The 56,773-nt window shown below is 63.9% G+C and carries 53 protein-coding genes and 1 tRNA gene (2 of these 54 only partly in view); 35 read left to right on the forward strand and 19 right to left on the reverse strand.

Annotated elements, in window-relative coordinates; genetic code table 11:
- On the reverse strand, window positions 1-2,338 hold the 5' portion of the coding sequence (locus tag RQH14_RS14715; protein WP_311213923.1) for a Na+/H+ antiporter subunit A. 671 nt of this gene lie to the left of the window's left edge; only the first 2,338 of its 3,009 coding nucleotides appear in the window; the start codon lies at window positions 2,336-2,338; its stop codon lies off the left edge, out of view.
- Between the two features lie 200 nt (window positions 2,339-2,538).
- Between RQH14_RS14715 and RQH14_RS14720 the strand changes: the two genes are divergently transcribed.
- The 3 genes from RQH14_RS14720 (at window position 2,539) to RQH14_RS14730 (ending at window position 5,696) form a co-directional block, all read left to right on the forward strand.
- Complete coding sequence (locus RQH14_RS14720) at window positions 2,539-3,942, forward strand: MFS transporter (protein ID WP_311213924.1); 1,404 nt, start codon at window positions 2,539-2,541, stop codon at window positions 3,940-3,942.
- 66 nt (window positions 3,943-4,008) lie between these two features.
- Window positions 4,009-4,491 (forward strand): cation:proton antiporter regulatory subunit, encoded by a 483-nt coding sequence (locus RQH14_RS14725; protein WP_089596429.1) that lies wholly within the window; start codon window positions 4,009-4,011, stop codon window positions 4,489-4,491.
- Window positions 4,492-4,496: 5 nt separating this feature from the next.
- Window positions 4,497-5,696 (forward strand): cation:proton antiporter, encoded by a 1,200-nt coding sequence (locus tag RQH14_RS14730; RefSeq protein WP_311213925.1) that lies wholly within the window; start codon window positions 4,497-4,499, stop codon window positions 5,694-5,696.
- Window positions 5,697-5,883: 187 nt separating this feature from the next.
- Here the strand turns inward: RQH14_RS14730 and RQH14_RS14735 are convergent, their stop codons facing one another.
- Window positions 5,884-6,489 (reverse strand): hypothetical protein, encoded by a 606-nt coding sequence (locus RQH14_RS14735; protein ID WP_311213926.1) that lies wholly within the window; start codon window positions 6,487-6,489, stop codon window positions 5,884-5,886.
- Window positions 6,490-6,546: 57 nt separating this feature from the next.
- Between RQH14_RS14735 and RQH14_RS14740 the strand changes: the two genes are divergently transcribed.
- On the forward strand, window positions 6,547-6,783 hold the full coding sequence (locus RQH14_RS14740; protein WP_311213927.1) for a hypothetical protein: 237 nt from the start codon (window positions 6,547-6,549) through the stop codon (window positions 6,781-6,783).
- A gap of 239 nt (window positions 6,784-7,022) precedes the next feature.
- Here the strand turns inward: RQH14_RS14740 and dcd are convergent, their stop codons facing one another.
- Complete coding sequence (gene dcd / locus RQH14_RS14745; protein WP_011776299.1) at window positions 7,023-7,598, reverse strand: dCTP deaminase; 576 nt, start codon at window positions 7,596-7,598, stop codon at window positions 7,023-7,025.
- 140 nt (window positions 7,599-7,738) lie between these two features.
- Between dcd and RQH14_RS14750 the strand changes: the two genes are divergently transcribed.
- Complete coding sequence (locus RQH14_RS14750) at window positions 7,739-9,739, forward strand: CAP domain-containing protein (RefSeq protein WP_311213928.1); 2,001 nt, start codon at window positions 7,739-7,741, stop codon at window positions 9,737-9,739.
- A 46-nt stretch (window positions 9,740-9,785) separates the two neighbouring features.
- On the opposite strand, the gene RQH14_RS14755 is transcribed toward RQH14_RS14750, so the two are convergent.
- Window positions 9,786-10,229, reverse strand: a complete 444-nt coding sequence (locus RQH14_RS14755; RefSeq protein WP_311213929.1) for a hypothetical protein — start codon at window positions 10,227-10,229, stop codon at window positions 9,786-9,788.
- Between the two features lie 216 nt (window positions 10,230-10,445).
- On the opposite strand from RQH14_RS14755, the gene RQH14_RS14760 reads away from it, so the two are divergent.
- The 5 genes from RQH14_RS14760 (at window position 10,446) to RQH14_RS14780 (ending at window position 14,087) form a co-directional block, all read left to right on the forward strand.
- Window positions 10,446-11,951 (forward strand): M15 family metallopeptidase, encoded by a 1,506-nt coding sequence (locus tag RQH14_RS14760; RefSeq protein WP_311213930.1) that lies wholly within the window; start codon window positions 10,446-10,448, stop codon window positions 11,949-11,951.
- 79 nt (window positions 11,952-12,030) lie between these two features.
- Window positions 12,031-12,101 (forward strand) — tRNA-Gly (locus RQH14_RS14765).
- A gap of 157 nt (window positions 12,102-12,258) precedes the next feature.
- Window positions 12,259-12,720: a nuclear transport factor 2 family protein gene (locus RQH14_RS14770; protein ID WP_311213931.1), complete on the forward strand. Its 462-nt coding sequence runs from the start codon at window positions 12,259-12,261 to the stop codon at window positions 12,718-12,720.
- Between the two features lie 78 nt (window positions 12,721-12,798).
- On the forward strand, window positions 12,799-12,933 hold the full coding sequence (locus tag RQH14_RS14775) for a hypothetical protein (protein WP_311213932.1): 135 nt from the start codon (window positions 12,799-12,801) through the stop codon (window positions 12,931-12,933).
- Window positions 12,930-14,087, forward strand: a complete 1,158-nt coding sequence (locus tag RQH14_RS14780; RefSeq protein WP_311213933.1) for a N(5)-(carboxyethyl)ornithine synthase — start codon at window positions 12,930-12,932, stop codon at window positions 14,085-14,087. The genes RQH14_RS14775 and RQH14_RS14780 overlap by 4 nt, the downstream gene beginning before the upstream one ends.
- A gap of 71 nt (window positions 14,088-14,158) precedes the next feature.
- Here RQH14_RS14780 and RQH14_RS14785 read toward each other — a convergent pair whose 3' ends face one another.
- On the reverse strand, window positions 14,159-15,544 hold the full coding sequence (locus RQH14_RS14785; RefSeq protein ID WP_311213934.1) for an MFS transporter: 1,386 nt from the start codon (window positions 15,542-15,544) through the stop codon (window positions 14,159-14,161).
- A gap of 178 nt (window positions 15,545-15,722) precedes the next feature.
- Between RQH14_RS14785 and RQH14_RS14790 the strand changes: the two genes are divergently transcribed.
- The 3 genes from RQH14_RS14790 to RQH14_RS14800 all read left to right on the forward strand — a co-directional run bounded on the left by RQH14_RS14790 (window position 15,723) and on the right by RQH14_RS14800 (window position 18,166).
- Window positions 15,723-16,577, forward strand: coding sequence for a LysR substrate-binding domain-containing protein (locus RQH14_RS14790; RefSeq protein ID WP_026543322.1), 855 nt, complete (start codon window positions 15,723-15,725; stop codon window positions 16,575-16,577).
- Between the two features lie 39 nt (window positions 16,578-16,616).
- Window positions 16,617-17,183 (forward strand): GNAT family N-acetyltransferase, encoded by a 567-nt coding sequence (locus RQH14_RS14795; protein ID WP_311213935.1) that lies wholly within the window; start codon window positions 16,617-16,619, stop codon window positions 17,181-17,183.
- A 209-nt stretch (window positions 17,184-17,392) separates the two neighbouring features.
- Window positions 17,393-18,166, forward strand: coding sequence for a sugar phosphate isomerase/epimerase (locus tag RQH14_RS14800; RefSeq protein WP_311213936.1), 774 nt, complete (start codon window positions 17,393-17,395; stop codon window positions 18,164-18,166).
- A 20-nt stretch (window positions 18,167-18,186) separates the two neighbouring features.
- Here the strand turns inward: RQH14_RS14800 and RQH14_RS14805 are convergent, their stop codons facing one another.
- Both RQH14_RS14805 and RQH14_RS14810 read right to left on the reverse strand, forming a co-directional pair.
- Window positions 18,187-18,960 carry an alpha/beta hydrolase gene (locus RQH14_RS14805; protein ID WP_311213937.1) on the reverse strand — a complete coding sequence of 258 codons (774 nt, stop codon included), beginning with the start codon at window positions 18,958-18,960 and terminating at the stop codon, window positions 18,187-18,189.
- The gene (locus RQH14_RS14810) at window positions 18,957-19,994 is read right to left on the reverse strand and encodes a LacI family DNA-binding transcriptional regulator (protein ID WP_311213938.1); all 1,038 of its coding nucleotides are present in this window, start codon (window positions 19,992-19,994) and stop codon (window positions 18,957-18,959) included. The genes RQH14_RS14805 and RQH14_RS14810 overlap by 4 nt, the downstream gene beginning before the upstream one ends.
- Before the next feature lie 194 nt (window positions 19,995-20,188).
- Between RQH14_RS14810 and RQH14_RS14815 the strand changes: the two genes are divergently transcribed.
- The 4 genes from RQH14_RS14815 (at window position 20,189) to RQH14_RS14830 (ending at window position 23,961) form a co-directional block, all read left to right on the forward strand.
- Window positions 20,189-21,358: a Gfo/Idh/MocA family oxidoreductase gene (locus RQH14_RS14815; RefSeq protein ID WP_311213939.1), complete on the forward strand. Its 1,170-nt coding sequence runs from the start codon at window positions 20,189-20,191 to the stop codon at window positions 21,356-21,358.
- On the forward strand, window positions 21,358-22,572 hold the full coding sequence (locus RQH14_RS14820) for a dihydrodipicolinate synthase family protein (RefSeq protein ID WP_311213940.1): 1,215 nt from the start codon (window positions 21,358-21,360) through the stop codon (window positions 22,570-22,572). The genes RQH14_RS14815 and RQH14_RS14820 overlap by 1 nt, the downstream gene beginning before the upstream one ends.
- Window positions 22,569-23,411: a sugar phosphate isomerase/epimerase family protein gene (locus RQH14_RS14825; RefSeq protein WP_311213941.1), complete on the forward strand. Its 843-nt coding sequence runs from the start codon at window positions 22,569-22,571 to the stop codon at window positions 23,409-23,411. Before RQH14_RS14820 ends, RQH14_RS14825 begins: the two co-directional genes overlap by 4 nt.
- A gap of 379 nt (window positions 23,412-23,790) precedes the next feature.
- Window positions 23,791-23,961: a hypothetical protein gene (locus RQH14_RS14830; RefSeq protein WP_311213942.1), complete on the forward strand. Its 171-nt coding sequence runs from the start codon at window positions 23,791-23,793 to the stop codon at window positions 23,959-23,961.
- 83 nt (window positions 23,962-24,044) lie between these two features.
- Here the strand turns inward: RQH14_RS14830 and RQH14_RS14835 are convergent, their stop codons facing one another.
- From RQH14_RS14835 to RQH14_RS14850, 4 genes are all read right to left on the reverse strand, one after another.
- Window positions 24,045-24,272, reverse strand: a complete 228-nt coding sequence (locus RQH14_RS14835) for a hypothetical protein (RefSeq protein WP_311213943.1) — start codon at window positions 24,270-24,272, stop codon at window positions 24,045-24,047.
- A complete protein-coding gene (locus tag RQH14_RS14840) occupies window positions 24,244-25,347 on the reverse strand; it encodes a YihY/virulence factor BrkB family protein (RefSeq protein ID WP_311213944.1) in 1,104 nt (367 codons plus the stop codon). The genes RQH14_RS14835 and RQH14_RS14840 overlap by 29 nt, the downstream gene beginning before the upstream one ends.
- Before the next feature lie 91 nt (window positions 25,348-25,438).
- Complete coding sequence (locus RQH14_RS14845) at window positions 25,439-26,200, reverse strand: ABC transporter permease (RefSeq protein ID WP_311213945.1); 762 nt, start codon at window positions 26,198-26,200, stop codon at window positions 25,439-25,441.
- Window positions 26,200-27,159 (reverse strand): ATP-binding cassette domain-containing protein, encoded by a 960-nt coding sequence (locus tag RQH14_RS14850; RefSeq protein ID WP_311213946.1) that lies wholly within the window; start codon window positions 27,157-27,159, stop codon window positions 26,200-26,202. Before RQH14_RS14850 ends, RQH14_RS14845 begins: the two co-directional genes overlap by 1 nt.
- Before the next feature lie 101 nt (window positions 27,160-27,260).
- Here RQH14_RS14850 and RQH14_RS14855 point away from each other — a divergent pair, with 101 nt between their 5' ends.
- Window positions 27,261-28,031, forward strand: a complete 771-nt coding sequence (locus tag RQH14_RS14855) for a TetR/AcrR family transcriptional regulator (RefSeq protein WP_311213947.1) — start codon at window positions 27,261-27,263, stop codon at window positions 28,029-28,031.
- A gap of 21 nt (window positions 28,032-28,052) precedes the next feature.
- On the opposite strand, the gene RQH14_RS14860 is transcribed toward RQH14_RS14855, so the two are convergent.
- Window positions 28,053-29,258 (reverse strand): ROK family transcriptional regulator, encoded by a 1,206-nt coding sequence (locus RQH14_RS14860; RefSeq protein ID WP_311213948.1) that lies wholly within the window; start codon window positions 29,256-29,258, stop codon window positions 28,053-28,055.
- Window positions 29,259-29,400: 142 nt separating this feature from the next.
- Between RQH14_RS14860 and xylA the strand changes: the two genes are divergently transcribed.
- The 7 genes from xylA (at window position 29,401) to RQH14_RS14895 (ending at window position 38,324) form a co-directional block, all read left to right on the forward strand.
- Window positions 29,401-30,588 (forward strand): xylose isomerase, encoded by a 1,188-nt coding sequence (xylA, locus tag RQH14_RS14865; RefSeq protein ID WP_311213949.1) that lies wholly within the window; start codon window positions 29,401-29,403, stop codon window positions 30,586-30,588.
- Between the two features lie 85 nt (window positions 30,589-30,673).
- Window positions 30,674-32,104, forward strand: coding sequence for an FGGY-family carbohydrate kinase (locus tag RQH14_RS14870; RefSeq protein WP_311213950.1), 1,431 nt, complete (start codon window positions 30,674-30,676; stop codon window positions 32,102-32,104).
- 69 nt (window positions 32,105-32,173) lie between these two features.
- Complete coding sequence (locus RQH14_RS14875) at window positions 32,174-33,157, forward strand: LacI family DNA-binding transcriptional regulator (RefSeq protein WP_311213985.1); 984 nt, start codon at window positions 32,174-32,176, stop codon at window positions 33,155-33,157.
- 228 nt (window positions 33,158-33,385) lie between these two features.
- Window positions 33,386-35,122 (forward strand): ribulokinase, encoded by a 1,737-nt coding sequence (araB, locus tag RQH14_RS14880; protein ID WP_311213951.1) that lies wholly within the window; start codon window positions 33,386-33,388, stop codon window positions 35,120-35,122.
- Window positions 35,119-35,826, forward strand: a complete 708-nt coding sequence (locus tag RQH14_RS14885) for an L-ribulose-5-phosphate 4-epimerase (RefSeq protein ID WP_311213952.1) — start codon at window positions 35,119-35,121, stop codon at window positions 35,824-35,826. The genes araB and RQH14_RS14885 overlap by 4 nt, the downstream gene beginning before the upstream one ends.
- 54 nt (window positions 35,827-35,880) lie before the next feature.
- Window positions 35,881-37,416, forward strand: a complete 1,536-nt coding sequence (araA, locus tag RQH14_RS14890) for an L-arabinose isomerase (RefSeq protein ID WP_311213953.1) — start codon at window positions 35,881-35,883, stop codon at window positions 37,414-37,416.
- Window positions 37,413-38,324: an aldose 1-epimerase family protein gene (locus RQH14_RS14895; protein ID WP_311213954.1), complete on the forward strand. Its 912-nt coding sequence runs from the start codon at window positions 37,413-37,415 to the stop codon at window positions 38,322-38,324. The genes araA and RQH14_RS14895 overlap by 4 nt, the downstream gene beginning before the upstream one ends.
- On the opposite strand, the gene RQH14_RS14900 is transcribed toward RQH14_RS14895, so the two are convergent.
- Entirely contained in the window at window positions 38,325-39,341 is a 1,017-nt protein-coding gene (locus RQH14_RS14900) for a LacI family DNA-binding transcriptional regulator (protein WP_311213955.1), read from the reverse strand.
- Between the two features lie 126 nt (window positions 39,342-39,467).
- Between RQH14_RS14900 and RQH14_RS14905 the strand changes: the two genes are divergently transcribed.
- The 6 genes from RQH14_RS14905 (at window position 39,468) to RQH14_RS14930 (ending at window position 46,165) form a co-directional block, all read left to right on the forward strand.
- Window positions 39,468-39,878, forward strand: a complete 411-nt coding sequence (locus tag RQH14_RS14905; protein WP_311213956.1) for an L-rhamnose mutarotase — start codon at window positions 39,468-39,470, stop codon at window positions 39,876-39,878.
- Window positions 39,875-41,041, forward strand: coding sequence for an L-rhamnose isomerase (gene rhaI / locus RQH14_RS14910; protein ID WP_214820653.1), 1,167 nt, complete (start codon window positions 39,875-39,877; stop codon window positions 41,039-41,041). Before RQH14_RS14905 ends, rhaI begins: the two co-directional genes overlap by 4 nt.
- A gap of 4 nt (window positions 41,042-41,045) precedes the next feature.
- A complete protein-coding gene (locus RQH14_RS14915; protein ID WP_311213957.1) occupies window positions 41,046-43,076 on the forward strand; it encodes a bifunctional aldolase/short-chain dehydrogenase in 2,031 nt (676 codons plus the stop codon).
- A 125-nt stretch (window positions 43,077-43,201) separates the two neighbouring features.
- Window positions 43,202-44,599 carry a rhamnulokinase family protein gene (locus tag RQH14_RS14920; RefSeq protein WP_396136306.1) on the forward strand — a complete coding sequence of 466 codons (1,398 nt, stop codon included), beginning with the start codon at window positions 43,202-43,204 and terminating at the stop codon, window positions 44,597-44,599.
- 26 nt (window positions 44,600-44,625) lie between these two features.
- A complete protein-coding gene (panD, locus tag RQH14_RS14925; protein WP_311213959.1) occupies window positions 44,626-45,057 on the forward strand; it encodes an aspartate 1-decarboxylase in 432 nt (143 codons plus the stop codon).
- Between the two features lie 181 nt (window positions 45,058-45,238).
- Window positions 45,239-46,165, forward strand: a complete 927-nt coding sequence (locus RQH14_RS14930; protein ID WP_311213960.1) for an AEC family transporter — start codon at window positions 45,239-45,241, stop codon at window positions 46,163-46,165.
- A 7-nt stretch (window positions 46,166-46,172) separates the two neighbouring features.
- Here the strand turns inward: RQH14_RS14930 and RQH14_RS14935 are convergent, their stop codons facing one another.
- Both RQH14_RS14935 and RQH14_RS14940 read right to left on the reverse strand, forming a co-directional pair.
- Window positions 46,173-48,809: a trehalase-like domain-containing protein gene (locus RQH14_RS14935; protein WP_311213961.1), complete on the reverse strand. Its 2,637-nt coding sequence runs from the start codon at window positions 48,807-48,809 to the stop codon at window positions 46,173-46,175.
- A 96-nt stretch (window positions 48,810-48,905) separates the two neighbouring features.
- Window positions 48,906-49,895, reverse strand: a complete 990-nt coding sequence (locus tag RQH14_RS14940; RefSeq protein WP_311213962.1) for an LLM class flavin-dependent oxidoreductase — start codon at window positions 49,893-49,895, stop codon at window positions 48,906-48,908.
- Window positions 49,896-50,186: 291 nt separating this feature from the next.
- Here RQH14_RS14940 and RQH14_RS14945 point away from each other — a divergent pair, with 291 nt between their 5' ends.
- Complete coding sequence (locus RQH14_RS14945; protein ID WP_311213963.1) at window positions 50,187-51,167, forward strand: ABC transporter substrate-binding protein; 981 nt, start codon at window positions 50,187-50,189, stop codon at window positions 51,165-51,167.
- 165 nt (window positions 51,168-51,332) lie between these two features.
- Here the strand turns inward: RQH14_RS14945 and RQH14_RS14950 are convergent, their stop codons facing one another.
- Window positions 51,333-52,262 carry a threonine/serine dehydratase gene (locus RQH14_RS14950; RefSeq protein WP_311213964.1) on the reverse strand — a complete coding sequence of 310 codons (930 nt, stop codon included), beginning with the start codon at window positions 52,260-52,262 and terminating at the stop codon, window positions 51,333-51,335.
- Window positions 52,263-52,661: 399 nt separating this feature from the next.
- Here RQH14_RS14950 and RQH14_RS14955 point away from each other — a divergent pair, with 399 nt between their 5' ends.
- The 3 genes from RQH14_RS14955 (at window position 52,662) to RQH14_RS14965 (ending at window position 54,781) form a co-directional block, all read left to right on the forward strand.
- Entirely contained in the window at window positions 52,662-53,021 is a 360-nt protein-coding gene (locus RQH14_RS14955; protein ID WP_311213965.1) for a hypothetical protein, read from the forward strand.
- A 26-nt stretch (window positions 53,022-53,047) separates the two neighbouring features.
- Window positions 53,048-53,497: a GNAT family N-acetyltransferase gene (locus RQH14_RS14960; RefSeq protein WP_311213966.1), complete on the forward strand. Its 450-nt coding sequence runs from the start codon at window positions 53,048-53,050 to the stop codon at window positions 53,495-53,497.
- A gap of 63 nt (window positions 53,498-53,560) precedes the next feature.
- Window positions 53,561-54,781: a VCBS repeat-containing protein gene (locus RQH14_RS14965; RefSeq protein ID WP_311213967.1), complete on the forward strand. Its 1,221-nt coding sequence runs from the start codon at window positions 53,561-53,563 to the stop codon at window positions 54,779-54,781.
- Here RQH14_RS14965 and RQH14_RS14970 read toward each other — a convergent pair.
- The 3 genes in view from RQH14_RS14970 to RQH14_RS14980 are tightly spaced (at most 14 nt apart) and all read right to left on the reverse strand, a layout consistent with a single transcriptional unit that may run on beyond the window.
- A complete protein-coding gene (locus RQH14_RS14970; RefSeq protein ID WP_231338454.1) occupies window positions 54,778-54,921 on the reverse strand; it encodes a hypothetical protein in 144 nt (47 codons plus the stop codon). The genes RQH14_RS14965 and RQH14_RS14970 overlap by 4 nt on opposite strands.
- Before the next feature lie 14 nt (window positions 54,922-54,935).
- Complete coding sequence (locus RQH14_RS14975; protein ID WP_311213968.1) at window positions 54,936-56,282, reverse strand: NtaA/DmoA family FMN-dependent monooxygenase; 1,347 nt, start codon at window positions 56,280-56,282, stop codon at window positions 54,936-54,938.
- An 8-nt stretch (window positions 56,283-56,290) separates the two neighbouring features.
- Window positions 56,291-56,773 carry the 3' end of an LLM class flavin-dependent oxidoreductase gene (locus RQH14_RS14980; protein WP_311213969.1) on the reverse strand. It continues 576 nt past the right edge of the window, so the window shows 483 of its 1,059 coding nt (coding positions 577-1,059); its start codon lies beyond the right edge, outside the window; it ends in the stop codon at window positions 56,291-56,293.

Raw genomic sequence — 56,773 nt, forward strand, 5'->3', positions numbered from 1 at the left:
TGATCCGATCACCACGGCTGCGCACGAAAATCAGGCTGGCGACACCCGTGGCGGCAATTGCCAGCACCGAAATTTCGCCGAACGTGTCCCAGGCGCGAATGTCCACCAAGGTCACGTTGACGACGTTCAGGCCGCCGCCGCCCTCGTATGCCAGACGGGGGAAGTCCAAGGATATGGGTGTGGCCACGCGGGCTCCCATGGCATAGATCGCCACGAAGATCATGGTGATGCCGAACGCAGCACCGATGATCACGCGGATCACCCGAAGCCTGCCACCGGTCCTGTCCCGGAGCTCAGCGGGCAGGCTGCGCATGGCTAGCACGAACGCCACCAGGACGATGGTTTCCACCAACATCTGTGTCAGCGCCAGGTCCGGAGCACCCTGCAAAGCAAACATGAGGGCGATGCCGTAGCCCGTCACGGACACCATGAGGACCGCAAGGAAGCGCTTGTTGGCCCGGACAGCTGCCAGGGCACCCACCACGATTCCCGCTCCGGCAACCATTTGCAGCGGAGAGTTGGGGTCGATGAAGTAGATGCCTTCCGGCAGGGGCTTGTTGGCCGCAATCAGGGCGGCGAGCGGTACAGCGAAGGCTACGGTGAGGATGACCGTCAAGTAGAAGTAGAGCGAGCCACGCTGCGTACGGCCCGTGACCCAGACAGCGATATCGTCCAGCGCACCGATGGTGTGCTGGTAGGCGCGGTCGCCGTCAACCCAGTCCGGCACCAGGCTTTGTGCCCGGGACACGATGTTGCGTCCGTAGAACATCGCAGCGCCCGCCGCGAAGGTTATCGCCGTCAGCCCCAGTGCGGGGGTGAGGCCGTGCCACAAAGCCAAGTGCCCGGCGTCGACCGCGTCCGGCCTATCGGCGAACAGCGCCGCGTAAGGCTGGATCCACGTGTCGACGGGGGCCGGCCACACGCCGTAGGCAATGGTGAGCAGGCTCAGGATGGCCGGCGCGGCCAGGAAGGCGGGCTTGATGGGTTTGAACGGGGTGGGTTCAACGCCGGGCTTGGTGGCAAACGCGCCCCACATAAACCGGGCGCTATAGGCGAACGTCAGGATGGACCCGATCACCAGGCCCACCAAAATCCAGATTCCCCAGACAGGTGCATTATTGCCCGTGCCGTAGTGAACAAAGGCTTCGAAGACTGATTCCTTGGCGACAAAGCCAGCCAATGGAGGCACCCCGGCCATGGACGCTGCGGCGATCGCTGCAACTACTCCAAGGGCGCGAGATGAGCGGAAAACGCCGGAGAGCTTACGAATATCGCGCGTTCCGGACTGGTGGTCAATGATGCCCACTACAAGGAACAGCGCTGCCTTGAACAAGCCGTGGGCAAGGAGCAGCCCGAGCCCGGCAAGCGCGGCATCCGGGCGTCCGAGCCCCACCACCATGGTGAGGAAGCCGAGCTGGCTGACGGTTCCGTAGGCCAGGATGAGCTTGATATCAGTCTGGCGAAGGGCCCGGTACCCACCCACAAGCATGGTGGCCAGCCCGAGTCCCAGGACCACCGGCAGCCAGAATTCCGACTCGGAAAAGCCCGGTGCCAAGCGCGCCACGATGTAGATGCCGGCCTTCACCATCGCCGCCGCGTGCAGGTACGCACTGACCGGGGTGGGGGCCGCCATGGCGCCCGGCAGCCAGAAGTGGAACGGAACCAGCGCCGATTTTGTCACCGCACCGGCAAGGATAAGTACGACGGCGGCCGTCACCGCACCCTGCATGGGTCCGGTCATGAGGGTCGAGGCTTGGTCCAAAATAGCCGAAATGCGGTAGGTTCCAGCTGCCTCGCCCATGATGATGAGGCCAACGAGCATCGCGAGGCCACCAGCGGTGGTGACCATCAGCGCCTGCAGCGCCGAGCGGCGCGCTGCCAAACGGGTACGCGCGTAGCCGATCAGCAGGTAGGACAGGATGGTGGTGAGCTCCCAGAAGATGAACAACATCATGAGGTCATCGGAGGTCACCAAGCCGAACATGGCTCCTGCGAAGGCCAGCAGCTGGGCGCCGAAGCCGCCGAGGTCCGCGTCCTTGTTCTTGAAATACCGGGCGCAATAGACCAGCACCAGGGAACCGACGCCAAGGATCAGGAGGGACATGACCCACGCCAACGAATCCATTCGGAAGGCCAGCTCCAGCTGCAGGCTGGGTATCCACGGAAGGAATTCTTCTATGCCACCACCGGAATATACAGGGCCGTACTGGAAGAGCAGCCAAACGAAGGCCGCTGCCGGTACCGCTGCCAGTACGTAGAAGGCGTTCCTGCCGAGTTTGCTGAAGATCAAGGGCGCCACAGTTGCCGCGACAAAGGTGATGGCGAGAACTGTGATCACTGTTTTCTCCGCAAAGTCAGGAACGAATTGTCAAAGTTGGAGCAGGCGGTCATACGTTGGGTTCGGTTTAGCTAGTTTATCAAGCGGGACGGACAGTTTTTCGCCAAAGAGGCGGGCTGGAGGTTACGTTTCAATCCCTGTTCTCCACATAGTGGGCTGTCATCCGCCCTCCGTTCTCCCCTCCGCTATAGCATCGAGCTATGAACGCGGCCGTAGTTCCCGAAGCCTCCCAACCGACATCCGAGCTCGCCTCAGGACCTGTCGCCTCCAAGAAGGGCCAGATCCTTGCGTGGGCTTCCTGGGACTGGGGCTCGGCTGCATTCAATGCGGTCATGACCACGTTCGTTTTCACCGTCTACCTCACCTCCAATGCCTTCGGCGGAGAGGACGCGGCCTCGGCTGCACTGGGTGCTGCCCTGGCCATCGCCGGCCTGGCCATTGCGCTGCTTGCTCCTGTCACCGGGCAGCGTTCGGACGCCGGTGGACGCCGCAAGCTGTGGCTCGGGGTCAACACGGCCGCCACTGCCGTGCTCACTGCGCTCTGCTTCTTTGTCTTTCCCCAGCCTGAGTTCCTCTTGCTGGGTGTTTGCCTCATCGCGCTGGGCAATGTCTTCTTTGAGTTCGCCGGCGTCAACTACAACGCCATGCTGGCGCAGATCTCCACCCCCAAGAACATTGGCAAGGTCAGCGGCTTTGGCTGGGCCATGGGATACCTGGGCGGCATAGTTGCCCTTCTGCTGGTTCTGCAACTGTTCGTCCAGCCGTCCTTCGACTGGTTTGGCGCCTCGACGCAGGACTCCCTCAACATCAGGCTCGTGGCAGTCTTCTCTGCACTGTGGTTCTTCATTTTTGCCCTGCCAGTGATGTTCGCCGTCCCTGAAGTTCCGGCGAAGAAGGCCACCGCTTCCTTGGGGTTCCTGGCCTCCTACAAGTTGCTGATCCGGCGCATCGGCGCCATATACCGGACCAGCCCACACACCATCTACTTCCTGCTCTCCAGCGCCATCTTCCGTGACGGCCTCGCGGCTGTTTTCACCTTCGGCGGGGTCATCGCCGCAGGTACGTTCGGATTCGAGCTCAAGGAAGTCATCTTCTTCGCCATCTTCGGCAACGTGGTCGCTGCTGTCGGTGCCATCATCGGCGGCTTCCTGGACGACAGGATCGGACCCAAGTCCGTCATCGTCCTCTCGCTGGTGGGCCTCCTCATCGCCGGCACCTTCATTCTGGTGCTGGGAAACGGGGACTACGTCTTCCTCGGTAATGAGTGGCCCGCGAGCAACACGTTCTGGATCTTCGGCCTGCTGCTGTGCCTGTTCGTAGGCCCGGCGCAATCGTCCTCGCGGGCCTACCTGGCCAGGCTTGCACCGGAAGGCGAGGCCGGCGAACTCTTCGGCTTGTACGCCACCACCGGTCGGGCCGTCAGTTTCCTTGCTCCCACCCTTTTCACCCTGTGCATCGCCATCGCCTCTCCCCTGGTTGCCGAGGGCGAAGCCCAACGTTGGGGCATCCTCGGAATCATGGTGGTGCTTCTTGCAGGCCTCTTGGTGATCCTGCCGGTCAAGCCGCCGGCGAAAGTGGAAATAGCTGTGGTCCCCGAGCGTTAACTACTAAGGACCGGTTGAAGTGCGAGGGTCGTACCGCACCGGTTCAGGACAGTTTAGGGTGGAGCTATGAACGTGGATGAGACCGAACTCCCGGGCCTTGGGGTCCGCAAGGACTTCGTCACGGCCTCGGGCCGACGCATCGGTGTAGTGGAACTGCGGGAAGGCGAAACAGAGCTTTTCGTCTCAACGTGGGACGACCCCGATACCTGTCAGGCGTCCATTCCGTTGACTGCCGACGAAGCCTCGACGCTGGGCAACCTATTGGGCGGGCAGCACATCGCCATGCGCTTGGCAGAAGAGCATCGCGAGATACCAGGCATTGTCACCCGCCAGTTCTCCATCACTCCTGATTCGCCCTTCGTCAACCAGCCCATGGGCAAGGCTCAGATCCGCACCCGCAGTGGTGTCTCCATCGTGGCCATCATGCGCGAAGGCGAGGTAGTCCCCTCGCCTGCACCCGACGTCGTACTTCACACCGGCGATTTGCTCGTAGCGGTCGGCACCCAGGAAGGTCTTGACTCGGCAGCCGACATCCTTCGCAACGGCTGAGCGGGATGGATCCGCTCGCCCTAGCCCTCGTTGAACTGGGGGCCGTCGTCTTCTGCCTCGGCCTCTTGGCTCGACTAGCGGGCCGAATCGGCATGTCCCCCATCCCCCTCTACCTCGTTGGTGGGCTTGCGTTCGGCGCCGGCGGGTTCGTCAAGCTGGACGGCATGCACGAGTTCGCCCATCTTTCCGGCGAAATTGGTGTCATTCTCCTGCTGCTGATGCTCGGGTTGGAATATACGGCCTCTGAGCTGGTCACGGGGCTCCGGCGATCATGGCAAGCCGGTGTCATGGATTTTGTCTTCAACTTCCTGCCAGGCGCAGGGTTGGCCGTCCTTCTCGGCTGGGGACTGGTAGGTGCCATTGTCATGGGTGGCGTCACGTATATCTCCTCGTCAGGCATCGCGGCCAAGGTCATCACGGACCTTGGCCGGATTGGTAACCGCGAAACACCTGTGGTTCTCTCCATCCTCGTTTTCGAAGACCTGGCCATGGCCATCTACCTCCCCATTCTCACCGCCATCCTTGCCGGCGTTGGTTTCCTTGGCGGACTGCAGACCGTGGGAATTGCCCTTGCCGTTGTCACCGTGGTGCTGGTCATCGCGCTCAGGCACGGCCACCGCGTCTCGCAGGCAGTGCACAGCGAGAACTCCGAGGTGTTCCTGCTGAACGTTCTGGGGCTGGCCCTTCTTGTAGCCGGCATCGCTTCTGCCCTTCAGGTTTCCGCGGCCGTTGGGGCGTTCATGTTGGGCATCGCCATCTCCGGCGCAACGGCCCATAATGCCACTCGCATCCTTGAGCCGCTGCGGGACCTTTTCGCGGCAATCTTCTTCGTGGCATTCGGACTCAACACCGACCCCACTTCGATTCCGCCTGTCCTCGGTTGGGCGCTTGTGCTGGCCGTCGTCACTGCGGCAACCAAAATGCTCACGGGGTTCTGGGCCGCCAAACGCGCCGGTATTGCTATGCCAGGCCGCTTCCGCGCAGGGGCCGCCTTGATCGCCCGCGGCGAATTCTCCATCGTCATCGCGGGGTTGGCCGTCGCTTCGGGGGCAGTTCCCGACGAACTCGCCGCACTCGCCACGGCCTACGTCCTCATCATGGCCATCTTGGGTCCGCTGGCCGCCCGCTTCGTGGAACCGGTGGTCAAGGCGCTCCGTCGAACCCCCGGCGCCCCGCCCCGAACCCCGGAGCGCGCCCCGGCCTAACCCGCTCGCCGAGGGGCGACATCTCAACCAAATAAGCCCCACCCCCAATGGGTCGAAGGCTAACCCCTGAACACCAAGCTCCCCCTCGTCCCCGCCGAGGGGCGACGTCTCAACCGAAAAGGGCCCACCTCTCTCGCCGAGGGGCGACATCTCAACCAAATAAGCCCCACCCCCAAAGGGTCGAGAGCTAACCCCTCGGCTGCCATCCACCGCGTATCAGCGACTCACGGATGCGTTTTGCAACCCCCTCGTAACCGCGTTCCCTTATATGCTCGGCGGTAACGACGACAGAGATCCAGCCGTTTGCTGCGAGCGCCGCCTCGCGTCGGATGTCGGACTCCTTCTGAGCGGCACTAAGGTGATGGCCGCCGTCGTAATTGATCGCAACCTTGAACTCGGGGTAGGTGAGATCCGGCCACGCCACTTCGCGGCCCGAAGGATCACGCACCGCGTAGCTCAAGACAGGTTCCGGCAGGAAGTCGCGCCCCATGGCCAGTCGCAGCCTGGTCTCGGGAACAGAGTCGGCGCCCACGCGGGTCAACTCCAGCGCTGCCCGCGCCTTCCGAATGCCGCGCATGCCGGTATGTCGATCGACTTGTGCCTTGAGATCCTCAGCAGAGCAGAGGGGAATCCTGTTGTGACCAAAGCTTCGGGTTTGGCTGCAGATGAAGTAGTCGGCGGCCGCGACCAAGTCCTCGAAAGCCAGCACCGCAGCCAGATCCAGCCACGTGCGGGCGGGGCCGGTCACGGGGATCCCGTCCACCGAACTGATGTCCGGCACAGCGAGCACCATTCGATGTCCTTTGACTCCCCTGCGTTGAGGCCGAAAGGCGCCGTCGGACCTCGTCAGATGAACCAGGAAATCCTGCTGGGCATCCCAAGGCAATGGGCATCCCCACAGCATCGCAGCCGTCTCCCGACAACAGATGGCTCCTTCAGTTATGCCGGTGAGGAGGCGGGCCGTGTGCGCAGGGTCCTGTTGTTCGCCCCAAGGAACCCGGACTCCCCTGCTGGCAACGCGAAGATCGTTATTCCAGGCACGATGATCCGGCATTCCGGCCGCGCGCTGTTCGGCGAGCGTAAATGAACGGCCCCGGATCTCGAACGGGAGCGGTGCAGAAATCCTCATCAGCCATTGTTGGCATGGTTGAAGATGCGCTGAGAGGTTACCCACAGCGTGGAGGACTAGTGGAGCTGAGAAGGCCTCATTGAGGGGCGACGTCTCGACCGAAAAGGCCACCCAAAGGGTCGAGAGCTAACCCCTCGAAGCAAGAGAAAAAGGCGAGAGCTAACCCCTCGCCGCGAGAGCAGAGGGCGCAGCAGAGTCTAGATGGAGGTCCGGTGGAAGTTCTGGTGGCTGCGGCTGGCGGTGGGTCCGCGCTGGCCCTGGTATCGGTTGCCGTATTCACCGGAGCCATAGGGGTGCTCGGCCGAGGACGTCAGCCGGAAGAAGCACAGCTGGCCGATCTTCATCCCGGGCCACAGCTTGATGGGCAGGGTGGCCACGTTGGAGAGTTCCAACGTCACGTGCCCCGAGAATCCGGGGTCTATGAAGCCGGCGGTGGAGTGCGTCAGCAGTCCGAGCCGGCCCAAGGACGACTTTCCCTCAAGACGCGCGGCAATGTCGTCGGCAAGGCTGACAGTCTCGTACGTGGAGCCCAAGACGAACTCGCCCGGGTGCAGGATGAAGGGCTCGTCGCCTTCCACCTCCACCAGCCGGGTCAACTCGGGCTGTTCCTCGGCGGGGTCGATGTGGGCGTATTTGTGGTTATCGAACAGCCGGAAGAACCGGTCGATCCGGACGTCCACGGAAGACGGCTGCACCATCGCGGGGTCGTACGGCTCAAGAACAATCCGTTGGGAGTCTATTTCGGCACGTATGTCGCGGTCAGAGATCAGCACAGCATCAAAAATACCCCATGCGCCCAAGTCCCCATGCATTGTCCGGGCGGCCCCGTGGGACTATAGTTCCCGGACATGTAGAACCGCGCCCGTACCTGGGGGCAACGAGCATTCGCGGGGTAATTGTGAAAAAACTGGCAGTGCCGGCTTCCATTGTGCTGGCCGGGGTGCTGGCCCTCTGCGTCGCCGCCTCCAGCCAGATCCTGCCGGCAACGGATGCGGGTCCAAGCGGCAGCACCACTCCCTCCTCCAGCGTCGAGTCTGGTTTGACGGCACCTGAGTCAAGCACGACGCCGGACGCCGCACCTTCCGCGGATACCCCCACGGCCGGCGAAGCCTCCGACCCCGCCACCGTGCCGGTCCCGGAACAAGGCTCCGAAAGCGGTGCGCCGACCAGGCCCGTCGCCCTGGACCCGGTCATCGAGACGCCGCCGCCTGTGCCAAACATTGGGCCGTCGTGGGGTCCGGACGGTCCGCCGGCGGACCCGATGGACGGGACGGAGGGGCCGGCGAACCCGGGCGCCAGTGACCCTGCCGCGTCCAGCCCAACCGAGCCGTCGCCGTCGTCACCGTCGCTAGTTCCGTCGCCGACAGCGCCAGCCATGGGCCCACTGCCGTCGGCCTCACCGACGTCAACAACAACGACAACAGCACCCCCCGCAACATCCACAGCAACACCCACCCCGACAACAACCCCCTCTCCCACCCGGACCGCAACTCCCACAGCGTCAGCGTCCGCATCGGCTGACGCGACCCCCTCACCCAGCGCAACTCCAACACCCAGCGCAAACCCACCACAGACCCCAACGCCCAGCACCACCCCCTTCCCCGGCAAAGCCCCCAGCGGTGCAACTGACCCGGACAACGGCGCCCTTGCCCTCCTCCCGGACAGCAACACCGCCGCAATCCTGACGGTGTTCAACGCGATCAACAGCTATCGGGCATCCCTGGGCCTGGCCCCGGTGAAGTACCACGCGACAGTGGCGAGCCTTGCCCAGGATTGGTCGAACAACATCGCAACGCGGGAAGTGATCCAACACCGCGCCAATTTCTGGACGGACCCGCGGGCGCTTAATCCGAACAACGGCGCAGGCGAAGTCATAGCTGTCCGCTGGGACCGTGATGCGGCGCAGTTGGTGGAGTGGTGGAAGGGTTCCCCGGGGCACGATGCCCTGCTGCGTGATCCCCGGTTCAACGTCATGGGCATCGGCATTACCTACACGGACGGCAACTGGCAGACCACGCCCAACCGCTTCACGCTGTGGGGTGTGGTGAATTTCTTTGGCTACACCTCGCTGCCGGCGGGAACCACCAATGCACCTGGCGGAACGGTCACTCCTCCCACGGATCCCATTGGAGCCTGCCAGCCGGGCGATAAATACCAGCCGCCTACCGTCAATCTTAGCTCCGCCTCCATCAGGAGTGCAGCAGATCTCGTCTCCATCGCGGCGGACGGAACTGTGTATTCCTACCCCTCGTTGGGGAACGCGAAGTACGGCGCGGCCCGCAAAATCGGCATCGGTTTCACGGGGCTCAAGGAACTGTTCGTCAGTGATTGGGACCGCGACGGCGTCTTCGACCTCATATCCCAACGCACCGACGGGGCACTCCTGGTGTATCCGGGGAGGCAGACGGGCGGCTTTGGTTCGCCCGGAGTGCTGGGCCACGGCTGGCAGTCCTTGAACATTGCTGTGGGCAACTGGTGCGCCAACAACCGGCTACCGCAAATTGTGGCCATGGATGCCTCGGGCGGCCTGTGGTTGTACAAGAATGCTGGAATGACGTACATCGGTTCGCAGGCTGCGATCGGAACGGGAAACAGGGCCGTCCGGCTCAGCATGGTGGATTACAACGCGGATGGTTTCCAGGATCTCCTTACCGTTGAGCCCAATGGTTCCCTGCGCCTGTACCGGGGCAGCGGCCTGGCTACGCCCAAGCAAGAAGCCCGGCCCATCGTGGGTGCCGCCTGGACGGATTACTCCGGACTTCGTTCCTTGCAAGGCGTCACGGGGGCAAATACCACCGGCGTTGCCGGCTTGGGCACCAACGGGGTTCTGGAGTACTGGGACCTCACCTCGGGGAGGCTGACGACGCCCCTGGCGGTGGGCGGCGGCTGGACCGGCTACAAGCTCGCCCAATAGCCGGGCCGGCGGCCGACCCGACATAAGGTCCGGAAATACGAAGCGATCACACCACTGAGCGTGACTCCATCACGGTCTTCAACTGTTCCAACTGGGCCACTTCGGCCTCCATGGTTTTCTGGATCATGCCGTTCATGAGCTTCTGCAGGCCCTTGGGGTGGTATTCCAGGGCGAACCTGAGTCGGGTGGTTTGGCCTTCGGTGCTGAGGTAGTAGCCGCCGGTGGGCCGCGCGGGTCCGGCGACGACGGCGAAGCGCACTTCCGCTCCGGGCCGGGCTTCGGTGATCTGGAAATCGGCGGCGATGGGGCGGCCGCCGGGACCATTGATGGTCTGCTGGTAGAGCGCGCCTTTTTGGCCGCGGAGACCTGAGCGCAGTGAAATGCTGCGGATCCCGGACCGCCAGAGGGAATTGTTCATGCCGTCCATGAGGAATCCGTAGACGGTCATGGCGTCCCTGCCGATCACCACTTCGTAGTCTGCAAATGCCACGGAAACCTCTTTCGGCGTACGGTTCGATATGTAGTAGCCGGGTTCCCCATACGCTGCAGCTAACACCTTCAGAATAGACAGCGCATGCCGTGCCGGGGCACAAAAGAGGCGAGCCTTGACCGAATGGTTATCTGGCGCTTCACAAAGTTACGACTGACACGGCGGGCCCCACGGGGTAGAGTTCCCGAGGCTGGCAAAAACCGAATTGGGGGCGTTATGCGGGTTCTGGGACATCAAACTATTGCAGGGAATGCACGACGCCGGGTGGCCGCGTGCGCGGTTTTCCTCGCCATGGCGGTGGCTGGCGGCGTTGTCACCGCCGTTCCCGCAACGGCGGCAGCACCAACGGCGGCAGCACCCGCGGCTGCAGCAACCACAAAGGTCCCCGCAACGGCCAACCCGTTGCCGAGCGTCGACCCCGTTGGGGACCCTGCCAACTTTTCGGTCCTGGTCAACAAATCGCGGCCACTGAACCCGGCGAGCTACGCGCCGTCGGACCTTATCAACGCGCGTGGCTCCGGCCAGTACATGCGGGCGGAAGCTGCCGCGTGGCTCAACGGACTTTTCCAGGGCGCAGCTGACGCAGGCACGGGTGGCTTGTCGATCGTGAGCGGGTACCGGTCCTACGCGCAGCAGCAGCAGGTTTACGCGTATTACGTCAGCATCTACGGGCAGGCCTATGCGGACACCATTTCGGCGCGCCCCGGGTACAGCGAGCACCAGACGGGGCTCGCCATGGACATCGGCAACGCCGCCGGCAACTGTGGCCTGAGCACCTGCTTCGGCGATACCGCAGCGGGTAAGTGGGTAGCTGCGAATGCCCACAAGTACGGCTTCATTGTCCGCTACCCCAACGGTTACACGGGCACCACGGGCTACAGCTACGAGCCGTGGCATTTGCGCTATGTGGGCGTAGCCTTGGCCACCGACATGAACCGGCGAGGCTTCCCGACGCTGGAGCACTACTTTGCGGGCAACACCGCAGCCGCAGCAAGCATCAAGTCCGGCGCGGACCTGGTGGCTGCTGACGCGTCGGGCCGTCTGTTGCGCTACCCGGCGACGGCGGCCGGCAGCTATGCGGGTGCCGTCCAGATCGGTTCGGGCTGGTCCGGGTTGAAGCAGGCCTTCGTGGTGGACTGGGACATTGATGGCGTCTACGACATCCTGGCGCAGTGGAACAACGGCGTCCTGGGTGTGTACCGGGGCCTCCCGGGCGGCGGGTTCGCCAACCAGGTTGTAGTGGGCAACGGCGGCTGGGAGCGCATGACCATCACCGTGGGCAAGTGGACGCACGCGCATGGCCGGCCCGGCGTCGTCGGCTATTTCCCGGACGGTGTCCTGCGCTACTACCCCAACACCTTTGGTGGTGCGCTGAGCGCCCCGCAGGTCATCGGCAAGGGCTGGAATGGCATGGAGCTGACCATTGCCGATTGGGAGGGCGATGGCGCCAATGACATCCTGGCGAGAACAGGTTCCGGCGCCCTGGTTAACTACCGCGGCGATGGATGGGCGGGCTTCTACGGACCGGCCACTACCGTGGGCACCGGCTGGCAGTACATGCGCGTCCTGGCCCCCAGTTTCGGGCTGACTGGCGCGGGCACCCGCGGCATCACTGCACAGACCGCCGACGGCAACCTCTACAACTACGGACTCGGCCGGGGCCATTGGACAACCTACCGCCAGGTGGGCTCCGGCTGGAACGGCCTGAAACTGTTCAAGTAGGCGGCCGACGCGCCTGTCATGGGCAGCCCCGCAACTGCGCTAAGCTAGGACTCGCTCGGGGCGAAAATTCCCGGGCAGCGCGGGCGTAGCTCAATGGTAGAGCGCTAGCTTCCCAAGCTCGATACGCGGGTTCGATTCCCGTCGCCCGCTCAAGGAAAACCCCGGATCCCACGATCCGGGGTTTCTTTGCGTCCAAGGACTGAATGCCCGACGGCGGTACTCACCAATCCGGGCCACGCACCCATCGACCAAAGGGGCTCACGAGCCTAAACTCGTCCGTACATCCACTTATCCGGGAGGTCCTCCAATGACTCTCACCGACGCTGATGAGGCGGGCCCGCTCGCCGTCATCAACCGCCTGCTGGAAGCCACGAACAAGCACGATCTCGAAGGTCTCGCGGCCTGCTTTGCGCCGGGCTATGTCAACGAAACACCGGCGCATCCCACCAGGGGCTTCACTGGCCGGGACACTATCCGCAGCAATTGGGAGCAACTTTTCACCGGTGTTCCGGACATCAAAGCGCATCTGCTCTCGCACAGCGTCAACGGCAGCTCCATCTGGACCGAGCTGCACCTGAAGGGTGCGTGGCGCGATGGTACGCCGCACGAAATGACGGGCGTCATCATCTTCGGCGTGGACGGGGGCATCATCAACAGCGCGCGCTTCTACCTGGAGCCGGTGGAAAAGGCGGCAGCGTTGGGCGATACCGCCGATCGTGTGACCCACCGTGTCACCCATGGCCGTCCTGCGGCCGAGCCGGCGCAGTGACCGCGGCCACTGCTTCTGCGTGCGAGGTGTATCGTCAGGAGTCAGGAGCCATTTCGGCTCCGCTCTAAGGGAGCCATCATGGGCGACAAATCACCGCGCCAAACTGCATCGAAGAAATCCAGCAAATCCATCAAGGAAAAAAGGGCGGACAAGCGGGCTACTGAGTCCTCCGCCACCGAGGCTGCAAAGCCTTCAACCGGCAACAAGAAGTGACCGCGCCAACCGCCCAGCTGAGCATAGGCGTCCTCGCTTCCTCGCTGAAGCCCAATGAGCGCCGCCTCCCCATCCATCCCCAGCACCTGGAGCGCATCGACCCGGAAGTGCGCCAACAGCTCCGGTTTGAATTCGGCTACGGCGAGCGGTTCGGCGTCTCTGACAGCACGCTGGAATCGCTGGTGGGCGGGCTCGGTACGCGCCAGGAATTGATCGCAGGCAGCGACGTCATCCTCCTGCCCAAGCCGCAGGCCCAGGACCTGGCCGAACTCCGCGACGGCCAAACACTGTGGGGCTGGCCGCACTGCGTCCAGGACCGGGCCATCACGCAACTGGCCATCGACAAGAAGCTCACGCTCATCGCCTTCGAGGCCATGAATCACTGGGCCGGCGACGGTGGCTTCGGGCTCCATGTTTTCCACAAGAACAACGAGCTCGCCGGATACTGCTCTGTACTGCATGCCTTGGCACTCACTGGTTCCACTGGCGACTACGGCCGCCGGCTGAGCGCCGTCGTCATCGGTTTCGGTGCCACTGCCCGCGGTGCCGTGACGGCGTTGAATGCCCATGGTGTCCACGACGTCCAGGTCCTGACCAACCGTGGTGTCGCCGCCGTCGGGTCACCCATTCATTCGGTGCGGATCGTGCAGTTCGACCATGACAGCAATGCGCCGTTCCTCAGCGAAGTCATCACGGACAAAGGGCGCAAGCCCTTGGCGCCGTTCTTGGCCGCGGCGGACATCGTGGTCAATTGCACCCTCCAGGATCCCAACGCTCCCCTGACCTACCTCCGCACGGAAGACTTGACGGAATTCCGCGCTGACAGCCTGATTGTGGACGTTTCCTGCGACGAAGGAATGGGGTTCAGCTGGGCACGCACCACCACCTTCGACGAGCCCATGTTCCGTGTGGGCGGGCACGTCAACTACTACGCTGTGGACCACAGCCCGTCGTATCTGTGGAACTCGGCCAGCTGGGAAATCAGCGAAGCCTTGCTTCCCTTCCTGGACACTGTGGCCGCAGGCCCGGGCGGGTGGGATGCCAACGAGACCATCTCGCGGGCCATCGAAATCCGCGACGGCGTCATCCGCAACCCGGATATCCTGGAATTCCAAGGACGCTCAGCGGAGTACCCGCACCTGCCAACGGCATAACGAAGCTCAACAGGAAGCGCCCGCGGTCATGCCGCGGGCGCTTCACCTGTTTAAGCCGGCCGGGATCCTGGCTACACCGGTTGGGGTGCCTGCACGATCCGCAGCACCCGCCGTCGGTCACGCAGGTCCACCTTCAGGTGCAGCGAAGACTTCCGGGCAAGGACGACGGCGACTACCGCAGCGGCGATGGCCGGCACGCCACCTGAGATCAGGACAGCAAGGTGCGGACCAAAGTGCTCGGCCAGCCAGCCCATCATGGGGCCGCCAATGGCCTGACCGCCGATCAGCACCACGAGGTAGAGGCTCATGACACGGCCGCGGATGCTCATGTTGGAGTTGGTCTGCACCATTTGGTTGGCCGCGGTGAGGAACATGAGGCACCAGAATCCGGCGAGGACCATGGTGACGCTGAACCACACCATGGAGGGCATCAGCGATGATACACAGAGCATGAGTCCGTACAACCCCGCCGACGTCACTACCGACCTCAACCGCAGCTGGCGACGCCGGGTGGACGCCACTGCTCCGATCAGTGCGCCGAGCGCAACCATCGCGTTCAGCAAGCCGTAGCCTCCGGCACCGGCGTCGTACACGTGGTCCGCAAAGGCGGCCAGCAACACAGGCAGGCTCATGGCGAAAACGGCCACGAACCCGGCCATCAACCATGGCCAGTAGATGGTGGGCTTGCTGAGTGCGTAGTTGAGTCCTTCACGCAGCATCCCCTTTTTGCGGGGCGTCGGCTGGCTGAGGTGCAGTTGGTCCTTGCGAAGGATCAGCAGCATGGCAACGGTGGAGCAGCAGGCCACGGCGTTGGCAGCGAAGGCCCAGCCGGCACCGACAGCGGTGAGCAGCACACCCGCCAGGGCGGGCCCGATCAAGCCGCCCAGCTGGAACGTTGTGGAGTTCACGCTGATGGCGTTCCGCAGGTATTTGGGGCCGACGAGCTCGTTGACGAATACCTGCCGGGCAGGCTGGTCAAGGACCGTCACAAAACCGAGGGCAAGTGCGATGACGTACACGTGCCACACTTCGACGCGACCACTCAACGAGAGCACCGCCAGCAATGCAGCCAGCACGGCCGCCGCCGATTGGCAGATGATGAGGATCTTGCGCTTGGCAAAGCGGTCGGCAATCATGCCGCCCCACGGGCCCAGGAACAGTGACGGCATGAACTGCAGCGCCACGGTAATGCCCACGGCGGTGACGGAACCGGACAGCTGCAGCACCATCCAGTCCTGGGCGATGCGCTGCATCCAGATGGCGATCACGGCAATGAAGTGGCCGATCGCGAAAATCCTGAAGTTGGGGACCTTCAGGGAGATGAAAGTGTGACGCCAGGGCAGCTTTTCACTCACGACGGCGAGTGGCTGGGTGACGGTGTCCGGAGCCGGAGGAGCGGACAGGGAATCGATGACGGGCTGGCTGACGTTTGCCGCTGAAGGCGGTGGGGGTGCCAAAAGTAGTCCTCGGATCGAGAGTTTCGGTGGGATACGTTTAACGCTATGGTTGCCAGCAGCAATTATGGAAGCGTATTGCGCCTATAACTAGCATTGCGGAATGCAATGGGCGGCTTGCAGCGCCGGGGAAGCGGCGCAGCACTTCGGCCCGGCGCTGACCTGCGCTTAGAGGAGTTCCGTGTTTGAACCTGTCCAGCTCCGCTCCTTCTTGGCCGTTGCCGAAACGTTGAGTTTCACCAAGGCAGCAGAACGGCTTGGGCTCGCGCAGCCCACCGTCAGCCAGCACGTCCGCAAGCTCGAGGCCGCCGCCAAGCGGGTGCTCGTGGCCCGGGATACCCGCGAAGTCAGGCTCACTGACAACGGTGATGCCATGGCCGGTTTTGCCCGCAACATCCTTGCTGCCCACGATTCCGCGGCCCGCTACTTTTCCGGCTCGGCCATGCGGGGCCGCCTCCGCTTCGGGACAGCCGACGACCTCGCCATCACCGGCCTCCCCCGGATTCTTCGCGAGTTCAGGCAGCTCTACCCGCAGATCAACCTTGAGCTCACTGTCAGCCAAAGCGATCAGCTGTACAAGCGTCTCAACGCCGGGCAACTGGACCTGGTGTTCGTGAAATGGGTGGCCGGCGCCAAGGAGGGCACGGTGGTCCGGCACGATAACTTCGCGTGGGTGGGCGTGGAGCAGACCGTGTTGGAACCGGGCGCACCTGTGCCGCTGATTGCGTACCCTGCACCGAGTTTGAGCCGGAAGCTCGCCATCGATGCCCTGGAAGCGGAGGGCCGGACATGGCGGATCACCTGCAGCACCAAGCAGATCAGCGGAGTGTTGGCGGCCGTCCGGGCCGGGATCGGTGTCGCCGTGATGCCGGCATCGCTGGTGCCCGAGGACCTGAAGGTCATCACCCAGCGCTTCGGGCTGCCGCCGGTGGGCGACGTGGACTTCACGCTGATCCGGAATCCACTGGCCAACGCCGAGGTCATCGACGCCCTGACGCAAGCCATCATGGGCCGGACGCTGAGTAAGTCGAACTAGCGGACCGGGCTCCGGAAGCAGCCGTAGTACGCTCGCCCAATGATTCACGCCAACCTCACCAAACCGTCTGCCAGCTTCCACGCGTCATGGCTGGAAAGCTACGACGAGTGGGGAACCCTTAACCAGGACGGCTCGGCGGCTTTTGTGGCTGCGAGATACGACCTGGATCTCCGCGACAGCAGCGACTTCGCCCAGTGGGTTGATGTCCTGCATCAGATGGCCAAGGACGACTTTCAACCTCCCGAAGGTTTGGCCAACCAAAGCACCATCTGGGTGGTTCGGGAGGATGCATATTTGGGCGCCGCCAGCCTCAGGCACTCGTTGGCCAATGACTATCTAACTGAGGTCGGAGGCCACATCGGCTACGGAATTCGGCCAAGCGCGCGTGGGCGGGGGCTCGCTAAGCTTGCGCTGAAGGGTGCCTTGGAAGAAGCGCGTGCGCTCGGCATGGAACGCGTGCTGGTCACGTGCAAACAGCCGAACGCAGCCTCAGCCCGCACCATCGAGGCGTGCGGCGGCGTTCTCGAAAGCGTCCGCCTTCCGGAGAGTTTTGCTCCGGATCTGGGCGTCACCGAGCCGATTCGTCGCTATTGGCTAGAGCTGTAGTCCCATTAATGAGTGCGGTCATTGTCATCGCGGCCTGGGCACCTACGCCGCGCCCGTTTCCGCCGTTTGCACCAGCAACCTCTGGTGCGATCTGCGGGAACGGGTGCGGCGCTTGCGCTTAAGGGGTGCGCGCGGCGGGAGCGGGTGCGGAAATGTTCAGCAGGCGATACGCCCTTACCGGGTAAGCGCATTCCCGGTATCCTGTAAGCATGATCGACCTCACCACGCTGGCTGACCTCACGCCTGGCATCTGTTCCGTGACTCTCCGCTCCCACGGGATCGACGAGGTGGTCCGAATTTCATCGAGAGCAGGCCTGGCCGGCATCGAGTGGGGCACTGATGTGCACGTCAGCGATGCGGAGTCCGCTGCGCACGCAAAGGAATCAACTGAAGCGGCGGGTCTCACGGTTCTCTCGCTCGGCTCGTACTACCGCTGCGGCGCCTTCGGAGACTTCGATCGTGTCCTGGACCTCGCCACGGCGCTCGGCGCCCCACGAATCCGGGTGTGGGCCGGCGAACTGGGTTCGGCCGGCGCCAGCCAGGAACACTGGGAAGCAGTTGTGAAGGACACGCAGCGGATTGCGGATCTCGCAGCCGCCCGTGGCGTCGCTATCGCGTTTGAGTATCACGGCAACACCCTCACCGATTCGCCCGCCACCACCCTGGAGCTACTGACCCGGGTGAACCACGCCAATGTCGGCACTTACTGGCAGCCCGCCGTCGGACTTTCAGACCAGCAGGCGCTGGAGTCCCTCCACGAAGTCCTACCCCACGTGGTGGGCGTCCACTGCTTCTCCTGGGGGCCGGTTGCCGAACGCTTCCCGCTGCGGAACCGGAAGTTGCTGTGGCAGACCGTCACTGACGTCCTGCGCGGAAACGGCAAGGATCTGGACATCATGCTGGAGTTCGTCGAGGACGACCTTCCGGACAACGTCATCAACGACGCCTCCTTCCTCCACACCATCACCCTGGGTGAGGACTGACACCCCACAAGGCGACGCGGCTACGCGGTCCAGCCCCATCGGCCTAGCCATGATGCGCAGAGCGCCGGCCACTGATCCGCGCCGGGTGTCCCCGAGGCCAGGCCGATGCCGTGAACGCCGTGCGGGAAGACATGGAGTTCCACCGGAACACCGGCCCGGCTGAGCGCGCCGGCATAAGCGAGACTGTGGCTGATGGTGACGGATTGGTCGTCGGCGGTATGCCACAGGAATACCGGCGGTGTTGTTGGACTGACGTGCAGATCCGTTGAAAGCTCCTGCAGAACCTCAGCGGCGGCACCCGCTCCGGCGAGGTTGTCCACGGACCCCTGATGGACAGAATCCACGAACGAAATGACCGGATAACAGAGGATGCTGAGGTCCGGAACAGCGTCGATGGTGTCCAACGCAGGATCGCCGGTGGCTACCTCCACGGACAACGTGGACGCGAGGTGCCCGCCGGCCGAAAACCCCAGGACGCCCACCCTCGTGGCGTCCGCCTTCAGCCCGTGATTACCGCTGCGGATCCACAGCATCGCCTGCTTGGCATCCACCAACGGAGCCGGGTGCTGATCCGGTGCCACCCGGTACCGCAGCACGAACGCGTGGATTCCCAACGAAGCCAGCCATTCAGCCACCGGCTCGGCCTCATGGTCCGCCTGCTTCGCGTAACCCCCGCCGGGAAGCACAAGGATGGCCGGCGCGGCTTGAGCGGAAGGGTCGCCGGTGGAACGTTCGACGGCGGGAATCACCGTCAGCGCCCGCGGCGCCTGCGCTGGTGGCCCCGCCGTCGTCATACCTGTGAGTCCACCGGAGTTTCGGTGCTGCGGCGGAGCTTGACCGCGCCGCTGACGGGAGGAGTGTCCGGATCTCCTGCTGCGAGCCGGCCAATATCTTCGAGCGGCAGGTGCACGGTGGACAGTGCGGGCCGGAAGTCGCGGAGGGTCTCAATGTCGTCGAAACCGGCGATGGTGGCGTCGCGGGGAATCCACACGCCCTCCGGCCGAAGGGCAGCGGTAACGCCGATGGCCATGACGTCATTGACTGCAAAGATGCAGAGGCGCTCTGTGGAGGACTTGATCCGTTCGGCAAGCGCCTGGCCGGCTTCGTACCCGCCGGCCCGGTTGAATCCCGTGCGGATCACCTCGGCGGCGGGCCTCCCAGCGTCCGCGAGCCCACATTGGAAACCGCGGACACGGTCGTCCGAAGTGTAAAGGCCTTCGGGACCGGCAATGATCAGGAAAGCACCGTCATGAGTGGCGGCCAATTCCATAGCGAGGCCGGAAGCCAGTTCCTCGTTGGGGACTTTCACTACGTGGTAGCCCTCGGTAGTGGACGCGCCAACCACCGGATGGCCAACAACTCCCACGTGACCGCCATTGCGGCAATAGCGGTCCAGTTCGGCGGCCAGTTCGGTATTTCCTTGCTTGTCCTCAGCCCGCACGGAGCGCGAACCGGCAATGACGATCGAGTCGGCGCGACGCGCAGCGAACGCTGCCACGGCCTCTTTTTCATCCGAGGGAGCGCCGGAAGTGCTGGCCAGGAGCACCATGCGGTTCTGCTGACGGGCAGCTTCCTGGACTCCGCGGGCGATCGCAGAGAAGTAGGGATCGGCGATGTCGTGGACAACCAGTCCGATCAAGCCCGAGCTCGACTTGGCCAACGCCTGCGCCTGCGCGTTGGGCACGTAGCCGAGCTTATCGGCGGCCTCGCGGACGCGTTCGGCAATGTCTTCGGCGGGCTTCCGGGACGAGCCGTTGAGGACCCTGGATGCGGTGGCCAGGGATACCCCGGCCAAACGGGCAACTTCACTCAGTGTGCTGGCGGCCACGGGGCCCTCCTTGTCTGCAAGCGTCGGGACTGGCGCTAGGGAAATTATGTCAGTCTTCCGCGAGTTTTGGGAAAGCGCTTGCCAATCCGGCGAGTCATGGTGCATGATCGATGTCAACGGGAATGCGCTTTCCCACTTGAACTGCAAGCACCGGCTTCCGCACCGCGACCGGCACACAAGGCACTGGAGAAAACATGGGCTACGAAACAAAGACGATCCGCATCGCCATGAACGGCATCACCGGCCGTATGGGCTACCGCCAGCACCTGCTGCGGTCCATCCTCCCCATTCGCGACGCCGGCGGCTTCACCCTCGAAGACGGCACCAAGGTTCAGGTTGAACCGATCCTGGTGGGCCGCAACGAAGCCAAAATCCGCGAACTCGCCGAGCTCCACAAGGTCTCCGAATGGACCACCGACCTGGACGCCGTCATCGCCGATCCCACCGTTGACATCATTTTTGACGCTTCCATGACCAGCCGCCGCGCCGCCACCCTGAAGAAGGCCATGCGCGCCGGCAAGCACATCTTCACCGAGAAGCCCACGGCCGAGACCTTGGAAGAGGCCATCGAGCTGGCACAGATCGGCAAGGACGCCGGCGTCACCGCGGGCGTCGTGCACGACAAGCTGTACCTCCCCGGCCTGGTGAAGCTCCGCCGCCTGGTGGACGAAGGCTTCTTCGGCCGCATCCTCTCCATCCGCGGCGAATTCGGCTACTGGGTCTTCGAAGGCGACGTCCAGGCTGCACAGCGCCCGTCCTGGAACTACCGCAAGGAAGACGGCGGTGGAATGACCACGGACATGTTCTGCCACTGGAACTACGTCCTTGAAGGCATCATCGGCAAGGTCAAGAGCGTCAACGCCAAGACCGCCACGCACATCCCCGCACGCTGGGATGAGGCCGGCAAAGAATACAAGGCCACTGCTGACGACGCCTCCTACGGCATCTTCGAACTCGAAACCCCGGGCGGCGACGACGTCATCGGCCAGATCAACTCCTCCTGGGCCGTCCGCGTCTACCGCGACGAACTGGTGGAGTTCCAGATCGACGGCACGCACGGTTCCGCCGTCGCCGGTTTGAACAAGTGCGTTGCGCAGCAGCGCGCCCACACCCCCAAGCCCGTCTGGAACCCGGACCTGCCCGTCACCGAATCCTTCCGCAGCCAGTGGCAGGAAGTTCCCGCCAACGCTGAGCTGGACAACGGCTTCAAGCTGCAGTGGGAAGAATTCCTGCGCGACGTCGTTGCCGGCCGCGAGCACCGCTTCGGCCTGCTCTCCGCAGCCCGCGGCGTGCAGCTGGCCGAGCTCGGCCTCCAGTCCTCGGCCGAGCGCCGCACCATCGACATCCCGGAGATCACCCTCTAATGACGTCACTGATTCTTCCCACCGACGACGGCGGCACCCGCGAGTACCGCCTTCAGCCCGCCACTGCGTGGGTCAAGCCGACAGCCCCGCTGACCGCCCGCCGTGCTTACGCCGCAGCCCATGTCATCCCCGAAGTTGCAGCCGACAACACCCCCGGCGCCCCGGCGCAGCTCGACTGGGACGCCACCCTGGCGTACCGGCACGAGCTCTGGTCCTACGGGCTGGGCGTAGCCGACGCCATGGACACCGCGCAGCGCGGCATGGGCCTTGACTGGGCAGCTACGCAGCAGCTCATCAAGCGCACCGGTGTCGAAGCCGCTTCCGTGGTGGCATCGGGCAACGCCGCGATTACGGGCAAGTCCGTCCGCGACCTCGTTTCCTGCGGCGCAGGCACCGACCAGCTGGATATCGCAGCCCTCCCCGAGGGCGCAGCGGGCATCCAGGCTGTCATCGACGCCTACCGCGAGCAGATCGCCGTCGTCAGCGAAGCGGGACCCAAAGTCATCCTCATGGCCTCCCGTGCGCTGGCCAAGGTCGCCAACGGCGCCGACGACTACCTGCACGTCTACTCGACGCTCCTTCAGGAAGTTGACCAGCCGGTCATCCTGCACTGGCTGGGCACCATGTTCGACCCCGCGCTGGCTGGGTACTGGGGCTCGGACGACGTCTCTGTTGCCACCGAAACGTTCCTCAGCCTGATCCGCGAGCACTCGGACAAGGTTGACGGCGTGAAGGTTTCGCTGCTGGACGCCTCACACGAGGTGGCCCTCCGGGCCAACCTTCCGGAAGGCGTCCGCCTCTACACCGGCGACGACTTCAACTATCCGGAGCTGATCGACGGCGACGAAAAGCACCACTCGGACGCCCTGCTGGGCATCTTCGCTGCCATCTACCCGGCCGCTTCGGTCGCGTTGCAGAAGTACGACGCCGGCCAAGGCGCCGAGGGTCGCGCCATCCTGGACTCCACCCGTGAGCTCGGAAAGCACATCTTCAGCGCCCCCACGTTCTACTACAAGACCGGGATCGCCTTCATGTCCTGGCTCAACGGCAAGCAGCCTGGATTCCAGATGGTCGGCGGCCTGCACTCGGGCCGCTCGGTCCTGCACCTGGCCAAGACCTTCGAACTGGCAGATCAGGCCGGTTTGCTGAAGGATCCGTCGCTGGCCGCGTTCCGGATGTCTGACTTCCTGCGGATCAACGGGGTGGGCGCATGAGCGCGGATTTCTCCCGACTGTCGCTGAACAGCGCCACCACCAAAAAGTGGACGCTTGCTGAAGCCGTTGACGGTTGCGCACGTGCCGGCATCCCCGCGATCGGACCGTGGCGTGACCGCGTGGCCGAAGCTGGTTTGGACAAGGCAGCCAAGCTCATCAAGGACGCCGGACTCCGCGTTTCCTCACTCTGCCGCGGTGGCTTCCTGACCGCAGCCGATGCCGAGGGACAGGCCGCTGCCCTGGCTGACAACTTCGAGGCCGTCCGCGAAGCCGTAGCACTGGACACCCAGGAGCTGTTCCTGGTGGTTGGCGGGCTCGCCCCGGGTGAGAAGGACGTTGTGGCGGCACGCCAGCGCGTTGCCGACCGCCTCGAGGAACTCGTTCCTTTCGCCTCCGAGAACGGTGTGCGCCTGGTGTTGGAACCGCTGCACCCGATGTACGCAGCAGACCGCGCGCTCATCTCCACCCTCGGCCAGGCACTAGACCTTGCCGCGCCGTACGACGCAAAGGCTGTTGGCGTCGCCGTCGACACCTTCCACGTCTGGTGGGATCCGGAACTGAAGGCGCAGATCGAACGTGCCGGCCGCGAGAACCGCATTGCCTCCTACCAGGTGTGCGATTTCAACCTGCCGATCGCTGCGGACGCGCTGTTGTCGCGCGGCATGATGGGCGACGGCGTCATCGACTTCGCCACCATCGGCACCTGGGTCAGGGACGCCGGGTACAAGGGCGACATCGAGGTTGAAATCTTCAACCAGGAGATCTGGGACGCCGACGGCGACACCGTCCTGGAAACCATGAAGCAGCGCTACGCGGAGCTCGTCCTCCCGTTCGCGTAACAACGTGATCCTCCCGCGGATGCCCTAAGCTCCGCGGGAGGATCGCTCCAAAAGCCAGCGGGTTCCTGCCACGGTCACGGCAGGGGCCCGCTTTTTGGTGTCCCGGTTGTGTGTCCGTCCTGGCTGGGCGTACGGCTGTCACCCACTTTGATTTCCGAACCGGCCTGACACGCCGCAATGAGGCTGTGTCGCAGGGGCCTTGGCTCCCAAAGCAGGTGGTGGCGGTACACCCTGTTTGTGTCAGCTGTGAGTCGCGGAATGGGCAGGTGAGATAAAAGGTACACAGCTGAAACATTGCGTCGACGAGAGGAAACAATGGCCATTTACGCTGGTTTTACCTGGACAAAGACGTCCACGAAACCACTGAAAGGACACCACCATGATGCTCTTGAAGACACTCAGCTTTTTCCTCGATGCCAGCGGCAACCACAGCGGTCCCTCCGGCGAATCCAGCCCCGAGCACTCCCCCGCTGTTGCCGTGCGACTGACGTCCAGCGCCTGGGAGGGCTGGTGGGATGACGCCGATCAGGGCTTTCCCGCCGAGGCCTGAGCTTTCGTCCCTCTACGAGTCCACCCCAGGACCACTTGGGAATCCGCAGACCGGCAGGAACGTCGTCCGCGGAGCGCTCCGGTTCAGGAGGCTCTCGCCGCGAGTTGCACTTTGGCCTTCGGCAGTCCGATAAAGGTGACCGATCCGCCGTCGTGCCCTTGCAGTTCAAGGCTGATGCTCCGCGAGCCGTCTTGGGGCTCTACGGAGTTGACCTGAAAGATTTCACCGCCGATCCAGACGTTGTCGCCGCCCTTGATGGTTTTGAGTTTCTTGTGTTGCATCTCAGCGCCCACGGCGGCGATCTCCACCATCTGTTTGCTGGGGTTCGTCTCCGTGCGTTTCACGGATTTCTTCGCCATCCCGGATGACCTGGTCTTCCTTTTCCTGCATCTTGTCGCTCTTCTTGGTATCGCGCGGTGGCAGCTGGATGCTCTTTTCGGCCTCGATACCGCCCTGCAGCTGGCGTCCGCGTTCCATCTCGGCGTCGAATTCCGCACCGAACAACAAGGACATGTTCAGGATCCATAGCCACAGCAACATGATGATGACGCCGGCCAGGGCGCCGTAGGTCTTGTTGTAGTTGCTGAAGTTTGCAACGTAGAAGCCGAAGCCAAGGGATGCCAGGGCGAAAATCACCAGTGCGATCAGGGAGCCCATGCTCATCCACCGGAACTTGGGCTGCTTGACGTTGGGAGTGAAGTAGTAGAGCACTGCGATGATGGCCACCACGACGACGATGAGGACGGGCCACTTGGCAATGTTCCAGACGGTCAGGAACGTCTCCGACAATCCGATAGCCCCGCCAATGGCTTCTGCCACGGGGCCGCTCAGGACCAGCATGGCTGCGGCGAGTGCGGCACCGACGACGGCGACAATGGTGACGGCCAGCATCGTGCCCCGCAACTTGATGAATCCGCGGCCCTCGTCCACTTCGTAGACCCTGTTCATGGCCCGGCTGAAGGCGGTGACGTAGCCCGAGGCTGACCAGAGCGCCACCAAAATACCGAAAACCAAGGCGAACCCGGCCGTGTTGGACTGCGTCAGTTCCTCGATCGGCTGGCGCATGGCGTCAACGCCCGGCCCCGGCGCGAACTGCTGCGCAATATCCAACAATGACGACGTGGTCTTGCCTGCGTCTCCGAAGATGCCGATCAGGGAAACCAGCGCCAGAAGGGCTGGAAACAGGGAGAGGACGGCGTAATACGTCAGGCCCGCAGCGGCGTCGGGACACTGGTCCTTGCTGAACTCCCGGAGCGTCCGCTTGGCGATATACATCCACGTGGGTTTAACGAGGTCGTTGGGACTGTCCGGCTTGCGCGAATCCTCCGGGGAAGGTGCGGTCTGAGCCTTGGCTGTGCTGGTATGGGCTGAGTCTTGAGTAGTCATGGGGCACTCGTCCGTGGGGTTGGTTTTCGCGAACAACTGACCCACCAATAGTAAGCATGCTGATGAATCATGCGGAAGAACCCACGCCGAATTATCGCCTGCGACCCCGGAAGATTATCGCGGCACCCATCCAGCCTGCCAATCCAAGGCCGAGGCACCAAGCCGCTGCAAGCCAACCCGAGGCTCCAGCATCGCCACCCAGCAGGAAAGCCCGCAACGCCTCCGTGACCGGCGTAAACGGTTGATGCTCGGCGAAGCCCTGCAACCATGACGGCATGGTTTCAGGCTTTACGAATGCACTGCTGACATAGGGCAGGAAAATGGTGATGCTCGTGAGCCCGCTGGCAGCTTCGGGGCTGAGGAGCAGCCCCGCCAACGTGGACAGCCATGTGAAAGCGAGGATGAAGGCAAGGAGCAGCGCTACCGCCGCAAGGACACCGCCGAGAGTTGCCTGTGGCCGAAACCCCAGGACAAGGGCACAGGCCACCAGCACTGCACTCGTGGCCAGATTCCGCAGAGTACTGGCCACCACATGGCCCGCCAAGACGGTAGAGCCGGCAATGGGCATGGTCCGGAACCGGTCCACCACGCCTGACTTGATGTCCTGGGCCACGCTGACGGCAGTTTGCGACGAGCCGAAGGCCGCACACATCAGCAGGAGCCCGGGCATCACGTAATTCACGTAGCCTCCGCCGGATTGGATGGCGCCGCCAAACACCCAAACGAAGGCAAACAGGATGCCCACGGGCACCATCAGGGAAATCACGATGGAATCCACGGTCCTCATGGTGCGGAAGAGTTCGCGCTTGACCATGGTTCCGGTGTTCGTGACGTAGAGGGATGCCGCAGTCATCACCGTGCCTCCTGCTTGGCCGTCAACGCCAGGAAGACATCATCCAGCGTGGGTTTGATGATCGAAATACTGCTGGCCGTGCATCCCGCAGCGCCGAGGGCGGCAATAACCGAGGTGATGGCAGCTGCACTGTCAGTGGTTCCCATACGGACAGTGAGGAGTTCAGCATCATGGGTCAGGGCCCCGCCCGCACCTCCACTTTCGCTTCGGATCAGCCCCAAGGCCCTGCCGAAGTCCTGCGGGTCCTGGAAGCCGAACTCCACGTGACCGGCGGGCACCAACCGCTTCAATTCCTCTGCGGTTCCCTGCGCCATGATGCGCCCGTCGTTCAAAACGGCGATTGAGTCCGCCAACTGATCGGCTTCTTCAAGATACTGGGTAGTCAGGAACACAGTGACGCCTTGCTGCGACAAGCCCCGCACGGCATTCCACACCGCCAGCCTGCTGCGTGGATCCAACCCCGTGGTGGGCTCGTCCAGGAAGAGAACCTCCGGTCGCCGCACCAGGCTCATGGCAAGATCCAAGCGCCGGACCATGCCTCCGGAGTAGGTGGAAACCTTGCGGCCTGCTGCCTCTTGAAGGTCAAAGTCCCGCAGCAACTCATCAGCCCGACCACTGGCCTTCGCACCGCCCAGGAGATGCAAGCGGCCGATCATCGTCAGGTTTTCCCTGCCGGTGAGGAACTCATCCACCGCTGATGCCTGGCTGGTGACGCTGAGGAGGTTCCTGACAGCGGCGGCCTGACGCCCGACGTCGAACCCTCCCACGGTGGCCGTCCCGCCGTCGGCGCGCAGAAGCGTCGTGAGGATGCCCACCAACGTAGATTTTCCCGCCCCATTCGGCCCGAGCAGGGCAAAGACGCTGCCTGTCGGGACCGTCAAGCTAACGCAATCCAGCGCTGCTTTTCCGCCATAGCTTTTTTGAAGATCTGAAACATCCAGCGCCACTCCAGTACTCATCGCCCATCCCTCCACGTGTTTACGGCATAAACTGTTTATAGCATAAACAGTTCATTTGTGTATACCCGAAACAGTTAGGCTGGCTGTGAAGGAAGGAAGCCATGCAACAGAAGAAGCCCGACGCCACGAAACTGCCTCCGGGCATCGCCATTGCCTGGGGCCTTGAACGGCCCTCCACCCGGGGCGCCAAAGCGGAGCTAAGCCCTGCCCGCATTGTGAAGGCCGCCATCGGTCTTGCCGACAGCGAAGGGCTGTCCGCCGTTTCCATGGCGCGCGTGGCCAAGGACCTTGGATTTACGTCAATGTCCCTCTACCGCCATTTGCGCTCCAAGGAAGAGCTTCTGGTGCTCATGGTGGACGCGGCATTCGGTGAGCCGGACTTTGCCGCATCCCCTGCCATCGAAAGTGATGAGCCCTCCTGGCGGACCGGCACACGCAGGTGGGCCAAAGCCATAGAACAGCGCTACCGAAAACACCCGTGGATCCTCGACTACCCTGTCACCGGCCCGCCGGCTTCACCGCACGAGCTTCTTTGGCTGGAACAGCTTCTACGAGCCCTCGCCCCCACTCCGTTGACAGCATCGGAGAAGCTCAATTCCGCCCTGATGCTGGCCAATCTGGTGCGTTCCAGCACCCGGATGGAACTCGACGTGGCTGACAACGATTCCCCGGCAGCCTTCGAAGCCTACGTGGGCTTGCTCTTCAAACTTTTGGATCCCCAAAAACACCGGGAAGTCCTGGGCCTGTTCAGCGATCCTGAGCTTGCCGTCATGGAAGACGCCGGGGACGAGCTCAGCTTTGCATTGGAGCGCTACTTGGACGGCATGGAGGCCCTGATGGTGCGCCGCAAATCCATCGATCGGCCGGATTGAGCCCCTGCTCCTCCGAGCGGGCTAGGCCAGCTTGCTCGCCAAAAGGAACTCGAACGGCGACTCAATCACAGACCGGATCACTTGGCCCGCAGCGCCCAGGAGCGTCCCGGAATGCTCAAGACCGGATACGGTCAGGTTTTTCGGCTCCAGCAGCCCAGGCGCGTAGCGCTCCAAGCTGGCCAACAACGCCGGCCTCAGCCACTCCGCCAGCAAGGCAAAGTGTCCACCGAGGACTATGGCGTCAATATCCATCAATCGGGCTGAAGAGGCGAGCGCGACGCCCAAGTACCGCCCGGCGTCGTGAACTGCCTTCAACGCGTTCGGCTCTTGGGCGGCCAAGGCGGCCAGAAGCTGCTCAATGCGCTCACTGAGGGAGCCTTCGGGAATGTCGGCGGCGTCGAAGATGGCCTCCTGACCGGCGAAGGTTTCAAGGCACCCCGCCCCACCGCAGGAACACACGGGCCCCTCCGGGTGGACCACAATGTGGCCCAGTTCGCCCGCTGATCCCCCGGGCCCCAAATAGAGGTCCGAGCCGATGATGACGCCGCCGCCAACGCCCACCTCACCGGAGACATAGAGGAAGTCCGCAGGGCCGTTGCCGTACCAAAGCTCGCCAAGAGCGGCACTGTTGGCCTCATTGGACAGCCGGACGCCAAGCGGTGCGCCCTCGAGCAACGAACCAGGGTCCAGGTGCTCGTTCTCCCAGTGCAGGTTCGGTGCGGAAACGACAATGTTTCGCCGCTCATCCACCAGGCCCGGGACGGCCAGGCCCCCACCCAGGATGGCGACGTTATCGGCCCCTGCGGCGGCAACGGCTTCGGCCACCAGGACCCGCAGCCCTTCCATGACTTCGTCGGGCGCCATCCCCCGGTTCCGGGACTCTACGGTGGAATGAAAGCGGAGATTGCCGCCCAGGTCCACCAGTCCCACGGCCAGGTAGTCAACGTTGATTTCCATCCCCACCACGCCGCGGCGTGAACTGAGTTCCAGCCCTTGGCCTGGCCTTCCCCGCTCGCCGTCACGGTAGAGGCCCACTTCAGAAACAAGGCCCGATTCCACCAGGTCTGCCACCAGGCTGGAGACTGCCGCCTTGGTCAGGCCCGTGCCGGCCGCGAGTTGCGCGCGGCTGGGCTTCGCATCGCCTGTGCGCGCAATGGAGTCCAGAACCAGCGAAAGATTTCGACGGCGGACGTCGCCGACGCGGCCGGGCGCTGCTGACTCGTTCACTGGCGTGGGACTCCCTGCGGATTTGAAAAATTGTTGCTGGCTTCCATTGACCATGATCCATCATCCCCCATATAGTTCAGATTGAAAACTAATTGGAGTGCTTTTCTTCGCCTCCTCCCCCAGTGCTTTGCAAAGGAGCAAAATGACCCCGCAGCCCACCCCGCAGGACCGCTTCACCTTTGGCCTCTGGACTGTCGGTTGGACCGGCGCCGACCCCTTCGGTGTTGCCACGCGCCCGGCCCTGGACCCGGTGGAAGCAGTGCACAAGCTCAGCGAGCTTGGTGCTTATGGCATCACTTTCCACGACAATGACCTGATTCCTTTTGATGCCACCGCATCCGAGCGCACCCTCATCCTCAAGAACTTCAAGGCAGCTCTGGCCGAGACCGGCCTGAAGACGCCGATGGTCACCACCAACCTATTCAGCCACCCCGTCTTCAAGGATGGCGGCTTCACCTCCAACGACCGTTCGATCCGCCGATTCGCCCTGAGCAAGATCCTGCGCAACATCGACCTCGCCGCCGAGCTTGGCGCCGAGACGTTCGTGATGTGGGGCGGCCGCGAAGGCAGTGAATATGACGGCTCCAAGGACCTGTCCGCAGCGCTGGACCGTATGAAGGAAGGCGTGGACACCGCGGCCGGCTATATCAAGGAAAAGGGCTACGACCTCCGGATTGCGCTGGAACCGAAGCCGAACGAACCCCGCGGCGACATCTTCCTCCCCACCGTTGGACACGGCCTGGCATTCATTGCCCAGCTGGAACATGGCGACATTGTGGGCCTCAACCCGGAGACGGGCCACGAGCAGATGGCCGGGCTGAACTTCACCCATGGCATTGCCCAGGCCCTGTGGGCCGGCAAGCTCTTCCACATCGACTTGAACGGCCAGCGCGGCATCAAGTACGACCAAGACCTGGTCTTCGGCCACGGCGACCTCACCAGCGCCTTCTTCACGGTGGACCTGTTGGAGAACGGCTTCCCCAACGGCGGACCCACGTACGACGGCCCCCGCCACTTCGACTACAAGCCTTCCCGCACCGACGGCTACGACGGCGTATGGGAATCAGCCAAGGCCAACATGTCCATGTACCTCTTGCTGAAGGAACGCGCTCTTGCTTTCCGGGCGGATCCCGCCGTCCAGGAGGCCCTCGCCACCTCCGGTGTCTTTGAATTGGGCCAGCCCACCTTGAACGCAGGAGAAACCACCGCGGACCTGCTGGCTGACGCCAGTGCTTTCGAAACGTTCGACGCCGATCACGCCGCCGAGCGCTCGTTCGCCTTCGTCCGCCTCAACCAGCTGGCCATCGAGCACTTGCTCGGCGCCCGCTAAATCACACCCACTCGTCACAGCCCCGCCGCCGGGCCGCCAAACTTTGGTTTGGGGCCCGGCGCCGGTTCGCCAAAGGAACAAACGCATGCCTCTCGTAGCCGGGATCGACAGCTCCACCCAGTCGTGCAAAGTGGTCATCCGCGACTCCGTCACCGGCGTCTTGGTGCGCCAAGGCCGGGCGCCCCATCCAGAGGGCACTGAAGTCCTTCCTGATCTTTGGTGGACAGCCCTCCAGGAAGCCATCCGAGAGGCCGGTGGACTGGACGACGTCGACGCCGTTTCCGTGGGCGGCCAGCAGCACGGGATGGTTTGCCTGGACGATTCCGGAAACGTTGTTCGTCCCGCCCTCCTCTGGAACGACACCCGGTCCGCGCCCGACGCCGAAGAGTTGATCCTTGAAGCCGGCGACGGCGATGCCACTGCCGGGGCAACGTACTGGGCATCCAGCACCGGAACCGTGCCCGTGGCCTCGTTGACTGCCACCAAGCTCCGCTGGTTGGCCCGGAACGAACCAGAGAACGCCCGGCGCACCGCGGCGGTTTGCCTGCCGCACGATTGGCTGTCCTGGCGGCTGGCCGGGCACGGTCCAGGCAGCGGACCAGAGTCGTTGGAGCTCCTCCGTACCGATAGGTCCGACGCTTCAGGTACGGGCTACTTCTCGGCCAACAACGGCGAGTATCTGCCGGAGGTGCTCGAAAGCACGCTCGGCCATGTCCCCATCCTGCCCGTCGTGGTCCGGCCGTTGGAAGTTGCGGGCAAGACGCCCGGGGGCGCTTTGATCGGACCCGGGGCAGGCGACAACGCCGCAGCAGGCCTGGGCGTCAGCGCCGCCGTCGGGGACGTTGTCATTTCCATTGGAACTTCCGGGACCGTGTTCGCGGTGTCCGATGTTCCGGGGCAGGATGCCAGTGGGCTGGTTGCCGGTTTTGCCGATGCCACGGGCAACTTCCTTCCCCTCGCCTGCACGCTCAACGCGACACGGGTCTTTGATGCCACGGCCGCACTGCTCGGCGTGGGGTTGGAGGAACTGGGCACCCTGGCGCTCTCCGCTCCCGAGGGTGCCGAGGGGTTGACTTTGGTGCCGTACTTCGAGGGCGAACGGACACCCAACCTGCCTGATGCCACCGGCTCCCTCCACGGCATCACGGTCTCCAACTACACACCGGCCAATCTGGCCCGGGCCGCAGTAGAGGGTGTGCTGTGTTCACTGGCGGACGGGCTGGCGGCGCTGCAGGCACAGGGCGTCTCCGCGCAGCGCATCATCCTGGTGGGCGGAGGCGCGCAATCGGCAGCCGTCCAGCAGGTTGCAGCTTCAGCCTTCGGACTGCCGGTATTCGTACCCCGCCCAGGCGAGTATGTCGCCGACGGCGCTGCCCGCCAAGCGGCAGGCGTCCTCACAGGCCAGTTGCCTGAATGGCCGTTGGATGGCGTGGACGTGAAGCCCCAGGAAATCGATGGGACCGCCGCGTTCCTGACGAGGTACCGCCAATACGCCGCCAAGGTGGCCATGAGCTAATCGTGGCTGTCGGTGCTCTATCGTGACAGGGTGAGCTCAGATCAATCTGCACCAGCCCGTCCGCCTGTCATGGAGGACGTTGCCCGCGTGGCGGGGGTTTCCCACCAGACCGTTTCCCGGGTGCTGAACAACCACCCCAACGTCAGCGCCAAGACCCGCGAGCGTGTTGAAGATGCCATTACGGAACTGGGATATCGCCGGAACACGGCAGCACGCAGCTTGGTGACCCGCCGCTCCCAAACCATTGGAGTCCTCGGTAGCGAGATGGCCCAATACGGTCCGTCCCACACGCTCCTCGGCGTCCAGCAGGCGGCACGGGATGCGGGCTACTTTGTCAGTGTCGCAGCTCTGCGTGAAGTGACGCCCGAGACCATCAAGGACGCGGTCGCCCACTTCATGGATCAGGGCGTTGACGGCATTGTGGTGACCGTGCCCCACCCCGGCACCTTCGATGTCCTGAGGGACATCACCGTTCAAGTGCCCTTGGTGGCCGTGGGCTCAGTCGGGGACGAACACCTGAGCGGTGCCACAGTCGACCAGCGTCAGGGCGCCAAGCTCGCCGTCGAGCATCTCTTGGAACTGGGGCACCAGCGCATCGGCCACCTGTCAGGGCCGGCTGACTGGATTGACGCCGCTGCCCGTATTGACGGCTGGCAGGAGGCGCTGAATGAAGCAGGGCTTGAAGTGGGAACCTTGATCGAGGGCGATTGGAGCGCTGAGTGCGGTTACCGCGAAGGCCTGAAAATCGCCGCCGACCGTTCAGTGACGGCACTATTCGTCGCCAATGACCAGATGGCTCTCGGCGTCCTGCGCGCTTTCAACGAGACAGGCGTGCAAGTCCCCGCCGACATCAGCGTTGTGGGCTTTGATGACCAACCCGAGTCCGCCTACTTCATCCCGCCGCTGACAACAGTGGATCAGGACTTTGAGGAACTCGGCCAGCGCTGCATCAGGTTGCTCCTGGATCGGCTGGACGGCGGCACGACCGTCGAGGCAGCCACCGTTACGCCGCGCCTGGTCATCCGCTCCACCACGGCCCCCCTCGCCCACTAAGCTTCGCCTCCCCAAGTAAGTAGCAGAAGATGCCGTTATGAGTGCTCAGAACGGCATCTATTGCGACCTGGTTGGGAGCGTTCGGGGCCCGCTTCCTTCGTAAGTACCCATTCCACGCGAACAGCTCTTGACATCAAAGTTGTGAGCGCTAACAATTGCATCAGACCTTCTTCACTTTTCCACCCCGACCCCCGGCAAAGAGGCCTTGGCCAGCCGGATGGAGACCCCATGAATACCTCTGAATTCCTTCCGCTGGACGAGCAGTTCGTCATTGGCGTGGACTATGGCACTTTGTCCGGGCGCGCCGTCGTCGTGCGTGTATCGGACGGGGCAGAACTTGGCAGCGGCGTGTTCGAGTATCCGCACGCCGTCGTGTCGGAAAAGCTCCCCGGTTCCGGCCAGCGCCTCCCGGCCGACTGGGCCCTTCAGGTCCCCAACGACTACCGTGACGTACTGCGCAGTGCCGTTCCGGCCGCCGTCGCAGACGCCGGCATCAACCCGGCCAACGTGGTGGGCATCGCCACCGACTTCACCGCCTGCACCATGGTTCCGACGACGGCAGACGGCACGCCGCTGAACGAACTGGAACGCTTCGCGGACCGGCCCCACGCATTCGTGAAGCTTTGGCGCCACCACGCAGCCCAGCCGCAGGCTGACCGCATCAACAAGCTTGCTGAAGAACAGGGCGAGTCCTGGCTTCCCCGCTACGGCGGCCTGATTTCCTCGGAGTGGGAGTTCGCTAAGGGACTTCAGCTTCTTGAGGAAGATCCGGAAGTCTATGGCGCCATGGATCACTGGGTTGAGGCGGCCGACTGGATCGTTTGGCAGCTCTGCGGCAGCTACGTCCGCAACGCCTGCACCGCCGGCTATAAAGGCATTTACCAGGATGGAAAGTACCCGTCCGAGGACTTCCTAGCGGCGTTGAACCCCGATTTCAAGGGCTTCGTGTCCGAAAAGCTGGAACACACCATCGGCCGTTTGGGCGATGCCGCGGGCTACCTCACCGACGAAGCCGCTGCCTGGACCGGACTCCCCGCTGGGATCGCCGTGGCCGTGGGAAATGTTGACGCCCACGTCAGCGCACCGGCCGCGAACGCCGTGGAACCCGGACAGCTCGTGGCCATCATGGGAACCTCCACGTGCCACGTCATGAACGGCGACGTGCTGCGCGAAGTCCCCGGCATGTGCGGAGTCGTGGACGGCGGCATCGTGGACGGCCTCTGGGGATATGAAGCCGGCCAGTCCGGAGTTGGCGACATCTTCGGCTGGTTCACCAAGAACGGCGTCCCGCCGGAGTACCACCAGGCCGCCAAAGACAAGGGTCTGGGTATCCACGAATACCTGACCGAGCTCGCGGAGAAGCAGGCAATCGGCGAGCACGGCCTGATCGCGCTGGACTGGCACTCGGGCAACCGCTCAGTGCTGGTGGACCACGAACTGTCCGGCGTGGTGGTAGGCCAGACCTTGGCCACCAAACCTGAGGACACGTACCGGGCGTTGCTGGAAGCCACGGCTTTCGGCACCCGCACCATTGTGGACGCGTTCCGCGATTCGGGCGTTCCGGTCAAGGAATTCATCGTGGCCGGGGGGCTCCTGAAGAACAAGTTCCTGATGCAGGTCTACGCCGACATCACTGGCCTGCAGCTCTCCACCATCGGCTCCGAGCAGGGTCCTGCGCTGGGCTCGGCGATCCACGCAGCTGTCGCTGCCGGGAAGTACAAGGACATCCGCGAAGCCGCAGCCTCCATGGCAGCAGCTCCCGGCGCGGTCTACACCCCCATCCCCGAGAACGTGGCGGCCTACGAGGTCCTCTTCCAGGAATACAAAGCCCTGCACGACTACTTCGGCCGCGGCACCAACAACGTCATGCACCGCCTCAAAGCCATTCAACGCGCTGCGATCCAAGGTTCGGGGCAACAAGGTGCGGCCACCCAATCCAGCACCCTCGAAGGAGCCTCCGCATGAGCGCCCTCCTGGAGTCCATTGCAAGGATCCGCAAGGAAGTTTGCGAGCTGCACGCCGAGCTGACCCGCTACGAACTGGTGGTGTGGACCGCGGGCAACGTCTCGGGCCGGATCCCCGGGCACGATCTCATGGTCATCAAGCCTTCGGGCGTCTCCTACGACGAGCTCACACCGGAGCTCATGGTGGTCACTGATCTTTATGGCACACCTGTGCGGGGAATGAATACCGGCAGCGCGGGCACCGTGGATTGGGGCAACCCGGACCTCTCCCCGTCCTCCGATACGGCCGCTCACGCGTACGTCTACCGGCACATGCCTGAGGTAGGCGGCGTGGTCCACACACACTCCACTTATGCCACGGCCTGGGCTGCCCGCGGCGAAGAAATCCCCTGCGTACTGACCATGATGGGCGACGAATTCGGCGGCCCCATCCCCATTGGACCGTTTGCGCTGATCGGGGACGACTCGATCGGCCAGGGCATCGTGGAAACCCTCAAGAACTCCAACTCGCCCGCGGTCCTGATGCAGAACCATGGGCCGTTCACCATCGGCAAGACCGCCCGCGAAGCCGTCAAAGCCGCCGTGATGTGCGAGGAAGTGGCCAGGACGGTCCACATCTCCCGTCAACTCGGTGAGCCGTTACCCATCGACCCAGCCAAGATCGAGTCCCTCTACGACCGATACCAGAACGTTTACGGCCGCTAACGCGGTCAGCCACAAGCCAGCTCGACAACCCAAGAACACCCAGGAGCCACGAAAATGCCCAGCGCCAACAACCCATCCGCCAACAACACTTCCCTGGGTCAGTACGAGGTCTGGTTCCTCACCGGCAGCCAGCACCTTTACGGCGAGGATGTCCTCAAGCAGGTGGCAGCGCAGTCGCAGGAGATTGCCAACGCCCTGAACGCCAGCAGCGACGTCCCGGTCAAGCTCGTATGGAAGCCGGTCCTTACCGATTCCGACGCCATCCGCCGCACCGCCCTGGAGGCCAATTCGAATGACTCCGTGATCGGCGTGACCGCCTGGATGCACACGTTCAGCCCCGCCAAGATGTGGATCCAGGGCCTGGACGCGCTCCGCAAGCCGTTGCTGCACCTGCACACGCAGGCCAACCGGGACCTTCCTTGGGCTGACATCGATTTCGACTTCATGAACCTGAACCAGGCAGCCCACGGCGACCGGGAGTTCGGGTACATCCAGTCGCGCCTCGGCGTGCCGCGGAAGACCGTCGTCGGGCATGTCAGCAACCCGGAGGTCGCCCGCCAAGTGGGCGCCTGGCAGCGCGCCTCGGCCGGCTGGGCCGCCGTCCGCACGCTGAAGCTGACCCGTTTCGGCGACAACATGCGCAACGTCGCCGTCACCGAAGGTGACAAGACCGAAGCCGAGCTGCGCTTCGGCGTCTCGGTGAACACCTGGTCCGTCAACGAGCTCGCCGAGGCTGTCCACACGGCCGCAGAGTCCGACGTCGACGCCTTGGTTGCCGAGTACGAGCGCCTTTACGAGGTGGCTGACGAGCTAAAAGCAGGCGGTGCCCGCCACGAATCGCTGCGCTACAGCGCCAAGATCGAACTGGGACTGCGCAGCTTCCTGGAAGCCAACGGTTCTGCAGCGTTCACCACGTCCTTCGAAGACCTGGGTGAGCTGCGCCAACTCCCCGGCATGGCTGTCCAGCGCCTGATGGCCGACGGGTACGGCTTCGGCGCCGAGGGCGACTGGAAGACCGCCATCCTGGTCCGTGCCGCCAAGGTCATGGGCGGCGACCTGCCCGGCGGCGCGTCGCTCATGGAGGACTACACCTACCATCTGGAGCCGGGGAGTGAGAAGATCCTGGGCGCGCACATGCTGGAGGTCTGCCCGTCGCTGACCGCCACAAAGCCGCGTGTAGAGATCCACCCGCTGGGCATCGGCGGCAAGGAAGACCCCGTTCGCATGGTGTTCGACACCGATGCCGGCCCCGGCATCGTCGTTGCGCTCTCCGACATGCGTGATCGATTCCGCCTGGTGGCCAACGTGGTGAACGTGGTGGACCTCGACCAGCCGCTCCCCAACCTGCCCGTGGCCCGCGCACTCTGGGAGCCGAAGCCCAACTTCGCCACCTCTGCCGCCGCGTGGCTCACCGCCGGCGCCGCACACCACACGGTATTGTCCACGCAGGTGGGCCTGGACGTGTTCGAGGACTTCGCCGAAATCGCCAAGACCGAACTCCTCACTATCGACGAAGGCACCACCATCAAACAGTTCAAGAAGGAACTCAACTGGAACGCCGCCTATTACAAGCTGGCCGGCGGCCTGTGAGCACTGAATTCACGCTGGGCGCGGGCGGTTACACGGCTGTTGTGACCGCCCGCGCGGCTGCCCTTCGTGTTCTCCAGTTCGAGGGCCGGGACCTGGTTGTCCCGTTCCCCGCCGGCGGGCCGATCCCGGACTACCGTGGCGTCATCGCCGCACCGTGGCCCAACAGGATTGCTGACGGCGCGTACGTTTTCGATGGCACCAAGCATCAGCTTCCAGTCAACGAACCCGAACGTGCCACTGCCTTGCACGGGCTCGCCTTCCCGCTCGACTGGACGCGGAAGGAGTCCGACGCCGGGTCGCTCACCTTGACGTGCACGGTGGGCCCGACGGCGGGCTACCCCTTCGTCCTGGAGCTTGAGGCACGGTTTACGCTGGACGACGCCGGGCTTCATAGCTCCGTGACAGCCCGGAACGCCGCCGACGTCGCTGCCCCCTACGGCGTCTGCCCGCATCCGTACCTCGTGGCCGGTTCTTCACCGCTGGATGAGTGGGTCCTGGAGTTTGCCGCCGATTCGTTCCTCGAGGTCACCCCGGACAGGCTCCTGCCCGTCGGCACTGTGCCAGTGGAAAATCACGCTTTCGACTTCCGTTCCCCGCGCGCCATCGGCAGCACCGAAATCGACCACGCCTTTACCGACATAACGTTCGACGGCGGGCTGGCGCGGCTTTCCGTGCGGGACCCGGCGGGCACCGGCGTCGGAGGTTCCGGCGTCGGGATGTCCTGGGACGAGAGCTGCCCGTGGCTGCAGATCCATACGGCTGACAAGCCGGAACCGATCCCGGGCCGAATCGGCCTGGCCGTGGAGCCCATGACGTGTCCGCCGGATGCCTTCAACAGCGGCCAGGACCTGATCCGACTGGAACCCGGCGCGTCACACACGGCGTCCTGGAGCATCTACGCCCTGTAGCTACCCAACTGAGCCCGCAGTGCTTTGGCGGACCACCAACTCGGGCGTGAACACGACTGCCCGGTGCTTGGTCCCGCCGTTGTCCTGTTCCTCGGCGAGCAACTCTATCGCCGTCCTGCCCAGCGCCTCTGTGGGCTGCCGGATGGAAGACAGCGGCACCACTGCGGAGATGGCGAAGTCGATGTCGTCGTAACCAATGAGCGCGATGTCTTCGGGGATCCGGACAGTCCGCAGCATCGTCAGGGATTGCATGACGCCGAGCGCCAGGAGGTCGTTGGAGCAGAAGACTGCCTCAGGCCGAAGTTCGGGGGCGCGTTCCACCAGGCTGTTGCCCACCTGTCGGCCCGCAAGAACGGTCTGCCCGGCGGAGTCGAGGACTTCAACGCTGGCCCCTGACACCTCAGCCACGGCACGCTGGGCGCCCTTGAGGCGGCTGGCTACCTGGCGGATGGACGGCGTACCAACAAAAGCCAGACGACGGCGGCCCAGGTCCAGCAGGTGCTTGGCGGCCAGATACCCGCCTTCCTGGTCATCCACTGACACAGAGCTGCAGCGATCGGTATCTGCAAGTTCGTCCACCAGAACAGTGGGCACGCCGCGTTCGCGCAGGGTGTCTATCCGCTCACCCACGTCACCCACAGGTGAGATGAGCAGGCCTTGGACGCGCTGCTCCTGGAAAAGGTCCATGTAATGGGCTTCGCGGGAGGAGTCTTGACCGCTGTCGCCCACAAGGACCACGCTCCCCAGCGCCGTGGCAGCATCCTCCGCGGCACGGGCCACAGAGGAGAAGAAGGGGTTTCCAACGTCAAGCACAATCAATCCGATGGTCCGGCTCTGGCCTGCGCGGAGCTGGCGGGCGGCATCGTTGCGGACGAAGCCGAGTTCGGCGATGGATTTAAGCACGCGTTCCTTGGTCCTCTGCGAAACCCTGTCCGGATAGTTCAGCACATTGGAAACAGTTCCCACTGCTACCTGGGCGTGGGTGGCAACGTCTTTGATGCTGGCTGTCTGGGACATGCTTTCCGATCTCCGCTGGCTGACGTCAATGTGCTGGAAACGCCTTGACACCCTCCCGTTTACGAGGGTAATTTGAATCGTAACAAATGAAACGATTCAAAGACGAGTAACCCTGGAGAACCGCACATGAGGGTTTGTTTCCGCTCCTCAGTCCACCCGGAACTGATGGCCGAGTACAAGCAACGCCACGCTGCAGTATGGCCGGAAATGCTGAAAGCGCTGAAGGATGCAGGCTGGAACAACTACTCGTTGTTCCTCGCACCGGACGGCCAGTTGATCGGCTACCTGGAGTGCGCAGACTACGAAGCCGCCCAAGCCCGCATGGCCGTGACAGAGGTCAACGCGCGCTGGCAGGCCGAAATGGCCACCCTCTTTGCGAACAGCGACCTTCCCCCGGACCAGGGCTTCGAGGTCGTTGAAGAAGTTTTCAACCTTGAGGACCAACTCGCCGCCACAGCCGCCGTCACGGACGCAGCCACCGGCGCACACATTAGTACAGACTCAGCCGCCCACGAATACCAAAAGGAACAAGCATGAACACCACAGAATCGGCCCTGGGCCGTCTAGGGGAACTGGCCATTGAAGTGCCGTCCTGGGCCTACGGTAATTCCGGGACCCGGTTCAAGGTCTTCGGCACTCCGGGTACTCCGCGCACCGTCCAGGAGAAGATCGCCGACGCCGCCAAAGTCCACGAGCTCACCGGGTTGGCACCCACCGTGGCACTGCACATTCCGTGGGACAAGGTGGATGACTACGCAGCACTGCGCGAGTACGCCGCGGGTCTGGGTGTTGGGCTGGGCACCATCAACTCCAACACGTTCCAGGATGACGAGTACAAGTTCGGCTCCCTGACCTCGTCCAACGAGTCGGTGCGCCGCCGTGCCATCGATCATCACCTGGAATGCATTGAGATTATGCACGCCACGGGTTCCAAGGATCTGAAGATCTGGCTTGCCGATGGCACCAACTACCCGGGCCAGGACGATATCCGCGGCCGCCAGGACCGCCTCGCCGAGTCCCTCCAAGAGATCTACGCAGGACTCGGTGACGAGCAGCGCCTGGTTCTGGAGTACAAGTTCTTCGAGCCCGCTTTCTATCACACCGATGTCCCGGACTGGGGTACCTCCTACGCGCAGACCCTGGCCCTGGGTGAGAAGGCGTTCGTCTGCCTGGACACCGGCCACCATGCTCCGGGCACCAACATCGAGTTCATCGTCATGCAGCTCCTGCGCCTGGGCAAGCTCGGCTCGTTCGACTTCAACTCCCGCTTCTACGCCGATGATGACCTGATTGTTGGCGCGGCTGATCCGTTCCAGCTGTTCCGCATCATGCACGAGGTCATCCGTGGTGGCGGTTTCGGTAAGGATTCCGGTGTCGCGCTGATGCTGGACCAGTGCCACAACCTGGAAGAGAAGATCCCGGGGCAGATCCGCTCGGTCCTCAACGTCCAGGAAATGACCGCCCGCGCCCTGCTGATTGACACCGCGGCACTCTCCGAAGCCCAGCGTGCAGGCGATGTCCTGGCCGCCAACGGCATCTTCAACGATGCTTTCTACACCGATGTCCGCCCGGTCCTGGCCGAGTGGCGCGAATCCCGCGGCCTGCCCGCCGACCCGATGGCCGCGTACAAGGCCAGCGGATACCAGAAGAAGATCAACGAGGACCGCGCAGGCGGCCAGCAAGCCGGATGGGGCGCTTAACAAAATGAGCACTGTTGAAGAACTGATCTCCCGTTCCAACCGCCTCGGTGCGGACAAGCGGAACACCAACTTCGCCGGCGGCAACACCTCCGCAAAAGGCACCGAGAAGGACCCCGTCACGGGCCAGGACGTTGAGCTCCTGTGGGTCAAGGGCTCCGGCGGCGACCTCGGCACCCTGAAGGCAGAGAACCTTGCAGTACTCCGGCTGGACCGGCTGCAGGCACTCAAGGATGTTTACCCCGGCGTCGAGCGTGAAGACGAAATGGTGGCCGCCTTCGATTACTGCCTGCACGGCAAGGGCGGCGCTGCACCGTCGATCGATACCGCCATGCACGGCCTCGTTGACGCTGCTCACGTTGACCACCTACACCCGGATTCCGGCATCGCCATCGCCACCGCCGTTGACGGCGAAGCCCTGACCTCCAAGGTTTTCGGCGACAAGGTTGTCTGGGTTCCGTGGCGCCGCCCCGGTTTCCAGCTGGGCCTGGACATCGCCGCGATCAAGGAAGCCAACCCGCAGGCCATCGGCACTATCCTGGGCGGCCACGGCATTACCGCCTGGGGTGCCACCAGCGAAGAGGCCGAGGCCAACTCGCTCTGGATCATTGACCAGGCCGAGAACTACATCAAGGACAACGGTAAGTCCGAGCCCTTCGGCGCCGCGCTCCCCGGCTACGGCGCCCTCCCCGAAACTGAGCGCAAAGCCAAGGCTGCTGCCCTGGCACCGGTGATCCGCGGCCTGGCCTCCACCGACAAACCGCAGCTGGGGCACTTCAGTGATGACGCCGTCGTTCTCGAATTCCTTGCCGCGGAAGAGCACCCGCGCCTCGGCGCGCTGGGCACCTCCTGCCCGGACCACTTCCTCCGCACCAAGGTCAAGCCGCTGGTCCTGGACCTCCCGGCCGACGCCACGATCGAAGACTCGATCAACCGCCTGAAGGAACTGCACGCCGCGTACCGCGAGGACTACCAGGCCTACTACGACCGTCATGCCGACGAGAGCAGCCCTGCCCTCCGCGGCGCCGACCCGGCCATCGTGCTGATCCCCGGCGTGGGCATGTTCTCCTTCGGCAAGGACAAGCAGACCGCCCGCGTGGCCGGCGAGTTCTACACCAACGCCATCAACGTCATGCGCGGCGCCGAGGCCATTTCCACCTACGCACCGATCGAGGAATCCGAGAAATTCCGCATCGAGTACTGGGCGCTGGAAGAAGCCAAGCTCGCACGCATGCCGAAGCCCAAGTCCCACGCCACCCGCATCGCACTGGTGACCGGTGCGGCGTCGGGCATTGGCAAGGCGATCGCCACCCGGTTGGCGTCCGACGGCGCGTGCGTCGTTATTGCCGACCTGAACCTTGAGAACGCACAAAAGGTAGCCGAGGAACTGGGCGGCTCCGACGTCGCCATCGGCGTCCAGGCCGACGTGACCGACGAAGCCCAGATCGCCGCTGCCATCCAGGAAGCCGTGCTCGCGTTCGGTGGCGTGGACCTGGTGGTCAACAACGCAGGCCTGTCCATCTCCAAGCCGCTGCTGGAAACCACCGAGAAGGACTGGGACCTGCAGCACAACGTCATGGCCAAGGGCTCCTTCCTGGTCTCCAAGGCCGCAGCCAAGGTCATGATCGATCAGGGCCTGGGCGGAGACATCATCTACATCTCCTCCAAGAATTCCGTGTTCGCAGGCCCCAACAACATCGCCTACTCGGCCACCAAGGCGGACCAAGCGCACCAGGTCCGTCTGCTCGCCGCTGAATTGGGCGAGTACGGTGTCCGCGTCAACGGCATCAACCCCGACGGCGTGGTCCGCGGCTCCGGCATCTTCGCCGGCGGCTGGGGCGCCAAGCGTGCCGCGGTGTACGGCGTGGACGAGCAAGAGCTGGGCAAGTACTACGCCCAGCGCACGCTCCTCAAGCGCGAAGTCCTCCCGGAACACGTGGCCAACGCCGCGTCCGTGCTCACCAGCAACGAACTGTCGCACACCACCGGCCTCCACATCCCCGTGGACGCCGGCGTCGCGGCAGCATTCCTCCGCTAGGACTGATAGTGATCAACGGAACCATCGCGAGCACCGTCCCGGCACACGCCGGGGCGGTGTCCGCTCCCGCGGGCCGCAACGCCGTGTTCGCCGCCATCGACATCGGGGCCTCCTCCGGGCGCGTCATGCTGGGCCGCGTCTCCGCCACGTCCGGGGTGTCCCTCGAGACCATCCACCGCTTTCCCAACGGGGTTGTAGAGCTCGACGGCGGCCTCCGCTGGGATTTCGACGCCCTGTTCGCTGAGGTGCTCAAGGGCCTGGCGGCTGCCGCTGCGTTGGCGCGTGGGAACGGCGAGCGCATCGTGAGCATCGGCATCGACACGTGGGCGGTGGACTATGGCTTGGTGAACGATGCCGGGGACCTCACCTCGGTGCCGTTCAGCTACCGGGACGAGCGCAGCAGGGCGACCGTGGAGCGTGTGCACTCAGCAATTTCTCCTGAAACGCTGTATGCCACCACGGGACTTCAGTTCCTGCAGTTCAACACCCTGTACCAGCTCGCAGCGGAGCCGAATCTTGATGGTGTGCAAGCCCTGCTGATTCCGGACCTGATCGCCTTCCTGCTGACAGGTGAGCGCCGGACTGAAGCCACGAACGCTTCCACCACCGGCTTGTTCGATGCCGTGGCCGGCGAGTGGGCCACCGAATTCCTTGGCGCCCTGGGACTGCCCCGGAACATCTTCCCTGAGCTCATCCAGCCGGGGGAAACCGTGGGCACCCTGTTGCCCGGGATCCTTGAGCAGACGGGCCTCTCCGCGGGCACCACCGTGGTTGCCGTGGGTTCGCACGACACCGCCTCGGCCGTGGCAGCGGTCCCCGCTGAAGACCCGGATTTCGCGTACATCTCCTCCGGAACCTGGTCGTTGGTGGGCGTCGAACTGGATCAACCCGTCCTCACCGAAGCCAGTCGTAAGGCCAACTTCACCAACGAACGCGGCGTGGAAGGCACCATCCGCTACCTCCGCAACGTGGGTGGTCTGTGGCTCCTCAGCGAATGCCAGCGTGCGTGGGCAGCGGAAGGTTACACGCAGGCACTCCCGGCGCTGTTGGACTCGGCGGCTGCGCTTCCGGCCGACGGCCCGCAGATCAATGCCGATGATCCTGCGTTCACTGCCCCCGACAACATGCCGGACCGTATCCGCGCAGCCGTGCGCAACACAGGTGCGGTGCTCGCGGACCGGCCTGCCGTCGTCGTGCGGTGCATTATGGACAGCCTCGCCGCCGGGTACGCCCGAACGCTGGCCGACGCCGAGCGCCTTACAGGCCGCAGCACCCGCGTGGTGCACATTGTAGGTGGAGGTTCGCAAAACCGGCTCCTGTGCCAGCTCACTGCCGATGCCACCGGCAAACCGGTTATCGCAGGACCCGTTGAGGCGACTGCCCAGGGCAATGTCCTGGTCCAAGCGCGCGCTGCCGGAGTGGTGGCCGGCGGGCTGGCCGAGCTGCGTGGGCTGGTGGTGGCAGGAACGAGCCTGGAACGCTACGAACCGGCTGAACGTCTGGTACGTCACAGCGCCGGATGAGGGTGCCGCGCTAAACTGATCGCATTATGATCCGCACAATGTTCAAGTCCAAGATCCACCGCGCAACGGTGACCCATGCCGACCTCCACTACGTCGGTTCGGTCACTGTCGACCTGGACCTCCTGGACGCGGCCGACATCCTGCCCGGCGAGCTGGTTTCCATTGTGGACGTCACCAACGGCGCCCGCTTGGAGACGTACACCATTGCCGGCGAGCGCGGTTCCGGCGTGATCGGCATCAACGGCGCGGCCGCCCATATGGTCCATGTTGGCGACACCGTCATCCTGATCACCTACGCAGAAATGACCACGGAGGAAGCCAGGGCCTACGAACCCAAGGTGGTCCACGTGGGCAAGGACAACACGATCCTGCAGCTCGGCAACGACCCCGCAGAGGGCCACACCCCCGGGCTGATGCGCCCGCCGCACGCGCTGAGCAACGCAGCGCACCTCAGCTAAGGTTCCACGTCGAGCGCGTTTTTGTACAGATAATGCCGCCAAGACGGCCCTATAAGGTCATTAGCTGTACAAAAACTCCAGTGTCCGCATAGCGGAACAATCGCGAGAAAGCGCTTACTCAGGGGCCGGTTCTGGCTAGGCTGTTACCCGTGAGCCAACGAATCCCCACCCGCATGCTGTCATGATTGGCGTCCTGTCGGGGTTCTTTGTTGTCTGGGCGATCATCCTGGTGGGCATGTTCGTGGGACGCCGGGAGATCCTGGGCGAGAACGCAAGGTCGGTGCTGAGTTCACTGACGTTCTTCGTTGCAAGCCCGGCGCTCCTCTTCGAGACCTTGAGCAAGGCCAAGCTGCACGATGTCTTCGCCGCACCGCTCCTGGTCACCGCCGTGGGTGCCGTCCTCACCGGCCTGCTGTTCTTCCTGATCGTCAAGTTCTGGCTGAAACGGGCCATGCCGGAAGCACTGATGTCCTCCATGAGCGCATCGCTGGCCAACTCGGCCAACCTGGGCATCCCCATCGCCGTGTTTGTCCTGGGCGATGCGAGCTATGTGGCTCCGTTGTTGATCTTCCAACTGGCGTTCTTCACCCCGATGTATCTGATGGCCCTCGACGCCAGCACCAGTTCGCATCGCACCACTCCCCTGCGCTTCCTGCTGATGATCGTGAAGAACCCCATGATCGTGGGCTCGGCGCTCGGCCTGGTGGTGGCCGGGACCGGATTCCAAGTACCGACGCTGGTTCTGGAGCCCATCCATCTGATCGGCGGAGCAGCGATTCCGGCCATGCTGATGGCGTTCGGCATGAGCCTCAACGGCTCCAAACCCCTGCAGAAAGCCGCCGGCCGCCGGCTGGACACCTTGTTGGCCAGTGGCTTCAAACTGGTTGTCCACCCGTTGATCGCGTACTTGTTCGCCCGTTTCGCCTTGGGGATGGACGGGCACGCGCTGTTCGCCGTCGTGGTGACATCAGCGCTGCCCACGGCCCAGAACGTGTTTGTCGCTGCCAACCGCTACCAAGCCGGGATCACCGTAGCCAAGGACACCGTCCTCATCACCACCATCGTGGCCGTGCCCGCCATGATCGCCGTGGCGCTGCTGCTCACCTAGCGCTGGGTTACTCCACGTCCGCGCTGGCAAGATAGTGGTCCAGGAGCTGCGCACAGCGAATGAAACCCAGATGCGAGTACGCCTGGGGATGGTTGCCCAAGTGCGTTTCAGTGCCGGGGTCGTACTCTTCGGGCAGCAGGCCCGTGGGACCGAACAATGCCACCAACTGGTTGAACAGCTCCAACGCATCATCCAGGCGACCCACGGAAAGGTACGCCTCGATCAGCCACGTGGTGCAGATGTGGAAGCCGCCCTCCAAACCCGGCAAGCCGTCGTCGTACCTGTAACGGAAAACGGTAGGCCCCACGCGAAGTTCGCGTTCGACGGCAGTCACGGTGTCCAGGAAACGCTGGTCTTGGGCGTCAAGCAGGCCGGACAAGCCGATGTGCAGGACGGCAGCATCGAGGTCCGGGCTGTCGTAGGCCACGGTGTAAGACGCAGCGGATGAATCCCAGCCCTCGCGCAGGACTTCTTCGCGAATGGTGTCCGCGGTGGGCGACCAGTCCGCATGAGGAACCCTGCCATGCAAAGCGGCAGTCCTGAGCGCCCGATCCAGCGTCATCCAGCACATGACTTTGGTGTACACATGGTGCCGCGGCGGCCTGCGGGCTTCCCAAATCCCGTGGTCCGGCTCGTGCCAACGGGCCAGCACAGCGTGCGCCATCTGCTCCATGAGGAACCAGTGCTGGTCCGGAAGGTATCCGCGCCGTTCGGCAAGATCGTGGATCAGCTCGGCGATGGGCCCAAAAACGTCCAATTGCACCTGGTGGTCCGCGGCGTTGCCGATCCGCACCGGCCGCGACCCCGCATAGCCGGGAAGGCTCTCAACAATGGCCTCCGTGGACAGCGGCGCGCCCGTCACCGAATAGAGGGGGTGCAGCCATTCCGGTCCCGGCGCGTTCTCCAGAATCCGGCCCAGCCATCCCAGGAAACCGTCTGCTTCTTCAGTGGATCCCAACGACACCAACGAGTTCACGGTCATGGACCCGTCCCGCAGCCAGCAATACCGGTAATCCCAGTTACGCGTGCCGCCAATACCTTCCGGCAGGGACGTGGTGGGCGCGGCCAGCACTGCGCCAGTGGGCTGGTGGACCAGCGACTTCAGCACCAGAGCGGAACGCCGCACCAGCGAGGTCTTGATGCTGGGCAGCTGCAATGCCTTGACCCACTCACGCGCTGCCAGCCCGACGGCGGCACGCCGGTGAGGTTCGCCTGCCGGGTCCGCGGGTGGCGGCTCGGTGTCACCGCAGCGCATATTCAGCACTACGGGACCATCGCCCAAAACGACCTCTGCCGTTGCCGTGGCGTACTTGGCATCGTTGGTAATGGTAAAAACAACACCCGGCGCCGAGAGGATGATCGGGTCCGACGTCCCGATGATGTGGACCTCATCGCCGCGGATCTCCATGTTGAACGGCGCATTGGCGTAGTCAGGCCTTGGCGCGAACACCACGCGTGCGTTGCCCGTCCCGGACAGGACACGGACCAGGCTGGTGATGCCCTCGGGTGCGGGCTCCAAATAGTCGGTCACCGTGACATCGGCCCAGCGGGTCTCCACGATCATGGTGTTGTCCACATAGCGTTGCGCCAGCACCTGGGACGGCTTCACGGGCTCAATGCTGAAATGGCCGGCGGGATCACCGCCCAGGATATGGGCAAACAGGGACCCGGAATCCGGCAAGGGGTGGCTCATCCAGCAAACCTTGGCATCCGGGGTGATCAACGCAGTGGAGCTGCCGTTGCCGATCATCGAATGGCGTTCCAGACCCACCGCGTCTTCGCCGAACAACCACGCCCGCCGCAGTTCGAACAACAAAGCCAGCACGTGCGCAAAGGACTCCGGATCCGGGATGGTGTGTCCCGCCGTCGTATCCCCCGGCCCGACGTGCAAGCCCAGGTCCGGGCCGCGCAGGGTTGCGAGCGCCTTTTCGTCGCTTTCGGCGTCGCCCGCGTACAGCGCGGCGCTGACGCCAAGCCTCGCACGGAGCTGTTCAAGGGCTTGTCCCTTGGCTGGTTCTTCGACGGTAAGGTCCAGGACCGTTCCGTCAATGATGAAGTACAGACCAAACTCGATGGCAATCTTCTGCGAAGCGAAAATCACCCGGTCCACTACTTCAGGGGTCGCCGGCCGGGTGTGCACGGCGACGCCCACAGGCTTGCGGACAACGCTGATGCCCTTTTCGAAACCGATGGCTTCCGTCAGCGCGGTGGCCACCTGTTGAAGCAACTGTTCGGTGGCGAGCGAGAGCGTGTAGGCGTAGCCCATGTCGAACTCCACCCCGTGGGACCCCACCAGATGGACTTCCGCCGGCAGCCTGGACACCGCGGCCAGATCCCTGAGGGACCGGCCGGAAATGATGGCCGTATGCGTGTTCGGCAGCGCAGCCAAGGCACGGAGTGCCACGGCTGCGCTGTCCAGGGGCAACGTCTCGGTGGAAACGCCCTCAGCCGAGCAGAGGGTGCCGCCATAGTTGCAGGCCACCAGCAAACCAGGAACCCGGGCGAGGACCCTGAGCTCCGCGAACAACTGCGGGGTGATGCCGTTCTCCGCGTCGGATTGGAGCACCGTTCGGAGCAGGCCAAGCGGGAGCGATTTCATCAGCAGCGCGGAATCGGCAACTGATTGATTCAAGTGCGTAGGCATGGCAGACCCTTCCGAAGCGGATAACTACAGTCTCCGCCCGGACGGTTTCGCTTGACTACCTAGTAGATTGCAAACGCGTAAAGCTTTTCCTTGGATTTATGCGGGAACCAAGCCCGCGACCTCGGCCACCAGTTCCACGGACCGCAAACGCTCTTCGGTGCCGATGCTCTGGTGCGCCACGATCAGCTCGTCGGCGTCAGCGAACGCCGCGAACTCATCAAGGTAGTCGTGCACCACGTCCTTGGTTCCCACGGCTGAGAACTTCATCATCTGGGCGATGTGCTGGCCTTGCGGGGAGTCGAGCACCATGTCCGCTTCTTCATCCGTGAACTCGCGGCCACCACCGAAGAACAACGAAACGCGGGCACGCTTCACGGCCAGGTGGATGGCTTGGGCCTCGGCGTTGGAGTCCGCAGCAGTGGCGTTAACACCGGCGATCACATGCGGCTCGGACAACTGATCCGAGGGCTTGAATTCGCGTCGGTAGACCGCAACAGCGTCCTGCAAGGCAGCCGGAGCAAAGTGTGAAGCAAACGCGTAGGGAAGGCCCAACTGAGCGGCCAGTTGGGCGCCGAACAGCGAGGATCCCAGGATGTAGAGCGGCACGTTGGTGCCCTTGCCCGGTGTGGCTTCGACACCCTGGATGCGGGTGGGTCCGGTAAGGTAGCCCTGAAGTTCCAGGACGTCCTGCGGGAACCTGTCCGAGGATGTGTGGTCTCGGCGCAGTGCCCGCATGGTGTTCTGGTCGCTGCCCGGCGCGCGTCCCAGTCCGAGGTCGATCCGCCCCGGGTGCAGCGTCTCCAGCGTGCCGAACTGCTCCGCGATGGTCAGCGGTGAATGGTTGGGCAGCATGACGCCGCCGGCTCCCAGGCGAATGGTGTTGGTGTGGGCGGCAACGTGGGCGATCAGCACGCTTGTGGCCGAGGAAGCGATCGCGGACATGTTGTGGTGCTCGGCGTACCAGACCCGCCGGTAGCCCAACTCTTCGGCCTTCTGTGCCATGGCCACGCTGCCAGCGAGGCTTTCCGCCACCGTCTGGCCCTTGCCGATGGTTGCCAGGTCGAGGATGGAAAGAGGAACAGTCACAGGAAGGCCTTTCGGTACGTTTCGGTGCCCGCACGGTTGATTGCCGGGCACTTAAGCGACAACGACGGCGGCGCCCGGCTTATTTCTGTGAGTTGCGTCGCGCGGTGGTTTCCACCCGTACCCGGGAGGCTTTTGTGACCCCGTTCGACGCCCGATTAACCGCCGTGAACCCCTGTATCCCAGCGTTTCAGAGCACTTTGACCTGCATCAGTGGGCTGCCGGATAGTTGCAGCCACAAGTACGCATCAGACCGCCCTGTCGCGATGACCAGGACGAACCCAAGGAGAACCAATGGCACGTTTTGCAGCCAAGACCGGCGTCACCGCGGCGCTGGCCGCCACCGCTTTGCTCGGGCTCGCGGCCTGCTCGGACCCGGGTGCGACGGCGGCGACAGGTGCGTCCGCTCCGGCGTCGAGCTCTTCCACCAAAGAGTTCAACCTGACCCCGCAGCAGGACCGCATCAAGGTGACGGTGGACTCTGCCGCGGCAGCTCTGGTTCCGGACGCCATCAAAGCCGACGGCAAGCTGACCGTAGTGACCACCGGCGGCACTCCCCCGTTGAGCACCTTCGCCACGGACAACAAAACCCTGATCGGCAGCGAAGTGGACATCGCTTATGCCGTGGGCGAGAGCCTGGGCCTGCAGGTTGAGGTTCTTCCCGTGGCTTGGGCCGACTGGCCGCTGGGCGTCGAGTCCGGCAAGTACGAGGCCGTTCTCTCCAACGTCACCGTCACCGAGGCCCGCAAGGAGAAGTTCGACTTCGCCACGTACCGCAATGACCTCCTGGGCTTCTACGCCAAGACCGACTCGGACATCGGCGAGGTCAAGGAAGCCAAGGACGTAGCCGGCAAGCGCATCATCGTCGGCTCGGGCACCAACCAGGAAGCCATCCTGGTCCGCTGGGACGAGGAGAACAAGAATAACGGCTTGAAGCCGGTTGAGTTCCAGTATTACGACGACGACTCCGCCTCCCAGCTTGCCCTCCAGTCAGGACGCGCGGACCTCACGTTCGGGCCAAACGCGTCCGCGGCGTACAAGGCCGCGAAGGATGGCAAGACCAAGGAAGTGGGCACCCTCGAAGGTGGTTGGCCGCTGAAGGCCGAAATCGCATTCACCACTCAGAAGGGCAACGGTTTGGCCGTGGCTGCCCAGGCTGCACTCAACACCCTTATCAAGGATGGCAACTACGGCAAGATCCTGGACCGTTGGGGCCTTTCTTCCGAGGCGATTCCCGCGTCCGAACTGAACCCGGCAGGCCTGCCCAAAAAGTAGGAACCGCTGTGGCAGGGCAGACCTGCCGACGCCGAATCCCCGCCGGACATCACCGGCGGGGATTCTTGTGTCCGCTGACCCAACTGAGTCGCAGTAGCGCGCGTTTAGAGAGCTCAAAACGCGCTCTTCTGCGACCTACTTGGGTGCGGGCCGGCTGGGGTGCGGTTAGAAGTGGGCGGGGTCCGTGTTGGCCCCGCAGAGGATCACTGCCACGGTTTCGCCCGCCTTTGGGGTGTAGGCGCCGGACAGCAACGCCGCGTAGGCTGCGGCCGCACCGTGTTCCACCACTATCCTGTGCTTCTCCCAGAGTGCACGACGCGCCTGGACGATGTCCTCATCCGTGACAAGGACGCTCTGGACACCTGTGCGGCGGGCAACTCCAAAGCCGATCTCACCAATCCGCCGGGCTCCCAGGGAGTCCGCGGCGATCCCGGAGACAGCCACGTCCACGGGCTCACCCTTGGCCAACGCCGTGTGCAAAGTTGGAACTGTTTCAGGTTCGACACCCACAACGTGCGCCCTGCCCTCTGCCGCGGCCGCAATGCCGCCCATCAATCCGCCGCCGCCGACAGCAACGAGGATTGCGTCGACGTCGGGCAGTTCATCCAGCAGCTCAAGCCCCACCCCACCGGCGCCGGCCACGATCTCCGGCTGGTCGTAGGCGTGGCAGTAGACCGCGCCCTTCTCCTCGGCGAAGCGCACGGCAGCCGCATAGGCTTCGGCGTACTCGGCCCCGCCCTGGACCACGGTGGCGCCAATGGCATAGAGCTTGTGGACTTTGTTCGCCGGTGCGGATTCCGGGACGAACACCGTTGCCGGGACTCCGAGTTTGGCTGCCGCGTACGCGTTGGCCAGGCCTGCGTTGCCGCCGGACGCCACCACGACGCCGACTGCCGGGTCCAGCTCGCCGTTTTCCTTCGCTGTGAGGAGCCGGTTGAACGCGCCACGGGCTTTGAAGGAGCCCGTGTGCTGCATGTATTCGCATTTGAACCACAGGTGGTACGGCTCCTGGTCGCCGCTCTCGGCAAGGGGCGTGTGGCGGACCCAGCCCGCTGTCCGTGAGTACGCTGCTTCTACTTCTTCGCGTGTGACCATCGTGGCTGCACCTTTCCGTCCGTTTCATCCTATGGTTTGCGCGGGGGGCTGGATTGATTTCCGCCCACGACAGACTCGCAAATATTGTCTTGCAATAATTGACATTATTGTGCGACAATATTCCATGGGGATCAGATGGGCCAGGAGCGCAGACAAGCATGGGTTCGACAGGGAAGACGCATTGCACGCGATCCTCAACTACGCGTACCGCATCGAACAATTCGACGCCCCCCGCGTTGACACAACTACCAGGCCTGATCTCTTTATTGGCCCAAGCCGTGACTGTAGAACGACTCTCGAGGTCATGGCTATGATTACGCCGCCAGGTGACATTCTGATCTTTCACGTTATGGAAGCAAGGCGGAAGATTCTCGATATTGCAGAAAGGGGCACAGTGCAATGAGCAAAGCTGCGAAAAATGCAACAGAGGCCATCGTGAACGTTGATGGCGAAGAGCGCTACGCCGAATTGGCAGAGTGGGCAGAGACGGCCGACCTCGGGAACGATGCACGCATCACAAAGGCCGAGGGACCCGGGGCCGGGCAGTCAATTCTTGAGGCAGCTTTGGGCTCAGCCGAGGCAGTAAAACGCGCCGTGGGCAAGCCATCGTTGAGCGCCAAAGGCACTTCTCCGTCGCGATCCCTCAGGCTTTCGCGGGAAATGGATGACCAACTGCTGGCACGGGCTGAAGCTGAGCACCGCAGACCCTCGGCCATCATGCGGGACGCCTTGGCGGAGTATCTCGCGCGGGCCTCCTGACCGGCCCGGCGGCATAGGCTGGATCCATGTCTGCCGATTTTGCCCTCCGCCCTGCCGTTGCCTCGGATGCTGCCTGGATAGCGGAACTCCGGGCCGTGGTGATGCGCCCGGACCTTGAACGCTTGGAGCGTTTCGACCCCGTCCGTGTGCGCGAGCGCTTCCTGAACGGTTTCCAGCCGGAGCACACGTACATCATCCATACCGACGGCGTGGATGCCGGCGTCATTGCCGTTCGTCCCGAGCCGGACGCGCGGTGGATCGAGCACTTCTATGTTGCTCCCACCCATCAGGGCAGGGGCCTGGGCGGTGCCGTGCTGAGGCATGTCATGACGGCCTCCCTTGACGAACGCCCGTTCCGTTTGAACGTCCTTCAAGGCAGCGCCGCCCGCCGCTTGTATGAGCGGCATGGTTTCATGCTGGAATCCGAGGACCCGATCGACGTCTTCATGGTGGCCTCGAACCCCAACGCCTCCTGACCGCAGGCGCGCCCGTGCGGTAACGTCGGCACAAACGTCAACGCAGGCTTCCGGGGGAACATCATGGGGAACGTTCGAGCACGCACCACACGGTTTTTAAGGCTTTCAGCAATTGCTTTGACAGCCGGGCTGTTGGTCCCGGGGACACCGCTTGCCACCGGCGCCCCGCCCGCCACTGCGGACAACCAACCAACGCCAATCATCGACGGCGCCCCGTACGTGGGTGCGGAGCTGCGCCGACAGTACGACTACAGCTATTGGGGCTGCAGGAATCCGGAAGGCGAGGGCGACGCCATTACTTTGGAGTGGTTGCGCGACGGCGATACGCTCCCGGAGGAACGGCAAGGCGAAACCTTGCGGATCCTCCCGGAGGACCAGGGCAGCCGCATTTCGATGCGGGTGCATCCCCTGACTCCCGGGAACCAAGGCTGCCCCACTGGCACGCAACTGAGTGCGGAAACCCTCCCCGTCAAAGCTTCCACCCGGGCCATGGGGTGGACCGGCCGCGGCAACTTTGAGCCCCTCGCCCGGACCGACGACGGCAGGCTCGTCCTCTACCCACGGACCTACACGTATTACAAAGGCATGTGCGAGGGACCTTGCCCTGCGTACTGGGGTTCATGGGACGAACCCCGGCAGGTAGGGCAAGGATGGAACGTCTTTGACGTCGTCTTCTCCCCCGGCGACTTCGACGGCGACGGCTTCAACGATCTCCTCGGCCGGGACGCAACGGGCAAGCTCTTCCTGTACCCCGGCGATGGTGAAGGTGGTTGGCTCGATCGCGAGCAGGTTGGCCAGGGCTGGAACGTCTTCAATACCATCGTGGGTCCGGGTGACTTCAATGGCGACGGCACCAACGATGTGCTGGCACGTGACGCAGCAGGTGGTCTTTTCCTTTACCCGGGCGACGGCGACGGCGGCTGGCTCGACCCCGAACAGGTGGGGTGGGGCTGGCAGGTCATGAACAAGATCATCACCGGTGGCGATATGAACGCCGACGGTGCCGTAGATATTTTCGGACGCGACCAGTATGGCAATCTGCACCAGTACCCCTCCGACGGCGAAGGCGGCTGGGAGGAACCGGCGCACGTCGGCGTCGGGTGGGAGTCGTTCTCCCAAGTGGCCGGAATCGGCAGTTCCGGCCACTCGAAATACAACGAGCTCTCTGCCGTTGACGCCAACGGCAACCTTCTCAGTTACATTACGGGCGCTTCAAACTCAGGGCTGTATGGTCCGTACGGGCCCATCGGCCGGGGTTGGAATGTCTTCAAGGAACTGCTCTAGAGCGGCTGCCCCAACACCGTCAGCTGCAGGCTGACGGTCCCGCGCGAACCGTCGACGACGGCGGCACCCGGCCCGCCGCCGTCGGGCGCTCCGCCGTGCTGGTCCGGCGTGAAACCAAACCAGCGCCGGCAGAGCTGCAACAGGCGGCCCGCGCTCATGAGACCCGCACCGTCTCTGCGGAGCGCACCGGCGTCTCCAGCCCAAGGTTTTCGCGGAGTGTGGTGCCGCGGTATTCCGTGGGGTAGACACCGCGTTCCTGGAGTTCGGGCACCAAGTGGTTCACGATGTCATCCAGACCCGTGGGGACCAGCCACGGCGAAATGTTGAAGCCGTCCACGGCGCCAACCCGGGCGTACTCTGCCAGGTGGTCCGCCACTGCGGTGTAGGAGCCAGTGAAAGTGGCGTCGACGCGTGCCGTCTTGGATGTGACGAACTGGCGGATGGACAGGCCCTTGTCCTTGGCCTCGGCCCTCCACTGATCGGCGAGCTGCCGGGCCTTGGCGCCGTGGAATCCGCTGCCGCGGGTCTCCGAAGTTTCTTCCACCACGGGATCGATCTCCGGAAGGGGTCCATCGGGATCGTAGGAGGAGAGCTCGCGGCCCCAGAACTGCTCCAGGTAGGCGACGGCTTGCTGCGGGCCGATCTGGAGGCTGCGGACCCAGTCCTTCTTTTCCCGGGCTTCCTGATCGGTGGCGGCAAGGATGAATTCGCTGGCCGGCATGATCTGGACGGCATTGGCCCCGCGGCCGGCTGCGACCGAACGGGCAACAATGTCGCGGCGGAATTCCACGGCGTTGTCGAACTTCGGATGCGCGGAGAAGATCACGTCGGCCTGGCGGGCTGCGAAGTTGCGGCCATCCGGGGAGTCGCCGGCCTGGAAAAGCACAGGGCGGTATTGGGCGCTTCGGGGCAATAAAGGAGCCACGTCGACGGTGTAGTGCTGACCCTCATGAAGAACGCGCCGTGCCGGGCCTGAAGGTGTTTCCCACGAATCCCAGATCCTCTTGGCCGTTTCCACAAAGGCTTCTGCGTGCCGGTAGCGATCGGCGTGGTCCAGGTATCCACCGCGGCGGAAGTTCGCCCCGGTCCAGGCGTTGTCCGTGGTGACGATGTTCCACGCAGCGCGGCCACCGGAGATGAGGTCCAGGGAGGACAGCCGGTGCGCGAGGTCCGCGGGATCGTTGTACGTGGTGTTCTGGGTGGCCACCAAACCGATGTTCGTGGTCACTGCAGCGAGTGCAGCCAGCATGGTCTGCGCGTCTGGACGGCCCACCACGTCCAGGGCGTGCGGGCGGCCCAGGTGCTCGCGAAGTCGCAGTCCTTCGCCCAGGAAGAAGGCAGCGAACTTGCCGCGCTCTGCGGTCTGGACGAGCCGCCGGAACGACTCGAAGTCCGTCTGCGAACCGGATTCTGCGGCTTTCCAAATGGTGCCGGAGTTGACGCCTTGGAAGAAGATACCGAACTGGATCTGGCCGCTCGGCTGGAAAATGTCGCGTGTCATGGTGTTCCTTACTTTCCTGCGCCGGAAGCGGTGGTTGCATAGCGGTTTTCCGCGGGGGCGAGGCCCAGCAGCTCGCGGAACGTCCCGTCCTGGAGGGGCGGCCGCAGGGAACCGCGGCGACGAAGTTCCGGAAGGACTACCCGTGCAAGTTCATCGAGGTCCACGTCCAGGGCAGCCGGGTGGAGGCGAACGCCGTCGGCCTCCTGCAGCAGCGCGTCGAGCAGCTCGATGAGACCTGCCGGGGAGCCAACAAACCGCGCGCGGCCGGCCTCCTGAGCAGACAAGGAGCGCGAAACTGCAGCTTCACCACGCGAGTCAAGGACGACGTCGAGCTCTGCCACAACAGCCACCGACGCACCCAGGCGGGCACGCACGTCACGGACTTCAGTGGCGAGCAGCTCCGGCGTCGGCGCGGAGACCAACACAGCGTCAACGGCGTCGGCCGGAACCAGGCCGTCGCCCACCAGGGACGCCGCAGCGAGCACCGGCAA

It is taken from the genome of Arthrobacter sp. WCS2018Hpa-7 (assembly GCF_031843805.1).
In the GTDB taxonomy this organism is placed as follows: domain Bacteria; phylum Actinomycetota; class Actinomycetes; order Actinomycetales; family Micrococcaceae; genus Arthrobacter.

Excerpts from the sequence above, each read along its gene's own strand:
- RQH14_RS14720 (WP_311213924.1), top strand. The coding sequence starts at position 2,539 with ATGAACGCGGCCGTAGTTCCCGAAGCCTCCCAACCGACATCCGAGCTC.
- RQH14_RS14725 (WP_089596429.1), top strand. The coding sequence starts at position 4,009 with ATGAACGTGGATGAGACCGAACTCCCGGGCCTTGGGGTCCGCAAGGAC.
- RQH14_RS14730 (WP_311213925.1), top strand. The coding sequence starts at position 4,497 with ATGGATCCGCTCGCCCTAGCCCTCGTTGAACTGGGGGCCGTCGTCTTC.
- RQH14_RS14735 (WP_311213926.1), bottom strand. The coding sequence starts at position 6,489 with ATGGTGCTCGCTGTGCCGGACATCAGTTCGGTGGACGGGATCCCCGTG.
- RQH14_RS14740 (WP_311213927.1), top strand. The coding sequence starts at position 6,547 with ATGAACCAGGAAATCCTGCTGGGCATCCCAAGGCAATGGGCATCCCCA.
- RQH14_RS14760 (WP_311213930.1), top strand. The coding sequence starts at position 10,446 with ATGCGGGTTCTGGGACATCAAACTATTGCAGGGAATGCACGACGCCGG.
- RQH14_RS14770 (WP_311213931.1), top strand. The coding sequence starts at position 12,259 with ATGACTCTCACCGACGCTGATGAGGCGGGCCCGCTCGCCGTCATCAAC.
- RQH14_RS14775 (WP_311213932.1), top strand. The coding sequence starts at position 12,799 with ATGGGCGACAAATCACCGCGCCAAACTGCATCGAAGAAATCCAGCAAA.
- RQH14_RS14795 (WP_311213935.1), top strand. The coding sequence starts at position 16,617 with ATGATTCACGCCAACCTCACCAAACCGTCTGCCAGCTTCCACGCGTCA.
- RQH14_RS14800 (WP_311213936.1), top strand. The coding sequence starts at position 17,393 with ATGATCGACCTCACCACGCTGGCTGACCTCACGCCTGGCATCTGTTCC.
- RQH14_RS14805 (WP_311213937.1), bottom strand. The coding sequence starts at position 18,960 with ATGACGACGGCGGGGCCACCAGCGCAGGCGCCGCGGGCGCTGACGGTG.
- RQH14_RS14815 (WP_311213939.1), top strand. The coding sequence starts at position 20,189 with ATGGGCTACGAAACAAAGACGATCCGCATCGCCATGAACGGCATCACC.
- RQH14_RS14820 (WP_311213940.1), top strand. The coding sequence starts at position 21,358 with ATGACGTCACTGATTCTTCCCACCGACGACGGCGGCACCCGCGAGTAC.
- RQH14_RS14825 (WP_311213941.1), top strand. The coding sequence starts at position 22,569 with ATGAGCGCGGATTTCTCCCGACTGTCGCTGAACAGCGCCACCACCAAA.
- RQH14_RS14830 (WP_311213942.1), top strand. The coding sequence starts at position 23,791 with ATGATGCTCTTGAAGACACTCAGCTTTTTCCTCGATGCCAGCGGCAAC.
- RQH14_RS14835 (WP_311213943.1), bottom strand. The coding sequence starts at position 24,272 with ATGGTGGAGATCGCCGCCGTGGGCGCTGAGATGCAACACAAGAAACTC.
- RQH14_RS14840 (WP_311213944.1), bottom strand. The coding sequence starts at position 25,347 with ATGACTACTCAAGACTCAGCCCATACCAGCACAGCCAAGGCTCAGACC.
- RQH14_RS14845 (WP_311213945.1), bottom strand. The coding sequence starts at position 26,200 with ATGACTGCGGCATCCCTCTACGTCACGAACACCGGAACCATGGTCAAG.
- RQH14_RS14850 (WP_311213946.1), bottom strand. The coding sequence starts at position 27,159 with ATGAGTACTGGAGTGGCGCTGGATGTTTCAGATCTTCAAAAAAGCTAT.
- RQH14_RS14855 (WP_311213947.1), top strand. The coding sequence starts at position 27,261 with ATGCAACAGAAGAAGCCCGACGCCACGAAACTGCCTCCGGGCATCGCC.
- xylA (WP_311213949.1), top strand. The coding sequence starts at position 29,401 with ATGACCCCGCAGCCCACCCCGCAGGACCGCTTCACCTTTGGCCTCTGG.
- RQH14_RS14870 (WP_311213950.1), top strand. The coding sequence starts at position 30,674 with ATGCCTCTCGTAGCCGGGATCGACAGCTCCACCCAGTCGTGCAAAGTG.
- RQH14_RS14875 (WP_311213985.1), top strand. The coding sequence starts at position 32,174 with ATGGAGGACGTTGCCCGCGTGGCGGGGGTTTCCCACCAGACCGTTTCC.
- araB (WP_311213951.1), top strand. The coding sequence starts at position 33,386 with ATGAATACCTCTGAATTCCTTCCGCTGGACGAGCAGTTCGTCATTGGC.
- RQH14_RS14885 (WP_311213952.1), top strand. The coding sequence starts at position 35,119 with ATGAGCGCCCTCCTGGAGTCCATTGCAAGGATCCGCAAGGAAGTTTGC.
- araA (WP_311213953.1), top strand. The coding sequence starts at position 35,881 with ATGCCCAGCGCCAACAACCCATCCGCCAACAACACTTCCCTGGGTCAG.
- RQH14_RS14900 (WP_311213955.1), bottom strand. The coding sequence starts at position 39,341 with ATGTCCCAGACAGCCAGCATCAAAGACGTTGCCACCCACGCCCAGGTA.
- RQH14_RS14905 (WP_311213956.1), top strand. The coding sequence starts at position 39,468 with ATGAGGGTTTGTTTCCGCTCCTCAGTCCACCCGGAACTGATGGCCGAG.
- rhaI (WP_214820653.1), top strand. The coding sequence starts at position 39,875 with ATGAACACCACAGAATCGGCCCTGGGCCGTCTAGGGGAACTGGCCATT.
- RQH14_RS14915 (WP_311213957.1), top strand. The coding sequence starts at position 41,046 with ATGAGCACTGTTGAAGAACTGATCTCCCGTTCCAACCGCCTCGGTGCG.
- RQH14_RS14920 (WP_396136306.1), top strand. The coding sequence starts at position 43,202 with ATGCTGGGCCGCGTCTCCGCCACGTCCGGGGTGTCCCTCGAGACCATC.
- panD (WP_311213959.1), top strand. The coding sequence starts at position 44,626 with ATGATCCGCACAATGTTCAAGTCCAAGATCCACCGCGCAACGGTGACC.
- RQH14_RS14930 (WP_311213960.1), top strand. The coding sequence starts at position 45,239 with ATGATTGGCGTCCTGTCGGGGTTCTTTGTTGTCTGGGCGATCATCCTG.
- RQH14_RS14935 (WP_311213961.1), bottom strand. The coding sequence starts at position 48,809 with ATGCCTACGCACTTGAATCAATCAGTTGCCGATTCCGCGCTGCTGATG.
- RQH14_RS14945 (WP_311213963.1), top strand. The coding sequence starts at position 50,187 with ATGGCACGTTTTGCAGCCAAGACCGGCGTCACCGCGGCGCTGGCCGCC.
- RQH14_RS14950 (WP_311213964.1), bottom strand. The coding sequence starts at position 52,262 with ATGGTCACACGCGAAGAAGTAGAAGCAGCGTACTCACGGACAGCGGGC.
- RQH14_RS14955 (WP_311213965.1), top strand. The coding sequence starts at position 52,662 with ATGAGCAAAGCTGCGAAAAATGCAACAGAGGCCATCGTGAACGTTGAT.
- RQH14_RS14960 (WP_311213966.1), top strand. The coding sequence starts at position 53,048 with ATGTCTGCCGATTTTGCCCTCCGCCCTGCCGTTGCCTCGGATGCTGCC.
- RQH14_RS14965 (WP_311213967.1), top strand. The coding sequence starts at position 53,561 with ATGGGGAACGTTCGAGCACGCACCACACGGTTTTTAAGGCTTTCAGCA.
- RQH14_RS14975 (WP_311213968.1), bottom strand. The coding sequence starts at position 56,282 with ATGACACGCGACATTTTCCAGCCGAGCGGCCAGATCCAGTTCGGTATC.